The 56,889-nt window shown below is 74.3% G+C and carries 52 protein-coding genes and 1 pseudogene (1 of these 53 only partly in view); 34 read left to right on the forward strand and 19 right to left on the reverse strand.

Annotated elements, in window-relative coordinates; genetic code table 11:
* Positions 1-108: 108 nt before the first annotated feature.
* From ACPFP2_RS22990 to ACPFP2_RS23005, 4 genes are all read right to left on the reverse strand, one after another.
* Positions 109-1,176, reverse strand: coding sequence for an NADH:flavin oxidoreductase/NADH oxidase (locus ACPFP2_RS22990; protein WP_424091286.1), 1,068 nt, complete (start codon positions 1,174-1,176; stop codon positions 109-111).
* A 110-nt stretch (positions 1,177-1,286) separates the two neighbouring features.
* Positions 1,287-2,585, reverse strand: coding sequence for a dicarboxylate/amino acid:cation symporter (locus ACPFP2_RS22995; RefSeq protein ID WP_424091410.1), 1,299 nt, complete (start codon positions 2,583-2,585; stop codon positions 1,287-1,289).
* A 239-nt stretch (positions 2,586-2,824) separates the two neighbouring features.
* On the reverse strand, positions 2,825-3,481 hold the full coding sequence (locus ACPFP2_RS23000) for a DUF998 domain-containing protein (RefSeq protein WP_424091288.1): 657 nt from the start codon (positions 3,479-3,481) through the stop codon (positions 2,825-2,827).
* Positions 3,474-4,439: a glutathione S-transferase family protein gene (locus ACPFP2_RS23005; RefSeq protein ID WP_424091290.1), complete on the reverse strand. Its 966-nt coding sequence runs from the start codon at positions 4,437-4,439 to the stop codon at positions 3,474-3,476. Before ACPFP2_RS23005 ends, ACPFP2_RS23000 begins: the two co-directional genes overlap by 8 nt.
* A gap of 108 nt (positions 4,440-4,547) precedes the next feature.
* Here ACPFP2_RS23005 and pcaF point away from each other — a divergent pair, with 108 nt between their 5' ends.
* The 5 genes from pcaF (at position 4,548) to ACPFP2_RS23030 (ending at position 10,520) form a co-directional block, all read left to right on the forward strand.
* The gene (pcaF, locus tag ACPFP2_RS23010) at positions 4,548-5,753 is read left to right on the forward strand and encodes a 3-oxoadipyl-CoA thiolase (protein ID WP_424091292.1); all 1,206 of its coding nucleotides are present in this window, start codon (positions 4,548-4,550) and stop codon (positions 5,751-5,753) included.
* A gap of 225 nt (positions 5,754-5,978) precedes the next feature.
* Positions 5,979-6,794 carry an SAM-dependent methyltransferase gene (locus ACPFP2_RS23015; RefSeq protein WP_424091294.1) on the forward strand — a complete coding sequence of 272 codons (816 nt, stop codon included), beginning with the start codon at positions 5,979-5,981 and terminating at the stop codon, positions 6,792-6,794.
* Between the two features lie 6 nt (positions 6,795-6,800).
* On the forward strand, positions 6,801-8,963 hold the full coding sequence (locus ACPFP2_RS23020; protein ID WP_424091295.1) for a putative bifunctional diguanylate cyclase/phosphodiesterase: 2,163 nt from the start codon (positions 6,801-6,803) through the stop codon (positions 8,961-8,963).
* 91 nt (positions 8,964-9,054) lie between these two features.
* Positions 9,055-9,555, forward strand: coding sequence for a DUF456 domain-containing protein (locus ACPFP2_RS23025; RefSeq protein WP_424091297.1), 501 nt, complete (start codon positions 9,055-9,057; stop codon positions 9,553-9,555).
* 218 nt (positions 9,556-9,773) lie between these two features.
* The gene (locus ACPFP2_RS23030; protein WP_424091298.1) at positions 9,774-10,520 is read left to right on the forward strand and encodes an MBL fold metallo-hydrolase; all 747 of its coding nucleotides are present in this window, start codon (positions 9,774-9,776) and stop codon (positions 10,518-10,520) included.
* Between the two features lie 246 nt (positions 10,521-10,766).
* Here ACPFP2_RS23030 and ACPFP2_RS23035 read toward each other — a convergent pair whose 3' ends face one another.
* Positions 10,767-11,900 (reverse strand): PQQ-dependent sugar dehydrogenase, encoded by a 1,134-nt coding sequence (locus ACPFP2_RS23035; RefSeq protein WP_424091300.1) that lies wholly within the window; start codon positions 11,898-11,900, stop codon positions 10,767-10,769.
* A 91-nt stretch (positions 11,901-11,991) separates the two neighbouring features.
* Between ACPFP2_RS23035 and ACPFP2_RS23040 the strand changes: the two genes are divergently transcribed.
* From ACPFP2_RS23040 to ACPFP2_RS23050, 3 genes are all read left to right on the forward strand, one after another.
* Entirely contained in the window at positions 11,992-13,356 is a 1,365-nt protein-coding gene (locus ACPFP2_RS23040; protein ID WP_424091302.1) for a glutamine synthetase family protein, read from the forward strand.
* A 119-nt stretch (positions 13,357-13,475) separates the two neighbouring features.
* A complete protein-coding gene (locus ACPFP2_RS23045; RefSeq protein ID WP_424091304.1) occupies positions 13,476-14,831 on the forward strand; it encodes an aldehyde dehydrogenase family protein in 1,356 nt (451 codons plus the stop codon).
* A 5-nt stretch (positions 14,832-14,836) separates the two neighbouring features.
* On the forward strand, positions 14,837-15,604 hold the full coding sequence (locus ACPFP2_RS23050; RefSeq protein ID WP_424091306.1) for a 3-oxoacyl-ACP reductase: 768 nt from the start codon (positions 14,837-14,839) through the stop codon (positions 15,602-15,604).
* A gap of 5 nt (positions 15,605-15,609) precedes the next feature.
* Here the strand turns inward: ACPFP2_RS23050 and ACPFP2_RS23055 are convergent, their stop codons facing one another.
* Positions 15,610-16,059: a hypothetical protein gene (locus ACPFP2_RS23055; protein ID WP_424091307.1), complete on the reverse strand. Its 450-nt coding sequence runs from the start codon at positions 16,057-16,059 to the stop codon at positions 15,610-15,612.
* A 96-nt stretch (positions 16,060-16,155) separates the two neighbouring features.
* On the opposite strand from ACPFP2_RS23055, the gene ACPFP2_RS23060 reads away from it, so the two are divergent.
* Together ACPFP2_RS23060 and ACPFP2_RS23065 are read left to right on the forward strand one after the other, a co-directional pair.
* Complete coding sequence (locus ACPFP2_RS23060) at positions 16,156-16,704, forward strand: pyridoxamine 5'-phosphate oxidase family protein (RefSeq protein WP_424091308.1); 549 nt, start codon at positions 16,156-16,158, stop codon at positions 16,702-16,704.
* A 181-nt stretch (positions 16,705-16,885) separates the two neighbouring features.
* Positions 16,886-20,545, forward strand: coding sequence for a SpoIIE family protein phosphatase (locus ACPFP2_RS23065; RefSeq protein WP_424091310.1), 3,660 nt, complete (start codon positions 16,886-16,888; stop codon positions 20,543-20,545).
* Between the two features lie 60 nt (positions 20,546-20,605).
* Here ACPFP2_RS23065 and ACPFP2_RS23070 read toward each other — a convergent pair whose 3' ends face one another.
* On the reverse strand, positions 20,606-20,920 hold the full coding sequence (locus tag ACPFP2_RS23070) for an STAS domain-containing protein (RefSeq protein WP_424091312.1): 315 nt from the start codon (positions 20,918-20,920) through the stop codon (positions 20,606-20,608).
* Between the two features lie 95 nt (positions 20,921-21,015).
* On the opposite strand from ACPFP2_RS23070, the gene map reads away from it, so the two are divergent.
* Complete coding sequence (gene map, locus ACPFP2_RS23075; RefSeq protein WP_424091314.1) at positions 21,016-21,873, forward strand: type I methionyl aminopeptidase; 858 nt, start codon at positions 21,016-21,018, stop codon at positions 21,871-21,873.
* The gene (locus ACPFP2_RS23080) at positions 21,870-22,586 is read left to right on the forward strand and encodes a VIT1/CCC1 transporter family protein (RefSeq protein WP_424091316.1); all 717 of its coding nucleotides are present in this window, start codon (positions 21,870-21,872) and stop codon (positions 22,584-22,586) included. Before map ends, ACPFP2_RS23080 begins: the two co-directional genes overlap by 4 nt.
* Before the next feature lie 117 nt (positions 22,587-22,703).
* Here the strand turns inward: ACPFP2_RS23080 and ACPFP2_RS23085 are convergent, their stop codons facing one another.
* From ACPFP2_RS23085 to ACPFP2_RS23115, 7 genes are all read right to left on the reverse strand, one after another.
* A complete protein-coding gene (locus tag ACPFP2_RS23085; protein WP_424091318.1) occupies positions 22,704-23,441 on the reverse strand; it encodes a nucleotidyltransferase domain-containing protein in 738 nt (245 codons plus the stop codon).
* Positions 23,442-23,747: 306 nt separating this feature from the next.
* On the reverse strand, positions 23,748-24,233 hold the full coding sequence (locus ACPFP2_RS23090; RefSeq protein WP_424091319.1) for a nitroreductase/quinone reductase family protein: 486 nt from the start codon (positions 24,231-24,233) through the stop codon (positions 23,748-23,750).
* A 63-nt stretch (positions 24,234-24,296) separates the two neighbouring features.
* Entirely contained in the window at positions 24,297-27,044 is a 2,748-nt protein-coding gene (locus ACPFP2_RS23095) for an FtsX-like permease family protein (protein ID WP_424091321.1), read from the reverse strand.
* Positions 27,041-27,775: an ABC transporter ATP-binding protein gene (locus ACPFP2_RS23100; protein ID WP_424091323.1), complete on the reverse strand. Its 735-nt coding sequence runs from the start codon at positions 27,773-27,775 to the stop codon at positions 27,041-27,043. The genes ACPFP2_RS23095 and ACPFP2_RS23100 overlap by 4 nt, the downstream gene beginning before the upstream one ends.
* Positions 27,772-28,356, reverse strand: coding sequence for a PadR family transcriptional regulator (locus ACPFP2_RS23105; RefSeq protein WP_424091325.1), 585 nt, complete (start codon positions 28,354-28,356; stop codon positions 27,772-27,774). The genes ACPFP2_RS23100 and ACPFP2_RS23105 overlap by 4 nt, the downstream gene beginning before the upstream one ends.
* A 58-nt stretch (positions 28,357-28,414) precedes the next feature.
* On the reverse strand, positions 28,415-28,864 hold the full coding sequence (locus tag ACPFP2_RS23110; RefSeq protein ID WP_424091327.1) for a ferritin-like domain-containing protein: 450 nt from the start codon (positions 28,862-28,864) through the stop codon (positions 28,415-28,417).
* Positions 28,861-29,304, reverse strand: a complete 444-nt coding sequence (locus ACPFP2_RS23115; RefSeq protein WP_424091412.1) for a hypothetical protein — start codon at positions 29,302-29,304, stop codon at positions 28,861-28,863. The genes ACPFP2_RS23110 and ACPFP2_RS23115 overlap by 4 nt, the downstream gene beginning before the upstream one ends.
* Positions 29,305-29,536: 232 nt before the next feature.
* On the opposite strand from ACPFP2_RS23115, the gene rimP reads away from it, so the two are divergent.
* The 18 genes and pseudogenes from rimP to ACPFP2_RS23205 all read left to right on the forward strand — a co-directional run bounded on the left by rimP (position 29,537) and on the right by ACPFP2_RS23205 (position 48,771).
* Complete coding sequence (gene rimP, locus ACPFP2_RS23120) at positions 29,537-30,235, forward strand: ribosome maturation factor RimP (protein ID WP_424091329.1); 699 nt, start codon at positions 29,537-29,539, stop codon at positions 30,233-30,235.
* Positions 30,232-31,275, forward strand: coding sequence for a transcription termination factor NusA (gene nusA / locus ACPFP2_RS23125; protein WP_424091331.1), 1,044 nt, complete (start codon positions 30,232-30,234; stop codon positions 31,273-31,275). The genes rimP and nusA overlap by 4 nt, the downstream gene beginning before the upstream one ends.
* Positions 31,276-31,291: 16 nt before the next feature.
* Complete coding sequence (locus tag ACPFP2_RS23130) at positions 31,292-31,624, forward strand: YlxR family protein (protein ID WP_091295659.1); 333 nt, start codon at positions 31,292-31,294, stop codon at positions 31,622-31,624.
* Positions 31,625-31,717: 93 nt separating this feature from the next.
* Positions 31,718-34,720 carry a translation initiation factor IF-2 gene (gene infB / locus ACPFP2_RS23135; protein ID WP_424091334.1) on the forward strand — a complete coding sequence of 1,001 codons (3,003 nt, stop codon included), beginning with the start codon at positions 31,718-31,720 and terminating at the stop codon, positions 34,718-34,720.
* Between the two features lie 88 nt (positions 34,721-34,808).
* The gene (locus ACPFP2_RS23140; RefSeq protein ID WP_424091336.1) at positions 34,809-35,102 is read left to right on the forward strand and encodes a DUF503 domain-containing protein; all 294 of its coding nucleotides are present in this window, start codon (positions 34,809-34,811) and stop codon (positions 35,100-35,102) included.
* A gap of 272 nt (positions 35,103-35,374) precedes the next feature.
* Positions 35,375-35,851, forward strand: coding sequence for a 30S ribosome-binding factor RbfA (gene rbfA / locus ACPFP2_RS23145; protein ID WP_424091338.1), 477 nt, complete (start codon positions 35,375-35,377; stop codon positions 35,849-35,851).
* Complete coding sequence (locus ACPFP2_RS23150; protein WP_424091340.1) at positions 35,848-36,909, forward strand: DHH family phosphoesterase; 1,062 nt, start codon at positions 35,848-35,850, stop codon at positions 36,907-36,909. Before rbfA ends, ACPFP2_RS23150 begins: the two co-directional genes overlap by 4 nt.
* Before the next feature lie 57 nt (positions 36,910-36,966).
* Entirely contained in the window at positions 36,967-37,374 is a 408-nt protein-coding gene (locus ACPFP2_RS23155) for a hypothetical protein (RefSeq protein ID WP_424091342.1), read from the forward strand.
* Positions 37,374-37,583, forward strand: a complete 210-nt coding sequence (locus ACPFP2_RS23160; protein WP_424091414.1) for a DUF6186 family protein — start codon at positions 37,374-37,376, stop codon at positions 37,581-37,583. Before ACPFP2_RS23155 ends, ACPFP2_RS23160 begins: the two co-directional genes overlap by 1 nt.
* A 644-nt stretch (positions 37,584-38,227) precedes the next feature.
* Complete coding sequence (locus tag ACPFP2_RS23165) at positions 38,228-38,740, forward strand: AAA family ATPase (protein ID WP_424091344.1); 513 nt, start codon at positions 38,228-38,230, stop codon at positions 38,738-38,740.
* A 155-nt stretch (positions 38,741-38,895) separates the two neighbouring features.
* Positions 38,896-40,211 (forward strand): annotated as a pseudogene (locus ACPFP2_RS23170) (MATE family efflux transporter).
* 84 nt (positions 40,212-40,295) lie between these two features.
* Positions 40,296-41,180: a tRNA pseudouridine(55) synthase TruB gene (gene truB / locus ACPFP2_RS23175; RefSeq protein WP_424091345.1), complete on the forward strand. Its 885-nt coding sequence runs from the start codon at positions 40,296-40,298 to the stop codon at positions 41,178-41,180.
* 49 nt (positions 41,181-41,229) lie between these two features.
* Positions 41,230-42,159 (forward strand): bifunctional riboflavin kinase/FAD synthetase, encoded by a 930-nt coding sequence (locus ACPFP2_RS23180; RefSeq protein ID WP_424091346.1) that lies wholly within the window; start codon positions 41,230-41,232, stop codon positions 42,157-42,159.
* 195 nt (positions 42,160-42,354) lie between these two features.
* Positions 42,355-42,624 (forward strand): 30S ribosomal protein S15, encoded by a 270-nt coding sequence (gene rpsO, locus ACPFP2_RS23185; protein WP_043962418.1) that lies wholly within the window; start codon positions 42,355-42,357, stop codon positions 42,622-42,624.
* Positions 42,625-42,843: 219 nt separating this feature from the next.
* Positions 42,844-45,231: a polyribonucleotide nucleotidyltransferase gene (locus tag ACPFP2_RS23190; RefSeq protein WP_424091349.1), complete on the forward strand. Its 2,388-nt coding sequence runs from the start codon at positions 42,844-42,846 to the stop codon at positions 45,229-45,231.
* Positions 45,232-45,452: 221 nt separating this feature from the next.
* The gene (locus ACPFP2_RS23195; protein ID WP_424091351.1) at positions 45,453-46,739 is read left to right on the forward strand and encodes a M16 family metallopeptidase; all 1,287 of its coding nucleotides are present in this window, start codon (positions 45,453-45,455) and stop codon (positions 46,737-46,739) included.
* Positions 46,740-46,870: 131 nt separating this feature from the next.
* Positions 46,871-47,644: a 4-hydroxy-tetrahydrodipicolinate reductase gene (dapB, locus tag ACPFP2_RS23200; RefSeq protein ID WP_424091353.1), complete on the forward strand. Its 774-nt coding sequence runs from the start codon at positions 46,871-46,873 to the stop codon at positions 47,642-47,644.
* Between the two features lie 653 nt (positions 47,645-48,297).
* The gene (locus ACPFP2_RS23205; protein WP_424091354.1) at positions 48,298-48,771 is read left to right on the forward strand and encodes a GNAT family N-acetyltransferase; all 474 of its coding nucleotides are present in this window, start codon (positions 48,298-48,300) and stop codon (positions 48,769-48,771) included.
* A 17-nt stretch (positions 48,772-48,788) separates the two neighbouring features.
* On the opposite strand, the gene ACPFP2_RS23210 is transcribed toward ACPFP2_RS23205, so the two are convergent.
* From ACPFP2_RS23210 to ACPFP2_RS23225, 4 genes are all read right to left on the reverse strand, one after another.
* Positions 48,789-49,169, reverse strand: coding sequence for a VOC family protein (locus ACPFP2_RS23210; RefSeq protein ID WP_424091357.1), 381 nt, complete (start codon positions 49,167-49,169; stop codon positions 48,789-48,791).
* 34 nt (positions 49,170-49,203) lie between these two features.
* On the reverse strand, positions 49,204-50,778 hold the full coding sequence (locus tag ACPFP2_RS23215; protein ID WP_424091359.1) for an MFS transporter: 1,575 nt from the start codon (positions 50,776-50,778) through the stop codon (positions 49,204-49,206).
* 107 nt (positions 50,779-50,885) lie between these two features.
* Positions 50,886-51,845, reverse strand: coding sequence for a sigma-70 family RNA polymerase sigma factor (locus tag ACPFP2_RS23220; protein WP_424091361.1), 960 nt, complete (start codon positions 51,843-51,845; stop codon positions 50,886-50,888).
* Between the two features lie 61 nt (positions 51,846-51,906).
* The gene (locus ACPFP2_RS23225) at positions 51,907-52,488 is read right to left on the reverse strand and encodes an N-acetyltransferase family protein (protein WP_424091362.1); all 582 of its coding nucleotides are present in this window, start codon (positions 52,486-52,488) and stop codon (positions 51,907-51,909) included.
* Between the two features lie 35 nt (positions 52,489-52,523).
* Between ACPFP2_RS23225 and ACPFP2_RS23230 the strand changes: the two genes are divergently transcribed.
* Positions 52,524-53,834, forward strand: a complete 1,311-nt coding sequence (locus ACPFP2_RS23230; RefSeq protein WP_424091364.1) for a glycosyltransferase family 87 protein — start codon at positions 52,524-52,526, stop codon at positions 53,832-53,834.
* On the opposite strand, the gene ACPFP2_RS23235 is transcribed toward ACPFP2_RS23230, so the two are convergent.
* Positions 53,733-54,284, reverse strand: a complete 552-nt coding sequence (locus tag ACPFP2_RS23235) for an N-acetyltransferase family protein (protein WP_424091366.1) — start codon at positions 54,282-54,284, stop codon at positions 53,733-53,735. The genes ACPFP2_RS23230 and ACPFP2_RS23235 overlap by 102 nt on opposite strands.
* Before the next feature lie 131 nt (positions 54,285-54,415).
* Between ACPFP2_RS23235 and ACPFP2_RS23240 the strand changes: the two genes are divergently transcribed.
* The 3 genes from ACPFP2_RS23240 to thyX all read left to right on the forward strand — a co-directional run.
* The gene (locus tag ACPFP2_RS23240; RefSeq protein WP_424091368.1) at positions 54,416-55,645 is read left to right on the forward strand and encodes a winged helix-turn-helix domain-containing protein; all 1,230 of its coding nucleotides are present in this window, start codon (positions 54,416-54,418) and stop codon (positions 55,643-55,645) included.
* 4 nt (positions 55,646-55,649) lie between these two features.
* The gene (locus ACPFP2_RS23245) at positions 55,650-56,243 is read left to right on the forward strand and encodes a DUF2752 domain-containing protein (protein ID WP_424091370.1); all 594 of its coding nucleotides are present in this window, start codon (positions 55,650-55,652) and stop codon (positions 56,241-56,243) included.
* A 141-nt stretch (positions 56,244-56,384) separates the two neighbouring features.
* Positions 56,385-56,889 carry the 5' portion of an FAD-dependent thymidylate synthase gene (thyX, locus tag ACPFP2_RS23250; protein WP_424091416.1) on the forward strand. The gene runs 239 nt beyond the window's last position, so the window shows 505 of its 744 coding nt (coding positions 1-505); it begins with the start codon at positions 56,385-56,387; its stop codon lies beyond the right edge, outside the window.

Raw genomic sequence — 56,889 nt, forward strand, 5'->3', positions numbered from 1 at the left:
TTCTTTCTCCTTTTTTTTGTTCTCTTCTTCCTCTTCCCCCCCCACACACCCCCCCCCCCCCCACGCCGCAAACCGGGGCTGGGGTCGGCGTCGGCCGACCGGCCACGGTCAGGAGGCGCGGGCGTACTGGTCGGGCCAGTGGGGTTCGGTGCCCAGCTTCGCGGCGGCGCGGCGCGGCCAGTACGGGTCGCGCAGCAGCTCCCGGCCGAGCAGCACCAGGTCCGCCTCACCGCCGGCCACGATCTGCTCGGCCTGCTCCGGCTCGACGATGAGGCCGACCGCGCCGGTCGGTACGCCCGCCTCGCGCCGGATCCGGGCCGCCAGGGGCACCTGGTAGCCGGGGCCGACGGGGATCGTCGCCGCGGTGGCGGCGCCACCGGAGGAGGCGTCGATCAGGTCCACCCCGGCGGCGGCCAGCTCGGCGGCGAGCACCACGCTGTCCTCGACGGTCCAGCCGCCGTCGACCCAGTCGGTGGCCGAGATCCGGGCCAGCACCGGCACCTGCTCGCCGACGGCGGCGCGGACGGCCCGGGCCACCTCCAGGGCGAGGCGCATCCGCGCCGGCCGGTCGCCGCCGTAGCCGTCGCCGCGGTGGTTGGTCAGCGGGGAGAGGAACTCGTGCAGCAGGTAGCCGTGCGCGGCGTGGATCTCCACCGCGCGGAAGCCGGCGTCCACCGCCCGGGCGGCGGCGGCCCCGAACGCCTCGACCACCGAGGCGATCCCGGCCTCGTCCAGCGCGGCGGGCCGCCGGTAGTCGGGCAGGAAGGGCTCAGCGCCGGGGCCGACCGGGGTCCAGCCGCCCTCGGCGTCCGGCACGCCGCCGCGCCGCGCGGCCCACGGCCGGTACGTGGACGCCTTGAACCCGGCGTGCGCGAGCTGCACCGCCGGCACCGCCCCCTGGGCGGCGACGAAGGCGGTGACCGGACGCCAGGCGTCGACGTGCGCCCCCGACCAGAGCCCGGTGTCCTGCGGGCTGATCCGTCCCTCCGGGACGACGGCGGTGGCCTCGGTGAGGACCAGGCCGACCCCACCCACGGCCCGGGAGCCGAGGTGGACGTGGTGCCAGTCGGTGGGCAGCCCGTCGGGACCGGCGCTGTACTGGCACATCGGGGCGAGGGCGACCCGGTTGGGCAGGGTGACCGCGCGCAGGGCGAGTGGGGTGAACAGGGCACTCATGGGGTGATCCTCCGGTACGTCGGCCGGGTCGGGTTCGTCGGGGCGTGGGTCCGGTCGGGGTGCGTCTCCGGCCGCTGCCGCGACGGGAGACGCACCCGGGACAACGGATCTCAGGCGGGTACCGGGGCCAGCTCCTGCTGCCGGGCCGGCCGGTCGGCCTCGTCGGCGTCGATCAGGTCGCGCCTGCCGGCGGCGCCGTACGCGGCCCGGTCGAGGGTGCCCTCGCGGGCGGCGACGATCGTCGGGACGAGGGCCTGCCCGGCCACGTTGGTGGCGGTGCGGATCATGTCGAGGATCGGGTCGATGGCCAGCAGCAGGCCGGCGCCGGCCAGCGGCAGGCCCAGCGTGCCCAGGGTCAGGGTGAGCATCACGATCGCGCCGGTCAGGCCGGCGGTGGCGGCGGAGCCGACCACCGAGACGAAGGCGATCAGCAGGTAGTCGGTGACGCCCAGGTCCACCCCGAAGACCTGCGCGACGAAGATAGCCGCCAGGGCCGGGTAGACGGCCGCGCAGCCGTCCATCTTCGTGGTCGCGCCGAACGGCACGGCGAAGGCGGCGTACTCGCGGGGGACGCCGAGGCGCTCCACGGCACGCTGGGTCACCGGCATGGTGCCCACCGAGGAACGGGAGACGAAGGCCAGTTCGATGGCGGGCCAGGCGCCGGCGAAGAAGCGCAGCGGGTTGAGCCGGCCGGCGGCCACCAGCAGCGCCGGGTAGACGACGAAGAGCACGATCGCGCAGCCGACGTAGACGGCGGTGGTGAACTTCGCCAGCGGGGCGAGCAGGTCCCAGCCGTACGAGGCGACGGCGTTGCCGATCAGGCCGAGGGTGCCGATCGGGGCGAGCCGGATCACCCACCACAGCGCCTTCTGCACGATCGCCAGCAGCGACCGGTTGAGCGTCACGAACGGTTCGGCGGCCTCGCCGATCAGCAGCGCGGCGGCCCCGGCGACCAGGGCGAGGAAGACGATCTGGAGCACGTTGCCCTCGACGAACGCACCGACCGGGTTGGTCGGCACGATGCCGGTGAGGAAGTCGGTCCAGGATCCGGTCCGCTTCGGCGCGGCGGCGCCGGCGGTGTCCAGCGAGACGCCCCGACCGGGGTCGGTGAGCAGGCCGAGGCCGATGCCGACGCTCACCGCGATCAGCGCGGTGACGCCGAACCAGAGCAGCGTCCTGAGCGCCAGCCGGGCGGCGTTGGCCACACCGCGCAGGCTGACCACGCTGACCACGATGGCGGTGAAGACCAGCGGCGGGACGGCCAGTTTGAGCAACTGGACGAAGAGGCCGCCGACGGTGTCGAGGGTGGTGGCGAGCCAGCTCAGGTCGTTGGCGCGGGCGAGGAAGCCGAGCGCCACGCCGAGGACGAGGCCGAGCAGGATCTGCCCGGAGAAGGGGATCTTGCGCAGGGCGGAAGGCATGTGGGGTCCAGGGTCTGTCAGCGGGCGGAACGGGGCAGCGGTCAGGAGAGCGGCTGCGCCGGACAGATGCCGCTGGCCTGCCGTCGGAGGTCGACGTACAGGCGCACGGTGAGGTGCCAGACGTTGGTCATCGCCTGGCGACGCTACTCCCGGCCCGCCGTCAGGTGGAAGGAGCGATCGGCGTGAGGCTCCTTACATCGACCGTTCGCGACCCGTCGGCCCGCCCGTCACGTCGGCCCGCCCGTCACGTCGTTGCGGCGGGCCAGCCCGAGGACGGTCGCCGTCGCCAGGCCCCAGCCGACGCCCGCCGCCAGCAGCACCCGCTCCAGACCGCCCACCAGGCTGCCCCGCCCCACCGTCACCAGCCCGAGCGCGACCGCGCCGGCCAGCGGCAGGGCCACCGCCGCGCCCCAGCGCGCGACCCGGCGCAGGCCGGGCCCGGCGAACGGGGAGCAGGCGATCACCAGCATCGCCAGGACCGTCGCCGCCATCGCCGCGATGCTCGCGCCGCCGTGCACCAGGTCCGCCACGGTCGGCGTCTCGAACGGCGGCAGCGGGCAGCCGTCGCTGCACGTCACCGCTCCCGACAGCGCCGTGCACACCGCGCCGGCGGCGAGCAGCCCGGCCGCCGCCCGCAACGCCGCCGGTAGTGCCACGGCGAGCAGCAGCAGCGCCGCGGCCAGGGCGAACACCCCGATCCGGTACGTCGGGGCGTACGCGCTGCCGGCGATGCCCGCCTCGCTGACGTACCCGGTCAAGCCCGGACCGGGACCGGCGACCACGGCGACCGTCACCGCGACCGTGCCGGCCAGGACGCAGCCGGCGGCGGCCGACGCGGCGGCGGCCCGGGCGGGGGTCGTGCCGGCGCGGTCGGGCTCAGCCACGCCGGTGCGGCGTGGTCCAGCCGGACAGCTCCGGGCCCAGCGGCACGATCCGGGTCGGGTTGATCGCCTCGTGCGTGCCGTAGTAGTGCCGCTTGATGTGGTCGAAGTCGACCGTCTCACCGAAGCCGGGGGTCTGGAACAGGTCCCGCGCGTACGCCCAGAGCACCGGCATCTCGGTCAGTTTCTGCCGGTTGCACTTGAAGTGCCCGTGGTACGCCACGTCGAAGCGGACCAGGGTGGTGAACAACCGTACGTCCGCCTCGGTGATGCGCTCGCCCATCAGGTAGCGCCGCCCGGCCAACCGCTGCGACAGCGCGTCCAGCCGGGCGAACAGCGCCGTGTACGCCTCGTCGTACGCCGCCTGGGAGGTGGCGAAGCCGCACCGGTACACGCCGTTGTTGACGTCGGCGTGGATCTCGGCCATCAGCGCGTCCATCTCCGGGCGCAGCTCGACCGGGTACAGGTCCGGCGCGTCCGGGGCGTGCAAGCGCCGCCACTCGGTGGAGAGATCGAGGGTGAGCCGCGGATAGTCGTTGGTCACCACCCGCCCGGTCCGGGTGTCGACCAGCGCCGGCACGGTCACCCGGCCGGTGTAGTCCGGGTCGGTGGCCAGGTACGCCTCGGAGAGGAAGCCGATGCCGAGCACCGGGTCGAAGCCGTCCGGGTCGAGGCTGAACCGCCAGCCCCGCTCGTCGCGGATCGGGTCGACCGTGCCGAGCGAGATCACGTCCCGCAGGCCGAGCAGGTTGCGCACGATGAGCGCCCGGTGCGCCCACGGGCACGCCCGACACCAGATCAGCCGGTACCGGCCGGCCTCCAGCGGCCAGCGGCCCTGCTCGTCCGGGCCGCCGCCCTCGGGCGACGTGGAGTGCGGGGTGACCCGACCGGTGAAGCGGTTGGGCTGGCGGACGAACTCGCCACCGCCGGCGGTCTCTGCGCTGAACTGGGGCCGGGCCATGCCGCCAACCTATCCGCTCGGCCCGTGGATATCCTGGCGCCGGGCGTCCCCGTGACCCGGGTGACGCCGCCACCTCCAGCCCCTTCCCACCCCCGAAGGACAGCGCCGATGACCGTGGCATACCTCGTGGCCGGAGTCCGCACCCCGATCGGCCGGTACGCCGGCGCCCTCGCCGGGGTACGCCCCGACGACCTCGCCGCGCACGTGATCCGGGAACTGGTCGCCCGCCTCCCGTCCGTGGACTGGGCCCGCGTCGACGACGTCGTCCTCGGCTGCGCCAACCAGGCCGGTGAGGACAACCGCAACGTGGCCCGGATGGCGGCGCTGCTGGCCGGCCTCCCCGAGGAGGTCCCCGGCAGTACGGTCAACCGGCTCTGCGGCTCCGGCCTGGACGCCCTCGCCACCGCCGCGCGCGCGGTGACCGCCGGTGAGGCGGAGCTGATGGTGGCCGGCGGCGTGGAGAGCATGAGCCGCGCGCCGTTCGTGCTGCCGAAGGCCACGTCCGCCTTCTCCCGCGCCGCCGAGGTGTACGACACCACCATCGGCTGGCGGCTGGTCAACCCGCTGATGGAGCAGGGTTGGGGCATCGACTCGATGCCCGAGACGGCCGAGAACGTGGCCGCCGAGTTCGGCGTCGACCGGGCCGCCCAGGACCGCTTCGCCCTCCGCTCGCAGCAGCGGGCCGCCAAGGCGCAGGCCGACGGCCGGCTCGCCGAGGAGATCGTGCCGGTGACCGTGCCGGCCGGCCGCCGCGAGACGAAGCTGGTCGAGGTCGACGAGCACCCCCGGGAGACCTCGCTGGAGAAGCTGGCCGCCCTGCCCACCCCGTTCCGCACGGGCGGGACGGTCACCGCGGGCAACTCCTCCGGCGTCAACGACGGTGCGGTCGCGCTGCTGGTCGCCTCCGAGGCGGCGGTGTCCCGGTACGGCCTCACCCCGCTCGCCCGGGTCAGCGGCGCGGCGGCGGCCGGCGTACCGCCCCGGATCATGGGGATCGGGCCGGTGCCCGCCACCCGCAAGCTGCTCGACCGGCTCGGTGTCGGCCTCGGCGACGTCGACGTGGTGGAGCTGAACGAGGCGTTCGCCGCGCAGGGCATCGCCGTGCTGCGCGAACTCGGCCTGCCGGAGGACGCCGAGCACGTCAACCCCAACGGCGGCGCGATCGCCCTCGGCCACCCGCTCGGCGCCAGCGGCGCCCGGTTGGCGCTCACCGCCGCCCTTGAGCTACGCCGCCGGGGTGGCCGGCGGGCGCTGGCCACCATGTGCGTCGGCGTCGGGCAGGGCATCTCGCTGATGCTGGAGTCCGCCGGCTGAGCCGCCTTGCTCAGGCGCGCTCGCCGGCCGGGGATCCGTCCGCTGAGGCATCCGTCCGCTGTCCGCGCCGGTCGTGCAAAGTGGATCTCCCATACCGTGGCGGACGCGCATAGAGTGGGCAGCACCACACGATCCGCGGGTCGGCCGGTGACGCCTCCGCGTGCCCGCGCGTCCGGGCACACCGGTGCCCTCCCGCACCGCGGCGACGAAACTGGGGCGAGGCAGATGCAGATGCCGGACGGACTTCCCGCCGAGATCGACCTGAGCCGGCCGAGCGCGGCCCGGGTCTACGACTACTTCCTCGGCGGCGCGCACAACTTCGAGATCGACCGGCAACTCGCCGAGCAGATCGCGAGCATGACACCGAACCTGGCCGCCACCATGCGCGCGGGCCGGGAGTTCCTGCGCCGGGCCGTCCGGGTGCTGCTCGACGCCGGCATCGACCAGTTCCTCGACATCGGCTCGGGCATTCCCACCGTCGGCAACGTGCACGAGGTGGCCCAGGCCGCCAACCCCGAGGCGCGGATCGTCTACGTCGACATCGATCCGGTGGCGGTGGCGCACAGCCTGGAACTGCTCGCCGGCAACGAGCGGGCCACCGCGATCCGGGCCGACCTGCGCGAGCCGAAGTTGATCCTGGAGTTGGCCCGGGCCAGCGGTCTGATCGACTTCGACCGGCCGGTCGGCATCCTGCTCGCCGGGGTGGTCCACTTCATCCCCGACGTCGACCGCCCGGGCGACGTCCTGGCCGCGCTCCGGGCCGCCGCCGTGCCCGGCAGCTTCCTGGTCGTCTCCCACTCCACCTTCGAGGACCAGCCGCAGGAGATGCTCGACGCGCAGCGGCTCTCGGCGCGTACCGACACCGAGATCACGCTGCGCTCCCGGGCCGAGGTCACCGGCTTCTTCGGTGACTGGACCCTGCTGGAGCCGGGCGTGGTGCACATGCCGCTGTGGCGGCCGGACTCGCCCGCCGACGTGGACGAGCACCCCGAGCGGTTCGGGGCGTTCGGCGGCGTCGCCCGGTACGACCACGCCGGCTGAGCCGACATGTCCGCCGTCCCGGATCCCGGCGGGGGCGACTTCAGCCGGCCGGGCGCCCAGGGGTACGCCGCCGAGTGGGCCCGGGCGGCACGCCGGCTCGGTTTCGTGCCGCTGAGCGCGGACGAGACCGAGCGGCTGCTGCTCGTGCACACCGTACGGCTGGCCCAGGCCCTGCTGGCCGAGGAGTTCTCCGCCGCCCCGGCGGAGGACGTGGGCCGGGCCCTGGTCGAGTCGCACCTCACCGAGCCCCGGATGCTGGACTGGTCGCTGCGCGCCCTCGGCGAGCGGTTCCTGGCCCGGGTGCTGCCGGCCCGGGCCGACCTGCCCGACGCCGCCGCCCGGGTGGCGGCGGTGCAGGGGGCGCTGGCCGCCGGCTTCGCCCGGGCCCTGCGCGACCGGACGTTCACGCAGCAGGAGCGGATCGCCCGCTCGGCCTGGCAGGCCCGGGACGCGGTGGAGCGGGCCCTGCGCGACAGCGAGGCCCGCTTCCGGGCGGTGTTCACCGGCGCAGCCATCGGCATCGGCATCGCCGGCATCGACGGCCGGATCATCGACGTCAACCAGTCCTTCGCGGACATGCTCGGCTACCCGCCCGAGGAACTGCGCCGGAGCAACGTGGCGTCGCTGTTCCACGCCGACGACGCCGCCGGCATGTGGGAGCTGTACCAGGAGTTGATCGAGGGCAAGCACGACAGCGCCCGGGTGGAGAAGCGCTACTACCGCAAGGACGGCAGCGTCGTCTGGACCGACCTCGCCGTCTCGTTGATCCGGCACGACGACGGACGCCCCCGGTTCACCGTCGCGATGATCGAGGACATCACCGAGCGGTACGAACTCCAGCAGCGGCTGCGCTTCCAGGCGCTGCACGACCCGCTGACCGGCCTGCCCAACCGCACGCTCTTCTTCGAGACGCTCGGGCGGCTCTTCAGCGACGCCGGCCCCGACCAGCGGATCGGAGTCTGCTTCCTCGACCTGGACGGCTTCAAGGCGGTCAACGACAGCCTCGGCCACGACCTGGGGGACCGGCTGCTGGTCACCATCGCCCGCCGGCTGGCCGACTGCGTCGCCGGGCAGGGCCACCTGGTCGCCCGGATGGGCGGCGACGAGTTCGTCATCCTGGTCGACTCCGCGGAGGGGATCGACGACGCCGTCGGCGTGGCCGAGCTGGCCCTGGCGGCGGTCTCCGCCCCGGTGCTCATCGGCGAACAGCAGCTCGCGGTCTCGGCCAGCGTCGGCGTGGTGGACTGCCCGGCGGCGGAGACCAGCCCCTCCGAGCTGATGAAGGCCGCCGACACCACCCTCTACTGGGCCAAGGCGGAGGGGCGCGGACGGTGGGCCGTGTACGACCCGGAACGCAGCGCCGCCGACATCGCCCGCTCGGCGCTCGCCGCCGGCCTGCCGGCCGCCCTGGACCGGGGTGAGTTCGTGCTCCACTACCAGCCCATCGTCTCGCTGCTCGACGGGCGGATGCAGGCCGTCGAGGCGTTGGTCCGCTGGCGGCACCCCGAACTGGGCCTGGTCGGTCCGGACCGGTTCATCGGGCTGGCCGAGGAGACCGGGCTGATCGTCCGCCTCGGCGAGTGGGTGCTCGGCCAGTCCTGCCGGGACGCCCGGGCCTGGCAGCGGGAGTTCCCCGAGCAGCGGCTGGTGGTCAGCGTCAACCTGGCCGCCCGGCAGGCCGACGACCCCGCCATCGTGGACACCGTGGCGGACGTGCTGCGGCGCACCGGCCTCCCCGCCGAACTGCTGCAACTGGAGCTGACCGAGAGCGCGGTGATGGGCACCGCCGGGGAGCCGCTGCGCTCGCTGCACCGGTTGGCCGACCTCGGCGTACGGCTGGCCATCGACGACTTCGGCACCGGGTACTCGAACCTGGCGTACCTGCGCCGGCTGCCGATCCACTGCCTGAAGCTGGCCGGGCCGTTCGTGGAGGGGATCCGGACCGACGGCGCGGACGACACCGCCGACCACCGCGACGAGCGGATCGTCGACGCGCTGGTGCGGCTGGCGCACGCGCTGGAGCTGTGGGTGACCGCCGAGGCGGTGGAGACCGGCACGCAGGCCGAGCGGCTGCGGTCGCTGCGCTGCGACACCGGCCAGGGACGCTGGTTCGGCCCACCGGTGCCGGCCGAGCAGATCACCGCCCGGCTGCGCGGCGAGGCGGCGTGACCCGGGTACGGTTCGCCGTGGGCGGGCGACGGACGGCGTACCCCGGCTGCGGCCGGGCCCGCGACGACGCGCGACGGGCGGAGGTGGCCGGGTGGACCTGACGGACTCGCAGGCCGTGGTGTCGGTGGTGGCGGCCCTGGCCATCCTGGCCGGGCTGGCCGGGGTGGTGGTGCCCGGCCTGCCGGCGCTGCCGCTGTGCTGGGGCGGGGTGCTCGTCTGGGCGGTCTTCGGCGACGCGGGGCCCGGCCGTTGGGCGGTGCTGGCGGCGGCGACCGTGGTGGTGGCCGGCGGCACCGTGGTCAAGTACGCCTGGCCGGGGCGCAACCTCAAACGCACCGGGGTGCCGACGTCGTCGCTGCTCGCCGGTGGGCTGCTCGGATTGGTCGGGTTCTTCGTGATCCCGGTGGTCGGCCTGGTGATCGGCTTCGTCGGCGGGGTGTGGGGCGCCGAGCGGCTGCGGCTGGGCAGCAACCAGCTCGCCTGGCCGGCGACCGTGCAGGCGCTCAAGGCGGCCGGGCTGTCGATGCTGGTGGAGCTGCTGGCCGGCCTGGTCGTCGCCGCGCTCTGGGTGGCCGGCCTGCTCTTCGCCTGATCCCCGCCCCCGCGCACCGCCACCCCGCGCACCGCCCCCGCGCATGATCCAGTAGCGTTTTCGGACAGATGTCCCGGCGTGTCGTGTCCCCTTTCGCTACCCGATCATCGAGGAGCGGCCGGGCTGGGCGGCCGGCGGGCTGGTGACGCCGATGCCGGGGCCGCGCCGGCCGTCGTGAGGGGCGTGCCGGGCCGGTGTCGGCGGCTAGGGTCGACTCCATGCGGATCACCGTCCTGGGTGGGCTCGGCGCGTGGCCGACCGCCCGGCAGGCGTGCGGCGGCTTCCTCGTGGAGCACGACGGCTTCCGCCTGCTGATCGACCCCGGGTACGCGACCCTCCAACCGTTGCTGTCCCGGCTGCCCGCCGCGGCGGTCGACGCGGCCTACGTCAGTCACGGCCACCCCGATCACTGCGCCGACCTGCAACCGCTGCTGCGCGCCCGGATCCTGGCCGACCGGTCGGGCCCGGCCCTTCCGGTGCACGCCCCGGCCGGCAGCCTCGACCGGCTGCTCGCGATCGACGAGCCGGGTCTGCTCGACGGCGCGTACCTGCTGCGCGAGTTCGACCCGGGGGACCGGTTCGACCTGGGCCCGTTCACGGTGCGCACCTGGTCGCTGCCGCACTGGGTGGCGAACGCCGGGGCCCGGTTCGGCGTCGGTCGGGCGACGCTCGCCTACACCGGGGACACCGGCGCCAGCCCGGACCTGGTGGCCCTGGCCCGCGACGCCGACCTGCTGATCGCCGACGCCACCTACGTCGACGCGATTCCCGACCGGCACGCCGGCAACCTGTCCAGCGCCGCCGAGGTCGGCCGGTACGCCGCCACCGCGTCCGCCCGGCGGGTGCTGCTGACCCACCTGTGGCCCGGCACCGACCCGTCGGCGGCCGTCGCGGCGGCCCGGCGGGCGTACGACGGTCCCGTCGACGTGGCCGCGCCGGGCCTGGTCGTCGAGTGCGGCTCCTGACCCGGGGCGGGCGGGGCCGGCACGTCGGAGGAGGCGGCGGCGAGGGGCGTCCGTCGGGCACGGCGGATCGCCGTACGTGAGAGAGAGGTGGACGCCCCGCGCCGCCGCGTGGACCGGACGTTGCCGAGCGCCCGGTCTTCAGTCCCGTCGCGATCGGGCCTGGTCACAGGCTCAAGCATGCGGTCGGGGCAGGTCGCGCGGCAACGCGATTTCCGGTCCGGGGCGGGCGGCCGGGGCGGAGCCGGGTCAGGGTCGGGCCGCAGCGGCGGTGGGCGGCGGGGGCGGCGGCTGCCCCGCGCCGGCGGTGAAGCGGAGGAGGCGGTCGTCGTCGGGCGACGGGGTGCCGCGACCGTCCCGGTTGCTGGTGGCCACCCAGAGTGAGCCGTCCGGGGCCCGCTCGACGGTACGGAGACGGCCGTAGCGCCCCGGCAACTCGGCGACGGGAGTGCCGGGCCGACCGGCGGCGTCGAGCGGCACGGCCCACAGCCGGGCACCGCGCAGGGCGGCGACGAACAGGGTGCCGTCGGCGATGGCGGCGCCGCTCGGCGACGCCTCCGCCGGGCTCCACACGAGCACCGGGTCGCGGAACCGGGGGTCGCCGCCGGGACCCTCGACGACCGGCCAGCCGTAGTTGCCGCCCGGGACGATCAGGTTCACCTCGTCCCACGTGCTCTGGCCGAACTCGGTGGCGTACAGCCGACCCCACGCGTCCCAGGCGAGACCCTGCACGTTGCGGTGGCCGTAGCTGTAGACCGGCGACCCGGGGAACGGGTTGTCCGCCGGCACCGCGCCGTCCGGCCGGATCCGCAGGATCTTGCCGTTGCGGCCGGCCAGGTCCTGCGCGGCGGTGGGCACACCCGCGTCGCCGATGCCGGCGTAGAGCATCCCGTCGGGGCCGAACGCGATCCGGCCGCCGTCGTGGAAGGCCGCCCGTGGTACGCCGCTGAGGACGACCTGCGACGCGTGTGGCGCGTGGAGCGGGAAGCGCACGATCCGGATGTCGGACGCGGTGGTGAAGCAGACGTAGACCAGCCGGTCCCGGCGGAACGTGGGGGAGACGGCCAGGCCGAGCAGTCCCGCCTCCCCGCCGGCGACCACCCCGGCGATCCGGGCGACCTGCCGCGGTGGCCGGCCCGGCCGGATCCGCAGCACCGTGCCCCGGTCGCGCTGGGCGACCAGCGCGCTGCCGTCGGGGAGGAAGTCGAGCCCCCAGGGGGCCGCCAGGCCGGTGGCGACGACCTGCGGCCGGGTGAAGTCGAACCCGGCGGCGGCCGGCTGACCGATCGGCCTGCCCGGCGGCTGTCCACCCGCCACGGCGTCGGCGGCGCCCGGCAGGAGGGCGAGGACGGTGACGACGGCCAGGACGACACGACGACGCATCTGGACTCCTCCGCTACGGTTGCCGCCGTCCCCGGCGGGGCATTGACGGTGATCCGGTTTGCCAGTAGACCTTGGTGATGGAGGCCCGCTGATGAGCAGAACGCCGTTGACGCTGGAACAGTTGCGGGTCGCCGTCGCCGAGGGCGAGATCGACACCGTGGTCCTCGCCCTGGTCGACATGCAGGGCCGCCTGCAGGGCAAGCGGTTCCACGCCCCGTACTTCCTGGACCAGGTGGTCGCGCACGGCAGCGAGGGCTGCAACTACCTGCTCGCCGTCGACGTCGACATGAACACCGTCGACGGGTACGCGATGTCGAGCTGGGAACGCGGGTACGGCGACTTCGCGATGCGCCCCGACCTCGCCACCCTGCGCCGGGTGCCCTGGCAGCCGGGCACGGCCATGCTCCTGGCCGACCTGGAGTGGCTGGACGGCTCCGGGCCGGTGGTCGCCTCGCCCCGGCAGATCCTGCGCCGGCAGCTCGACCGGCTGGCCGCCCACGGGCTGACCGCGTACGCCGGCACCGAGCTGGAGTTCGTCCTCTACCGCGACTCGTACGAGGACGCCTGGCGGCGCGGCTACCGCGACCTCACCCCGGCCAACCAGTACAACGTCGACTACTCGCTGCTCGGCACGGCCCGGGTGGAGCCGCTGCTGCGCCGCATCCGCACCCAGATGGCCGGCGCCGGGCTCACCCCGGAGAGCGCCAAGGGGGAGTGCAACCTCGGCCAGCACGAGATCGCCTTCCGCTACGACGCGGCGGTCACCTGCGCCGACCACCACGTCATCTACAAGAACGGGGCCAAGGAGATCGCCGCCCAGGAGGGCATGTCGATCACCTTCATGGCCAAGCCGAACGACCGCGAGGGCAACTCCTGCCACATCCACTTCTCGCTGCGGGACGCCTCCGGGGCCTCGGCCATGCTCGGCGACGGGCCGGCACACCTGTCGGTCACCGGGCAGCGGGTGCTCGCCGGCCTGCTGGACACGATGCGCGAACTGAGCCTCTTCTTCGCCCCGAACGTCAACTCCTACAAGCGCTACCAGCCCGGCTCGTTCGCCCCGACCGCGCTGCGCTGGGGCGTCGACAACCGCACCTGCGCGCTGCGGGTGGTCGGGCACGGGCAGGGCATGCGGGTGGAGAACCGGGTGCCCGGGGCGGACGTCAACCCGTACCTGGCGATCGCCGCGCTGGTGGCGGGGGCGGTGCACGGCATCGAGCGGGAGCTGGAGCTGGGCCCGGAGTGTGCCGGCAACGCGTACGACGACGCGACGGCGCATCGGGTGCCGGGCACCCTGCGCGACGCCCTCACCCTCTGGGAAGCCTCCGCCGTGGCCCGCGACGCCTTCGGCGACGAGGTGGTCGCCCACTACGCCAACCAGGCCCGCGTCGAGCTGGCCGCCTTCGACGCCGCCGTGACCGACTGGGAACTCCGCCGTGGCTTCGAACGCCTCTGACCCTCGGCGATCTTGCACTTGTGGTTGCCTTTCCGTCCACTCAGGCCGGAATTGTCAGCGCCACAACTGCAAGATCGGCGGGGGAGGGAGGGGGAGAGAGAGGGAGAGGGGGGTGGGGTGTGAGTGAGGTGGTGAATCCGGCGACGGGGGAGGTTGTCGCACGGGTGGGCGCGAGCAGCGCGGCCGACACCGACGCGGCGATCGGGCGGGCGGCTGCCGCGTACGAGTCGTGGCGGGCGGTCGCCCCCGGGGACCGGGCGCGGCTGCTGCGGCGGTTCGCCGCCGTGGTGGACGGCCATCTGGAGGAGTTGGCCCGGCTGGAGGTGCGCAACGCCGGGCACACCATCGGCAACGCCCGCTGGGAGGCGGGCAACGTCCGCGACGTGCTCGACTACTACGCGGGCGCCCCCGAGCGGCTGACCGGCCGGCAGATCCCCGTCCCCGGCGGCCTGGACGTCACGTTCCACGAGCCGCTCGGCGTGGTCGGGGTGATCGTGCCGTGGAACTTCCCGATGCCCATCGCCGGCTGGGGGTTCGCCCCGGCCCTCGCCGCCGGCAACACGGTGGTGCTCAAGCCCGCCGAGCTGACCCCGCTGACCGCGCTGCGCCTGGCCGAGCTGGCGTTGGAGGCGGGCCTGCCGGAGGACGTGTTCACCGTGCTGCCCGGCAGGGGTGACGTGGTGGGAGAGCGGTTCGTCACCCACCCCGCCGTGCGCAAGGTCTGCTTCACCGGCTCCACCGAGGTCGGCACCCGGATCATGGCCGGCTGCGCGGCCCAGGTGAAGCGGGTCACCCTGGAGCTGGGCGGCAAGTCCGCCAACCTGGTCTTCGCCGACGCCGACCTGGAGCGGGCGGCGGCCACCGCGCCGTCCGCCGTCTTCGACAACGCCGGCCAGGACTGCTGCGCCCGCTCCCGGATCCTGGTCCAGCGCCCGGTGTACGACCGCTTCCTGGAACTGCTCGAACCGGCCGTGCGCGGTTTCCGGGTGCAGGACCCGGCCGCCGAGAGCGCCGAGATGGGCCCGCTGATCTCCGCCGCCCACCGGGACCGGGTCGCCGGGTACGTCGACGGCGCGACGGTCGCCTTCACCGGCGTCCGCCCCGACGGGCCCGGCTTCTGGTACGCCCCGACGGTGCTGCTCGCCGACTCGCCGCAGGACCGGCACTGGCGGGAGGAGATCTTCGGCCCGGTGGTGTCGGTGCTGCCGTTCGACGACGAGGCCGACGCGGTACGCCTGGCCAACGACACCGAGTACGGACTCTCCGGCTCGATCTGGACCCGGGACGTCGGCCGGGCCCTGCGGGTGGCCCGGGCCGTCGAGTCGGGCAACCTCAGCGTCAACTCGCACTCCTCGGTGCGCTACTGGACGCCGTTCGGCGGCATGAAGCGCTCCGGACTCGGCCGCGAGCTGGGCCCCGACGCCCTGCACGCCTTCACCGACGTCAAGAACGTCTTCATCGGCACGGAGGAGTGAGCGTGATGCAGGGTCGACTGACGGACCGGGTCGCCGTGGTGACCGGGGCGGGCAGCGGGATCGGGCTGGCCACCGTGCGGCGCTTCGCCGCCGAGGGGGCGCGGGTGGTCTGCGTCGACATCGACGCCGAGGCCGGGGAGCGGGCCGCCGCGGAGGTCGCCGGCGAGTTCGTCGCCTGCGACGTGGCGGACGAGACGTCCGTGCGCGACCTCTTCGACGGGGTGGTCGAGCGGCACGGCCGGGTCGACGTGTCGTTCCACAACGCCGGCATCTCCCCGCCGGAGGACGACTCCATCCTGGAGACCGGCCTGGACGCGTGGGAGCGGGTGCTGCGGGTCAACACCACCAGCGTCTACCTCTGCTGCAAGCACGTCATCCCGCACATGCGCCGGCAGGGCCGGGGTTCGATCGTCAACACCGCGTCGTTCGTGGCGCTGATGGGCGCGGCGACGTCGCAGATCGCGTACACGGCGAGCAAGGGCGGGGTGCTGGCGATGACCCGGGAACTGGGCGTGCAGTTCGCCCGGGAGGGGATCCGGGTCAACGCGCTCTGTCCCGGCCCGGTCGCCACCCCGCTGCTGCTGGAGCTCTTCGCCGCCGACCCGGAGCGGGCCGCCCGCCGGCTGGTGCACGTGCCGATGGGGCGGTTCGGGGAGCCGGCGGAGATCGCCGCCGCGGTGGCCTTCCTGGCCAGCGACGACTCGTCCTTCATGACCGCCGCGCAGTTCGTGGTGGACGGCGGCATCACCGGCGCGTACGTCACCCCGCTGTGAGTCGCTCAGCCCTTCGGGAAGACCCGCTGGGTGGTGGTCCAGCAGGCAAAGCCGAAGGGTTGGCGACCCGTCTTCTCCTCGACCACCCGGCCGTCCGCGACGATCCGGCAGGTGGCGGTGGCGCCGTCGACGGGTTCGACGTACAGCCAGAGCTGGCCGTCGCCGGGCTGGAGGGTCACCTCCGTGCTCCAGGGGGCGGCGACTCCGTCGGTGAGGGTGCCGCCCAGGGTGTGGGTGCGATGGTCGTCGTTCGGTGTCCTCCAGCTGATGGCCTGCACCCGGCCGGAGTCGGCGGTCACCTCCAGGCGTATCCGCCGCGCCGGCGCCGCCGCGTCGTCGTCGGCGGTGGCCCGCAGGGCCAGCCAGGCGCCGCCGCCCGCGAGGACGAGAGCGACCACGAGGGTCGGGAGCAGCCAGCGCTGGCGGCGGGTTCGGGTGTCGTCGACAACGGTCACGGCGGCAGCGTAGGGCAGCGCCCTCGTCCGCGCCGCCCGTCCCATCTGACGGAAAGGGGTGTCCCACTCCTCGGTGATCGGTGCGAGGATCCCGACATGAAGGTCCATCCCCAGATCGACGAACGGCTGCGCGAGTGGATCGAGCAGCAGCCGGTCTTCTTCGTGGCCTCCGCCCCCTCCGGGCCGCACGGGCACGTCAACGTCTCACCCCGGGGCATGCGGGGCACCTTCGCCGTCCTCGGCCCGCTGCGCGTCGCCTGGCTGGACTACCACGGCAGCGGCGCGGAGACGATCGCCCACCTACGGGACAACGGCCGGGTCACGGTGATGTTCTGCGCCTTCACCGGCCCGCCCACGGTGGTCCGCCTGCACGGGCGGGGAGTGGCCACCCCGCTCACCGACCCCGGGTTCCGACCCCTGCTCGACCACTTCCCCGACCCGCCGGACCTGCACGGCGTCCGGGCGGTGATCACCGTCGAGGTCGAGCGGGTCAGCGACTCCTGCGGTTACTCCGTGCCACTGATGGACTACCGCGGCGACCGCGACCTCCTGCTGCGGTGGGGCGCCCGCAAGACCGACGAGGACCTGGCCGACTACCGGGCCCGCAAGAACGCCACCAGCATCGACGGCCTGCCCGTCTTCTGACCGGGCGCACCCGCGCACCCCTCCCGCCGAGCGTCGGCGCGCCGATGACGGCAGTATGAGACCCAGGTAACCAGCGATCGTCGCAGGACATGCGTTACGTTGCCGGTTCGTCCGGGTAGAAGGCGGGGCGCGGCCGGCGTGACGCCAGGCGTCACGGGGAACGGTCGGAGCGGGAGGGTGCATGAGCTCGGCCCAGGTGGGCGAGGAGGGGCGGTTCCGCGCGCGTCCCGCCGACGGGACGCTCCCCGCGCAGCTCGCCGAGGCCTTCGCGGCCGGCGGCGAGATGGGGCGTCGGCTGCGCGCGTACGACTGGTCCGGCACCCCGCTCGGCACCCCCGACACCTGGCCGTCGGCGCTCTGCCACGCGGTCAGCATGATGCTCGGCTCCCGCGCCCAGATCGCGATGTTCTGGGGCCCGGACCACCGCGCCTTCTACAACGACGCCTACCTGCCGACCATCGGCACCAAGCACCCGGCCGTCATCGGCCAGCCGGCGCGCGAGCACTGGGTGGAGACCTGGGACGTGCTCGGGCCCCTGCTCGACGGCGTGCTGCGCACCGGCGAGCCGTACCACGGCACGGACCACCCGTTCCTCATCGACCGGCACGGTTTCGTCGAACAGGTCTACTTCGACGTCTCCTACGACCCGATCCGAGGGACCGACGGCAGCGTCGAGGGCATCTTCTGCTTCGTCAACGAGACCAGCGGACGGGTGCTCGGCGAGCGCCGGCTGCGGGCGCTGGCCGAGCTGGGCTCCCGCCTCGGCGAGGCGCGCAGCGTGGCGGAGGTCGCCCGCCTCGCCGCCGAGGTCCTCGACGGGTACCGCTCCGACGTCCCGTTCGCCCGGGTCCGCCTCTACGACGACCAGGGTGCCCTCACCCTCGCCGGGGCCGGTGGCACCGCGCCGGGCAGCGTTCCCGCCGACGCGCCGCCCGTGCTCGCCCGGGTCGCCGCGGGTGGCGTCGCCGCCGAGGTCGACGTGAGCGAGCTGCCCGGTGTGGTGCCGCCGGAGGCCGCCGACCGGGCCCTGGTGCTGCCGCTGACCGCCACCAACGAGCCGGCCGGGGTGCTCGTCGTCGGCGTCTCCCGCCGGCTACACCTCAACGACGAGTACCGCACCTTCTTCGACCTGGTCACCGCCCAGATCTCCCGGGCCCTCGGCCAGCAGCGGGCGTACGAGCAGGAACGGGCCCGCGCCGCCGAGCTGGCCGCCCTCGACCGGGCCAAGACGAACTTCTTCGCCAACGTCAGCCACGAGTTCCGCACCCCGCTGACGCTGGTCCTCGGGCCGCTGGAGGACCTGCTCGCCGACCCTGCGCTGCCACCGGCGTACACCGAGCGGCTGAGTGTCATGCACCGCAACGCGCTGCGCCTGCTGAAGCTGGTCAACACGGTGCTCGACTTCTCCCGCCTGGAGTCCGGCCGGCTCGCCGCCCACTACCAGCCCACCGACCTGGCCGACTACACGGCCCGGCTGAGCAGCACCTTCCGGTCCGCCACCGCCCGCGCCGGACTGCGCCTGGTGGTCGACTGCCCGCCGCTGCCCGCGCCGGTCTTCGTCGACCGGGACATGTGGGAGAAGATCGTCCTCAACCTGGTCTCCAACGCGTTGAAGTTCACCTTCGACGGCGAGATCCGGGTCCGGGTACGCGCCGTCGCCGGCTCGGCCCGGCTGGAGGTCGGCGACACCGGCGTCGGCATCGTCGCCGAGGAACTGCCGCACGTCTTCGAGCGGTTCCACCGGGTGCCGGGGGTCCGGTCGCGTACCCACGAGGGCACCGGCATCGGCCTCGCGCTGGTGCGCGAGCTGGTCGAGATGCACGGCGGCAAGGTCGAGGTCAGCAGCCGGGTGGACGAGGGCAGCACCTTCGCGGTGACCCTGCCGTTCGGCTCGGCGCACCTGCCCGCCGACCGGGTGGCCAGCGGTGGCCCGACGCCGCTCGCCGAGCCCCAGCAGGCCGCCCTCTACGTCGCGGAGACCGCGATCTGGTCCGACGACCGGGACACCGCTGCCCCGCCGCCGACGGCGGACGAACCGGCCGGCGCCGGCCGGATCCTGCTCGCCGACGACAACGCCGACCTGCGCGAGCACGTCACCCGGCTGCTCGGCCCGTCGTACGAGGTGGTCGCGGTGCCCGACGGCGTGGCGGCCCTCGAACAGGCCGTCGACGGCACGTTCGACCTGGTGCTGACCGACGTGATGATGCCCCGGCTGGACGGCTTCGGGCTGGTCACCGCGCTGCGGGCGAACCCGCGTACCCGGCACGTGCCGATCGTGCTGCTCTCCGCCCGGGCCGGCTCCGCCGAGGCGGTCGCCGGGCTGTCGGTCGGCGCCGACGACTACCTCACCAAGCCCTTCTCCGGCCAGGAGCTGATCGCCCGGGTCCGGGCCAACGTCGAGCTGGGCCAGCTGCGCGGGCAGATCATCCGTCGGCTGCGGGCGCTGGCCGACGCCGCGGTGGCGGTCAACACCGCCCGCTCCACCGCCGACGTGGTCCAGGTCGCCGCCCGGCACGCGCTCAGCCTCGCCGAGGCGGCCCGGGTGCTGGTCACCACCGCCGGCGCGCGGTACGAGGCCGACGCCGGCGGGACGACGCCGCCGGAGCCGTCGGACGTGCTGGCGCTGACCGGCACCGCCGGCACGCAGCTCGGCGAGCTGCGGGTGTGGCGCACCGACGGCGACGGACCCGAACGGGCGGCGCTCACCCAGTTGGCCCGCCTGGTCGGGGTACGCCTGGAGAACGCCCAGCTCTACGAGGCCGAGCACCACATCGCCACCACCCTCCAGCACAGCCTGCTGCCGAGCACCCTGCCGCAGCTCCCCGGCGCGGTGGTGGCCAGCCGTTACCTGCCCGGCAGCGCCGACGTGGAGGTCGGCGGCGACTGGTACGACGTGATCGGGGTCGGCGACGACGAGGTCGTGCTGGTCATCGGCGACGTGGTCGGCAAGGGCGTCCGCGCCGCCGCGGCGATGGGCCAGCTGCGCAACGGGCTGCGGGCGTACCTGCTGGAGGGCTACGACCCGGGCCAGTCGCTGACCCGGCTCAACCGGCTGGTCGGCTCGACCGAGCGGCAGTCCTTCGCCACCGTGGTCTGCCTCTCGTACCGCCCCCGCACCGGCATCCTGCGGTACGCCAGCGCCGGCCATCCGTCCCCCCTGTTGATCCGAGGAGACGACGTGGCGTTCCTGCACGATCGGGCACTCGGTCCGCCCATCGGCGCGATCGCCGGCACCAGCTACCGGACCGTCGAGGGCGAACTCACCCCCGGCGACCGGTTGCTGCTGTACACCGACGGGCTGATCGAGGACCGGCACGCGGGCATCGACGCCGCCCTGGTCCAGCTGCGCCAGGACGCCTCGGCGTCGGGCGCGCACGTCGCCGACCTGATCGACGCGGTGGTGGAGCGGGTCGCCGAGCGCACCCGACACGACGACGTGGCGGTGCTGGCGTTGGAGGCGGCCGAACTCCACCGGTTCGCGCTCCGGCTGCCGGCCGACCCGACCCGGCTCAGCGTCCTGCGCAAGCGGCTGGAGAACTTCCTGCTCGCCCACCGGGTCGGCGACAACGACCTCTTCGACCTCACCGTCGCCGTCTCCGAGGCCGCCGCCAACGCCATCGAACACCCGGTGGCGCCGCGTGAGGAGACGATCCACGTCGAGGTGGGCATCGACGGCCGGACGGTGACGGCGACCGTGCGCGACAGCGGGCGGTGGCGGGAGTCGACCGGGTCGGGCTTCCGCGGCCGGGGGCTGTCGCTGATCCAGGCGTTGGGGGAGCTGTCGGTGACCCGTACCCCGGAAGGGACGGAAGTGACGCTGCGCCGGCGGTTGCAGGACTGAGCCCGACCGGCGCGGGCCCGGCGGGCTCCGCCACGCCTGCCCGCCGCCACGGGCAGCCGGTCAGTCCCGGTGCAGCCAGCCCTGCTCGGCCAGGCCGGAGATCTCCAACACCCGGACGACCTGACGGGAGGGGAGCACGGTGAGCCGGCCGGGGAGACGGTCGGCGAGCCGGACCACCGCGTGGATGGCGGCCGAGTCGAAGAAGGTGACCCCGCGCAGGTCGAGAGTGACCCGTTCGGCGGGCTCGCGGAGGCCGGTCTGGAGCATCGTGTCGGCGGTGGCCATGTCGACCTCGCCGGTCACCACCACGCGGAGGTGGTCTCCGTCGAGCTCCGCGCTCGCGGAGAACACGGGAGGTGCGCCCCCTTGATCCACGGAGCAACTGTGGCACAGCACGGTTGTCACGGCAACAACCTCGGCGGGCGGGTGCGTGGCGAGGGTCACCGCGGGCGCGGCGATAGGCTGTCGTCATGAACGTCCGTGCGCCGCTGACCCCCGGCACGCTGTCCCCGTGGCGAGCGGTGCCCGCCCACATCGCCCGCCCGGAGTACGTGGGCAAGAAGCGGCCGCAGGAGTGGCGCGGCTCGCACGTGCAGACCCCGGAGACCATCGAGAAGATGCGGATCGCCGGCCGGCTCGCCGCCCGGGCGACCCGGCTCGCGGGCGAGCACTGCAAGCCGGGCGTCACCACCGACGAGATCGACCGGGTGGTGCACGAGTTCCTCTGCGACCACGGTGCGTACCCGTCGACGCTGGGCTACAAGGGCTTCCCGAAGTCCTGCTGCACCAGCCTCAACGAGGTCATCTGCCACGGCATCCCGGACACCACGGTCCTGCAGGACGGCGACATCATCAACGTCGACGTCACCGCGTACATCGGCGGCGTGCACGGGGACACCGACGCCACCTTCTGCGTGGGCGAGGTGAGCGAGGAGGCCCGGCTGCTGGTCGAGCGGACCCACGAGGCGATGATGCGGGGCATCAAGGCCGTCGCCCCGGGCCGCCAGATCAACGTGGTCGGCCGGGTCATCGAGTCGTACGCCAAGCGGTTCGGCTACGGCGTGGTCCGCGACTTCACCGGCCACGGCATCGGCGAGGCGTTCCACAGCGGTCTCTACGTGCCGCACTACGACAGCCCGCGCCCCACAGACATCATGGAGCCCGGGATGACCTTCACCATCGAGCCGATGATCACCCTCGGCACCTACCAGTACGACATGTGGGACGACGGCTGGACGGTGGTCACCAAGGACCGGAAGTGGACGGCGCAGTTCGAGCACACGATCGTCGTGACCGACGACGGCCACGAGATCCTGACCCTGCCGTGACCGAGACCCCCGCCGCGCTGCGCGAGGCACACCACGCGGACGTCTCCGGCGGCTGGCTGCGGCCGGCCGTCTTCGGCGCGATGGACGGACTGGTCACCAACATCGCCCTGATCGCGGGCGTCGGCGGTGGCGGCGTCTCGCCCCGCAGCATCGTCCTCACCGGCACCGCCGGCCTGGTCGCCGGGGCCATCTCGATGGGGCTGGGGGAGTACACCAGCGTCCGCTCCGCCAACGAGCAGGTCGCCGCCGAGGTGGCCAAGGAGCGCCGCGAGCTGGAACGGCACCCCGAGGCGGAGGCCCGCGAGCTGGCCGACGCGTGGGTGGCCCGGGGCCTGCCCCGCGACCTGGCCATGCAGGTGGCGAACGAGATCCGGCGCAACCCGGAGGAGGCGCTGCGGATGCACGTCCGGGAGGAGTTGGGCGTCGACCCCGACGAGCAGCCCAGCCCGTGGGCGGCAGCGATCTCGTCGCTCCTCTTCTTCTCGGTGGGCGCCCTGATCCCGCTGCTGACCTACCTGCTCGGCTTCACCAGCCTCTGGCTGGCGCTCGGCGTCGGCGGGGTGGGGCTCTTCGTGGCCGGGGCGGTCGTCGCCCGGTTCACCAGCCGCCCCTGGTGGTCCGGTGGCCTGCGCCAGCTCCTGCTCGGCGCCCTCGCCGCCGCCGCCACGTACGGCATCGGCGCCCTGATCGGCGTCCAGGGCGGCCTGGGCTGACCCACACCCTCCCCGCCGCCCACCCCCGCCGCCCGCCCGCGCTCTTTCGGAGAAAGAGTGGCTATTCGACGCGGAACAGCCACTCTTTCTCTGAAACTGCGGGTGCGGGTGCGTGCGTCAGGGGGTGAGGAGGTCGTCGACGGTGCCGTCGACCGGCCGGCCCCGGGCGGCCAGTTCGTCGGCCTGCCGGGCGAGGACCGCCCCCACCTCGGTCATGTCCGCCCCGGCCAGCCCGGTACGCCGCACCGCGTCCCCCGGATCGCGGAAGTAGGTGCGGGTGAGCAGCCCGGTCACCGTGGCCGCCGCCAGCCGGGCCTCACCGAGCATCAGCAACGCCTGGTCGGTCTCGTACCACTCGGCGAGCCGGGCCGCGCGGGCGTGCGCCGCCCAGCCCCGGTACCACGCCTGGCGGGCGGCGGCGGTGAACTCGGCCGGTCGGGCCCGGGCCAGCCGCCCGAGGTGCTCGTCGCGCAGGGTGCGCAGCCAGCCGGTCGGGTCGTACAGGGCGGTGGTGGTGACGTACCGGTCGGCGGTCAGCGGCCAGAGCGGAGTCAGCGCCCGCGCCTGCCGTAGGTACTCCTCCGCGCCCGCCACGGTCAGGTCGACCAGCACCCCGTCCACCCGCCGGGTCGACGGCTCCGGCCCCGCGCCCGGCCGGTAGGTCGCCAGCAGCAGGCCCACCTCGGCGTCCCCGCCGCCGTCGTCGTCGCCGTGCGCGAGTGGCCCGTGCACCGCCACCACGAGGATGTCCGCCGGGAACCGTCGCCGGGCCGCCTCGGCCACCCGCTCGGCGACCCGCCACCGTGGATCGTCCAGGTGCGCATCGGTGCCCAGCCCGGCGCCGCTGCCGTCCACGGGCGTCACCTCCGTCCCACGCCGAGTCCTGCGCCTGGTTCGGCGGCGCCCGGCCCGCTGCGCGGGCGTCGACCAGCGCACCTGCGACCTCGACCGGGCCCGGCTCCTCATCGCGACCCGGGACCGACCGGTCCGGGCCGGTCGGGCACCGTCCCACCCTAGTCAGGCCGGCGTCGCCCGCCGGTGCGCCGCGCCCGTCCGCCGGAATGCGGCGCTTGTCGGTGGGCATGCCGCGCCGGTCCGCCGGTGTGCCGCGCCCGCCGGCATGCGCCCGGGGTGGGCCGTCGACGCGAGCGGCGCACCCTGTCAGGCGGTCGGGGTCGGCCGGTCGGCCGGGACCAGCCGGAAGATGCGGATCTCCCGGTCGCCGGCCCGCTGGACGTACGTCCGGTACGCCGGCCACTCGGTCACCAGCAGCCGCCAGAGCCGGTCGCGTTCCGTGCCGGTGGCGACCTCGGCGCGGACGGGGAGGCGGCGCCCCTTCACGTCCACCTCGGCGGCGGGGTCGGCCAGCAGGTTCATCGCCCAGCCGGGCTGGTGCCGCTGCCCCCAGTTCGACCCGATCACCACGTACGCGTCGCCGTCCGGCACGTAGAGCAGTGGGTTGCTGCGGGGCAGGCCCGAGCGGCGGCCGGTGGTGGTGAGGACCAGGGACGGGACCAGCCCGAGCGCGACCACCCGGCCCCGGGTGAGCCGCCCGACCAGCCGGTCGGCGGGGACGAGCAGGCGCATGGTGGCACCGAACCAGCGGTGGTGACCGAGGCGGCGGGTGAGGGATCCCAGAACGGACACGTTGACAGTCTGCCAATTCGACGGCTCGCGCGGCACCCTCCGGACGGCCGGTCGACGACGTGGTCAGTCCAGCCGGCGTTCCACGGCCAACCGGGACCGGGTGAACAGGCCCGCGCCGAGCATCGCCACCAGCGGCACGAACACCAGCACGCCCAGGGTCAGCCAGGGCACCACGAGCGGGTACGGCGTCTGGACCGGCCAGGAGTCGGCGTACTGCCGGTTGACCGAGGTCAGGATGACCACCGTCGAGCCGAGGCCGGCCAGGATGCCCAGCACCGAGCCGAGCCCCGCGATCACCCCGGCCTGACAGAGCGAGAGGACCCGGCGCATCCGGGGACTGGCCCCCACGGCGGCCAGGGTGGACAGGTCCCGGCGGCCCTCCGCGGCGGCGAGCCCGGTGGCGACCCCGGCGGCCCCCAGGGTGATGATCCCGGCGCCGGCGGCCAGCAGCAACAGCAGTGGTCGCTGGCCGGAATCGGTCGGGCCGGTGTCCACCTCGACCCAGAACGGGGCCAGCGGACGCAGGTCGGCGGCGAGCCGCCGCTGCTGCGACGCCGTCGGCACGGCATGGGTCTCGACCGCGTACCCCAGCGGCTCGACGGCCAGGCCGAGCCGGGTGGCGGCGGGGGCGGACAGCACCAGCCGGTCCACCGGCAGGCCACCGCGCAGCACGTACCCGGGGAGCGCGGCGGTGGTCGTCACCGGCGGATCCGGGCCCTCGGCGACCCGGCTCATCGCCACCGTCACCGTGCCGTCGCGGACCCGGCGCGGGTCGGTGACCACCGCGCCGCCGGCCCGCAGCACGGCGGTCGCCCGGGCCACCTCCTCCGCCGGCGCGTCGGTGAGGGCGGGCAGGACGGATCCGTCGTCGACCAGGACCGGCAGGGAGACGCCGGTGGGTTCCGGCGTCGAGCGGCACCGCGGGTCGGCCTGCGCCCGTCGGCGGACCTCGGCCGCCTGGAACGCCTCGACCTCGAACGGGCACACCTGCTCGGGTGGCAGCACCGCGTGGACCGTGCACTGCTCGTCGGCCCGCTGCGGCCGGGCGCAGACCGGTACGTCGATCCGGGCGACCGAGTCGGCCGCCAGCACGCCGCGGATCCGTTCGGCGACCGGCGGCAGCGGCGGCAGGTCACCCGCCTCGGCCGAGCCGGCCCGGTACAGCATCACGTGGCCGGGCGGCACGCCGGGCTGCCAGGCCGCCCGGCTCCGGGCGTCGTCGCTGGCCACCCAGGCGCCGACGGCCACGCTGCCGGCGACCGCCGCCATCACCGCCGAGATCGCCGGGGCGGCGGAGGAGCGGTTGCGGCTGGCGTCGCGCAGCGCGATCCGGGGCGCCAGTGGCAGCAGCCGTCCCGTCCGGGCCAGCAGGCCGACCAGGGTGGGCGTGGCGAAGACCAGGCCCAGCTCGCCGAGGACCAGCCCGGTGAGGATCACGAGCGGCGTGCCGCGATGCGCCCCCAGGGCGGCGGTCGCGGTGCCCAGGACGGTCAGCGTCACGCCGAGGACCAGCCAGCGCCGGCGGTGCGGCGGCACCGTCCGCCGCCCGGCCAGCCCGGCCACCACGTCCTGCCGGGCGGCCGTCCAGGCGGGGGCGAGCGCGGCCAGCACCCCGGCCAGCACCGCGACCGCCGCGATCGTCGCCAGCGCCGCCGGGAAGACCCGGTACCCGCCGAACCGGGTCTCCATGACGTACTCCTCGACCAGCGGCCGGCCGGCGAGGGCCAGGGCGACGCCGAGCAGCACGCCGAGGGCCGCCCCGACGCCGCCCAGCACCACTCCGTCGGCGAGCACGATCCGGCGCAGGTGCACCGCGTCGCCGCCGGCGACCGCGACCAGCGCGAGGTCGCGGCGTCGCCGCCGGACGCCGACCGCGAAGGCCGGTCCGACCAGGAGCACCACCTCCAGCAGGCCGAGCCCGCCGACCAGCACCGCGCTGCCCGTCCCCTCGGGATCGGAGACCAGGGCGTCGGGGAGGTTGGCGTCCGGGACCGCCGTCGCGCCGGGCACCGGGGTACGCGCGGAGACGGTGATCCCCCGTGCGTTGAGCCGGGCGGTCAGCGCGGCGTCCACCGGGGCGGGCAGGTCCACCAGCCAGCTCTCGTCCGAGGTGCCGGCCGGCGGCGCAGGCATCGCGCCGGGGAGCAGCGCGGCGGTCGCGCCCAGGTCGTCCGGGAACTCCACCACCCCGACCACGCGGTACGCACGTGACCCGTCGGCCAGGGTGACCACCCCGCCCGGGTCGACGTCGAGGTCGCGCAGCGCCGCCTTGCTCACGGCCACCTCGTCCGGCCGCTCGGGCACCCGGCCCGCGTGCAGCCGGGCCGTGGCGCCCGCGACGGGGTCGGTGAGGTCCAGCACCCGACCGGTGAGCGCCACGAGCCCGTCGCCGACCCGCACCTCGAAGGGTGTCCACCAGCGCACCGGGGCGACCCGGCTGCCGGGTGGCAGCAGGGCGGTGAGTTCGCCGGCCGTCACCGGGCGGGTCCGGGGCCGGTCCACGCCGTCGGCCGGGTACACGCTCTCGCCCCAGGCGTCCTGGACGACCGGGACCTCCGAGACCCAGCGCAGCTCGACGTCGGCGGTGCCGATGCGCTGTTCGAGCCGCTCGGCGCGGGTGAGGGTGGACATGTCGTAGCTGGCCGCGACGAAGCTCAACGCCAGCACCGGCAGGGCGATCATCGCCAGCACCAGCGCGGTACGCCGGCGTGCCCGGCGCGCCTCCCGTCGGGCGATCCGCAGCGCGGCCCGCCACGAACCGACCGCCTCGGCGATCCGCCCGGTGCGCCGGATCCCGTCCGGGTGCCTCACCTGCCGCTGCCGGAGAGCAGCTGCTCGACGCCGGGCAGCGGCGCGGTCGAGTCGACCATGATCCCGTCGCGGAGGAAGACCACCCGGTCGGCCCAGCCGGCGTGCCGCGCCTCGTGGGTGACCAGCACCCCGGCCGCGCCCGCGTCGACCCGGCGGCGCAGCAGGTGCAGCACCGCCTCGCCGGTCTGCGAGTCCAGCGCCCCGGTCGGCTCGTCGGCCAGCACCAGCCGCCGCTCGCCGACCAGCGCGCGGGCGATCGCCACCCGTTGCTGCTGACCGCCGGACATCTGGTCGGGGAAGCGCTCGCCCAACCCGGTCAGGCCGACCTCCTCGAGGGCGGCGAGCGCCGCCCGACGGGCCGGCCGTACGCCCACCCCGTCGAGTTCGAGGGGGAGGGCCACGTTCTCCGCGGCGGTGAGGCTGCCCAGCAGGTTGAGGTCCTGGAAGACGTAGCCGATCCGCCGGCGCCGCAGCCGGGCGAGGTCGCGGTGGTCGAGCGTGCCGAGCGGCTGCCCCTCGACGACCACCTCGCCGACGGTCGGGCTGTCCAGCCCGCCGGCCAGGGTGAGCAGGGTGGACTTGCCGGAGCCGGAGGGGCCCATCACGGCGACCAGCTCGCCGGGTCGGACGGTGAGGCTGACCCCGCGCAGCGCGTGCACGGCGGCCTCGCCGCCGCCGTGGGTGCGGTGGACGTCCCGCAGGTCGAGCACCGGGACGTCGGACCCGCTCACCGGCGGGCCTCCTCGTCGGCCCGGTCCACCGCCCCCGGACGGGTGGCGCGGCCGGGGGGCGGAGCGGGACGGTAGCGGACCAGGCTCGTCTCGCAGTGGTCCAGCCAGCGGATCTCCGCCTCGGCCTGGAACACCATCGCGTCCAGCACCAGCCGCCAGGGCAGGTCCTCCGGCTTGTCGCTGGCGTACTTGAGCCGGGTCAGCTCCTGCAGGGTGCGCATTGTCGCGCTGCGCTGGGTCTGCACCACCGCCCGCACGTCGACGCCGGGCGTGGTCAGCGCGAGGGCCAACTTGATCGACAGCTCGTCACGGGGACGGTCGGCGCGGCTGATCGGGGTGGCGAACCACAGCGCCAGGTCCGCCCGCCCGGCGTCGGTGATCTCGTACGGCCGCTGCCCGCCCTCGTGCTCCGGCAGCGGGCGCACCAGCCCGTCGCGTTCGAGGCGGTTGAGGGTGGTGTAGACCTGCCCGATGTTCAGCGGCCAGGTCGAGCCGGTCGACTCCTCGAACGCGGCACGCAGCTGGTAGCCGTACATCTGGCCACGCTCGAGCAGGGCGAGCAGGCCGTGGCGGATGGACATGGCAACGGAGTATGCATACCCCGTATGCGGAGCGCAACCGCAGCGGTGTCGGCCCCGCTCAGCCGGGCCGGCCGGGGAAGGCCACGGTGACCGGGTCGACACCGGCCGCCCGCCGCCACCGGGCGGCCCGGACCGCGCAGTCGGTCAACGCGTTCAACGCGCGGGTACGGTCCGCGCCGGTGGTCACCGGCAGCACCGCCCGCCAGTACGCGGCCGTCCGCTCCTCGACCTCGACCGCCAGCCGCAGCGCGGCGGCCCGGTCGGTGACCGGATAGGGCAGCGCGTAGCCGGCCCTGTCCGCCGGGACCCGACCACCACCGCTGGTGAGCTGGAGCACCAGCGCGTCCCGGCGGGCGCGGTGGGCCGCCTCGGCGGCGCGGGCGTCCCGCCGGGCGGCGTCGGTCAGCCGTACCCCGATCGGGCCGTAGGCGAAGATCGCCGCGTACTCGGCGGCCAGCGCGTCGGCGAGCGCCTGGCCGGCATCGGTCGGAGCCTGCCGTCGGGTCACGTCAGCGCCTCCACGTGGGTGGCCCGGGCGGCGGTGATCGAGCCGAGCAGGGCGGCCCGGTCGCCCGGCGCCTCCGTGCACGCCTTCGCGGCGGCCCTGCGGCCCCGCTGCTCCGCCTCCCGGAGCGCGGCGAGCAGCCCGTCGGGGTTTCCGGCCGAGGGCTGCGGGCCGGGCGACCCGGACGGCGCCGGCCGGCCGATCAGCCGATGGATCTCGTCGGCGTGCGCCGCGTGCGCGTCGGCGATCGGGGTGAGCCGGGCCGCCAGCCCCGGGTCGGCGGCGATCGCGGCCCGGTGCCGGGCGGCCAGCTCACGGGCCTCGGCGGCGAGGGGCTCCAGTGGATCGGGCGGGGGCGGGGGCTCGTCGCCGTCGAAAAGATCACAGCCGGTCAGCGGCGCGGTCGTGCCGCCCACCGCCAGCAGCGCCCCGGTACGCAGCAGGGCGCGCCGGGTTCGTCCCGGTCCACCGTCGTTCGCGGTCCATCTGCCCGTCGCCACCGGACAAGTCAACACCATCGGCGCGGTCAGGTGGGTGACCGCCGTCGGTGCGCCGCTCGGTCCACCACCCCGGCGGCGCGTTACGCTCTGCGCAGCCACCGGCGCGACCGCCCCGGTGGCGTGCCGGCGTGGCGGCCGCCCGGACCGCCGCCGAAAACAGGAGAAGGGTGCGCAGATGACGCAGCGTGGCCGTGCCACCAGGCCGACGGGACCGGCGGGGCGATCCCGTCGTACCGACGGCTCCCGGGGCGGGGACCGCGTGGGCGCACCCCGGACGGACCTCGCCGCGCGGCGTGCCCGGCTGCGCGAGGTCATCGAACCCGTGGTCACCCGCGAGGGGTACGACCTGGAGGACCTGTCGGTCTCCCGGGCCGGCCGCCGGCACGTCGTCCGCGTGATCGTGGACGCCGACGGCGGGATCAACCTGGACGCCGTCGCGGACGTCTCCCGCGCGGTGTCGGCGGCGCTGGACGCGGCCGAGGAGGCCGGCGGCGACATCGTGGCGGGGGAGTACCAGCTCGAGGTCAGCTCGCCGGGCGTGGACCGGCCGCTCACCCTGCCCCGGCACTGGCGACGCAACGTCGGCCGGCTGGTCAAGGTGACCGTGCGGGGCGCGGCGGCGCCGGAGCAGCCCGCCGGGGACCGTCAGGTCACCGGCCGGGTGGTGGCGGCCGACGACGAGCGGGTGGCGCTGGAGACCGATTCCGGCCGCACCGAGCACACGTACACCGAGCTGGGCCCCGGCCGGGTGCAGGTCGAGTTCAACCGCCTCGACGAGATCGACGAGGCGGACGAGCTCGACGGCGCCGACGAGGACGGCGAGGACATCGACGACATCGACGACGAAGATGATGTGGAGGACGAGGAGAGGTGAACATCGACCTCGCGGCGCTGCGCGCACTCGAGCGCGAGCGGGAGATCCCGTTCGACACGATCCTCGCGGCGATCGAGACCGCGCTGCTGACCGCCTACCGGCACACCGAGGGCGCCGAACCGCACGCCCGGGTGGAGATCGACCGTAAGAACGGGGCCGCCCTGGTCTACGCCCAGGAGATGGACGACGACGGCACCGTGGTGCGGGAGTGGGACGACACCCCGCACGACTTCGGCCGGATCGCCGCGATGACCGCCAAGCAGGTGATCCTCCAGCGACTGCGGGAGGCCACCGACGAGGTGCACTTCGGCGAGTACGTCGGCCGCGACGGTGACCTGGTCACCGGCGTGGTGCAGGCGCACGAGACCCGTCGGGAGAAGGGCATCGTCAGCGTCGACCTGGGCAAGCTGGAGGGCGTGCTGCCGCAGTCCGAGCAGGTGCCCGGCGAGCGGTACGAGCACGGTGAGCGGATCCGCTGCGTCGTGGTGCACGTGGCCAAGGGGATGCGCGGCCCGCAGATCACTCTCTCCCGCTCGCATCCGGCGCTGGTGAAGAAGCTCTTCGCGCTGGAGGTGCCGGAGATCGCCGACGGCACCGTCGAGATCGGCGCGATCGCCCGTGAGGCGGGTCACCGCACGAAGATCGCGGTCCGCTCCAACGCCCAGGGCGTCAACGCCAAGGGCGCCTGCATCGGGCCGATGGGCCAGCGGGTGCGCGCGGTGATGAGCGAGCTGCACGGTGAGAAGATCGACATCATCGACTGGTCGGACGACCCGGCGACGTTCGTCGGCAACGCGTTGTCGCCGGCCAAGGCGCTGCGCGTCGAGGTGGTCGACCTGGCCACCCGGACGGCCCGGGTGACCGTGCCGGACTTCCAGCTCTCGCTCGCCATCGGGCGGGAGGGGCAGAATGCCCGGCTTGCTGCCCGGTTGACCGGTTGGCGGATCGACATCCGGTCCGACGCGGAGCAGGCCGGGGCGGGTGGCCGGGGCGGAGCTGATCACGTCCCGGAGCCGGGCGGCGCGATCTCGGCCAGCTAGGGGTAGACTTCTTCCAGTGGTACGACGCGCGCAGCCGGAGCGCACCTGTGTGGGTTGCCGGCGACGTGCGCCGGCCAGCGAATTGCTGCGGATCGTCGCGGTCGGCGACGGGGCTGATCTCAGTCTCCGGCCCGATCCGACCCGCAGGCTGCCGGGTCGGGGAGCGAACATGCACCCGGATCCGGCCTGCTTCGCGCAGGCGGTGCGGCGTCGCGCCTTCGGGCGTGCGCTGCGCCTCACCGGGGTCCCTGACCACGGCGCCGTCGCGGAGTACATCGATGCGCCAACCACTACGTCCGGTCAACCCGACCGGGCGAGGGTCGCTAGCAGGGTAGGACGACCGACATGAGCACACGATGAAGTCCCTGAAATGACCAGGCTTCAAGTGCACGAGTGAGGTCGCTGCGGGTGCTGCCCGCACGACCTCGGAGTGAGGAGTGCAGTGGCAGGTAAGGCCCGCGTACACGAGCTGGCAAAAGAGCTCGGGGTCGAAAGCAAGACCGTTCTCGCCAAACTCAAGGAGATGGGCGAGTTCGTGAAGTCCGCGTCCAGCACCGTCGAGGCGCCCGTCGCCCGACGGCTGCGTGGCGCATTCGTCGCGTCCGCCGGCAACTCGGCGCCGTCCGCCCCTCCGGCGGCCGCCCCGAGCCCGGCACCGACCCCGACGCCGTCCCCGGCCCCGGGCGCCCCCCGGGTCTCGGCCAAGCCGATGCCGCCCCGGCGGCCGGCCGCGCCGACCCCCGGGCCGAAGCCCAAGGGCCCCGTTCCCGGCCCGCCGCAGCCGGTGACCCCGGTCGCCAAGCCGGCGAGCGCCCACGACATCGAGGTGGCGGCCGCCGAGGCGCGCGCCGCCGCGCTGAAGGCTGAGCAGGAGGCCGCGGTCAAGGCCGCTCAGGCCGCCCGCCAGCAGCAGCGCGAGAACGTCCGGCGCGAGCCCCCGACCGAGGGTGGCCCGCGTCCCGGCCCGCGTCCGGGTCCGGGCGCGATGCCGCCCCGTCCGGGTTCCCAGGCCGCCGGTCGTCCCGGCGCGCCGGCCCCGGGCCCGAACGCCCGTCCGGGTGGCCGTCCGCCGGCGCGCGGCGCCGGCAACAACCCGTTCGGCATCCAGGGCGGCCAGCAGCAGCGGCCCCCGGCCGCCGGTGCCGGCGGTCCCCGTCCCAGCCCGGCGGGCATGCCGCCGCGGCCCAGCCCGGCCTCCATGCCGCCGCGGCCCAGCCCGGCCTCGATGCCGAGCCAGCGGCCCACCACGGGTCGCCCCGGCGGCCCCGGTGGCGGTCGTGGCGGACCCGGTGGCGGCGCTGGTCGTCCCGGCGGCGGTGGCGGTGGCTTCCGCGGCGGTCCCGGTGGCGGCGCCGGTGGCGGTGGCTTCCGCGGCGGTCCCGGTGGCGGCGCCGGTGGCGGTGGCTACCGTGGCGGCCCCGGTGGCGGCGGCGGTGCTCCGGGCGGCGGGTTCCGTCCGGGCGCTCCGGCCGGTGGCGGCGGTCGTCCCGGTGGTGGCGGTCGTGGCCGTGGCGGCGGCGCCGCGGGTGCCTTCGGGCGTCCGGGTGGTCGGCCGACCCGTGGCCGCAAGTCCAAGAAGCAGCGCAGACAGGAGTTCGACAACCTGTCGGCTCCGACCATGAGCTCGGGTGCTCCCCGGGGTCAGGGTCAGGTCGTCCGGCTCTCCCGTGGCGCCTCGCTGTCGGACTTTGCCGACAAGATCAACGCCAACCCGGGTTCGCTGGTCCAGGAGATGTTCAACCTGGGCGAGATGGTCACCGCGACCCAGTCCTGCTCCGACGACACCCTGCTGCTGCTGGGTGAGCACCTCGGCTTCGACGTGCAGATCGTCAGCCCGGAGGACGAGGACCGCGAGCTGCTCGCGCAGTTCAACATCGACCTCGACGCCGAGGTCGCGGAGGACCGGCTGGTCAGCCGTGCGCCGGTGGTGACCGTCATGGGTCACGTCGACCACGGTAAGACCAAGCTGCTCGACGCGATCCGCAAGGCGAACGTGGTGGCCGGCGAGGCGGGTGGCATCACCCAGCACATCGGCGCGTACCAGGTCCACGTGCCGCACGAGGGCGAGGACCGCGCGGTGACCTTCATCGACACCCCGGGTCACGAGGCGTTCACCGCCATGCGTGCCCGTGGTGCCCAGGTCACCGACATCGTGGTGCTGGTCGTCGCGGCGGACGACGGCGTGATGCCGCAGACCATCGAGGCGCTCAACCACGCCAAGGCGGCCGACGTGCCGATCGTGGTCGCGGTCAACAAGGTCGACAAGCCGGAGGCGAACCCGGACAAGGTCCGCCAGCAGCTGACCGAGTACGGCCTGGTCGCCGAGGAGTACGGCGGCGAGACCATGTTCGTCAACGTGGCGGCGAAGCCGGGCATCGGCATCGACGACCTGCTCGAGGCGGTCCTGCTCACCGCCGACGCGTCGCTGGAGCTGACCGCTCCGATCGACGGGCCGGCGCAGGGTGTGGCCATCGAGGCGCACCTGGACAAGGGTCGTGGTGCGGTGGCGACGGTGCTGGTGCAGAAGGGCACCCTGCGGGCGGGCGACTCGATCGTCGCCGGTGGGGCGCACGGCCGGGTCCGGGCGATGCTCGACGAGAACGGCAACCAGGTCGCCGAGGCCGGTCCGGCCCGTCCGGTCCTGGTGCTCGGTCTGACCGCGGTGCCGGGTGCGGGTGACACCTTCCTGGCCGCCGCGGACGACCGCACGGTGCGCCAGATCGCCGAGCAGCGGCAGGCGCGGCGACGGGCGGCGTCCTTCGCCAACTCCCGTGGCCGGGCGACTCTCGAGACGCTCATGGAGCAGCTCAAGGAGGGCGAGAAGACCTCGCTCAACCTGGTGCTCAAGGGCGACGTCTCCGGTTCGGTGGAGGCCCTCGAGGACGCGCTGTTCAACCTCGACATCCCGGAGGAGGTCCAGCTTCGGATCATCCACCGGGGCGTGGGTGCGATCACCGAGAGCGACGTCATGCTCGCGAGCGCCTCGTCCGAGGCGGTCACGATCATCGGCTTCAACGTGCGGGCCGCCAACAAGGTCCGCGAGATCGCCGACCGCGAGGGCGTGGAGATCCGGTACTACACGGTCATCTACCAGGCCATCGAGGAGATCGACGCCGCGCTCAAGGGTCTGCTCAAGCCGGAGTACGAGGAGGTCGAGCTGGGCAGCGCGGAGATCCGCGACGTCTTCCGCTCGTCCAAGGTCGGCAACATCTCCGGCTGTATCGTCCGGTCCGGCATCATCCGCCGCAACGCCAAGGCGCGGCTGCTGCGGGACGGGTCGGTCGTGGCGGACAACCTCACGATCAGCTCCCTCAAGCGGTTCAAGGACGACGCGACGGAGGTCCGCGAGGGCTTCGAGTGTGGTCTGACGCTGGGCGGTTACAACAACGTCCAGGTCGGCGACATCATCGAGACCTTCGAGATGCGGGAGAAGCCGCGCGCCTGATCCGGTGCTGACACAGTGATCAAGGGGTTTACGCCGAACGGCGTAAACCCCTTGATCATGTCAGGGAGTGACCGTAATGTCCGGGGCGATGTTCACCGGAACCGCGGTCTTCGACCTGCTGCTGCCGGGCGACTCCCGGTCGCTCAAGGCCAAGAGATCATATGTACGGCCGATCGTGGCGGCGCTGCGCCGCTTCGAGGTGTCGGCCGCCGAGGTGGGAGCGCTCGACCTGCACGGTCGGGCCCAGATCGGGGTGGCCGTGGTGGCTGCCGAGGCGTCGCACGTCCGCGAGGTGCTGGACTCCTGCGAGCGCCTGGTGGCCGCGCGCCCCGAGGCCGAGCTGCTGTCGGTCCGCCGCCGCCTCCACGGCGAGGACGACTGACCGATCCCGTGTCGTCCCCGGCGCCCCGCCCCTGCTGTTGTCGATCAAGAGGTTTGCGTCCGCGGCACGGCGTGTCGCAGCCGCAAACCTCTTGATCACGGGGGTGGTGGCGGGCAGGACCGGCCGGGAAGGTTCGCGTGGTTCGCGCCACCGGCGGCGGCGCGCGACCGGCGGCGGCGCGCGGGTAGTGTTCGAGGTGTTGGGCGGTCGGGCCCGGCGGTGCCCCGCGCCGTCGTGCCGGCCGGGAGCAGGATGCCCTGGAGGTGGGGGAGATGACGGATCCGGCCAAGGTACGCCGGCACGCGGAGCGCATCCGTGAACTGGTCGCGTCGGTGGTGCGGAGCCAGATCAAGGACCCCCGGCTCGGGATGATCACCATCACCGACGCCCGGATCACCGCCGACCTGCGGGACGCCACGGTCTTCTACACCGTGCTCGGTGACGCGGCCGCCCAGGCCAGCACCGCCGCCGCGTTGGAGAGCGCCAACGGCATGCTGCGCAGCACCGTCGGCAAGGCGCTCGGGCTGCGGCACTCGCCGACCCTGACCTTCGTCCTCGACGACGTGCAGGACCAGGTCAAGCACATCGACGACCTGCTCGCCCAGGCCCGCCACGCCGACGCCGAGGTGCAGCGGCTGGCCGCCAAAGCCCGGTACGCCGGTGAGGCCCAGCCGTACCGGGTCGACGAGGACTCCGACGACCTCGACTCCGACGACGAGGACACCCCGCCCGCCTCGGACCGGCGGTGACCGCCCCGGGCGCGGCCGGCGGCCTGCTCTCCGCATCGGCGTCCACCGGCCCGACCGAGGACGACTGGGCCGCCGCGGTCGCGGCGGTACGCCGGCTGCCGACCGACGCCCGGGTACTGCTGATCTGCCACGTCAACCCCGACGGCGACGCGCTGGGCAGCATGCTCGGCTTCGGGCTCGGGCTGCGCCGGTTGGGCGTACGACGGCTCCAGGCGACCTTCCCCGGCCCGCCGGAGGTGCCCGAGCCGCTGCGTTGGCTGCCCGGCCTCGACGACCTGCTGGTGCCGGCGGTCGAGGCGTACCCCGATCCCGACCTGGTGGTGTGCTTCGACGCGGCGAGCGAGTCGCGGCTGGGTGAGCTGGTGGACCGGCTCGACACCGCCGGCGAGGCGCTGGTGCTGGACCACCACGCCTCGAACACCGGGTTCGGACGCATCCACCTGGTGGACCCGCGGGCCGCGGCCACCTCGGTCGTCGCCGAGGAACTGCTGGCCCGGCTCGACGTGCCGCTGGACGCGGACACCGCCACGTGTCTCTACGTCGCGCTGACCACCGACACCGGGTCGTTCCGCTTCGAGGCGACCACGCCTGCCGTGCACCAGCTCGCCGCCCGGCTGCTCGCCACCGGCATCCGGCCGGGCGACATCTCCCGCCGGGTCTTCGACACCCGGCCGTTCGGCGCGGTGCGGCTCTTCGGCGAGGTGCTGGGCCGGGCCCGCCTGGACCGGGCGGCCGCCGCCGGGCGCGGGCTGGTCTGGACGTACGCGACCCTGGACGATCTGGCCCGGCACGAGCAGCCGCCGTACGTGCTGGAGTCCCTGATCGATTCCGTCCGGTGCACCGCCGAGGCCGACGTGGCCTGTGTGCTCAAGCAGGTCGGGGCCGGCGAATGGGCGGTCTCCATGCGGAGCAAGGGCGCGGTCGACGTCAGCCAGGTGGCGATCACGCTGGGCGGCGGGGGTCACCGGTTCGCCGCCGGGTTCACCGGGCGCGGTGACGCGGAGGAGGTGCTCGGCCGGATCCGGGCCGAGCTGGACGGCGCGCTGACCGGTTCGTGATCTCCGGCGGGGAGTGTCGGCCTTTCCGTGCCGGGTGAGCGCGGGCAGAATCGGAGGATGGAGCAGCCCCGCGACCTGACCGTCGAGGCGCCGCGCGCCTGGGACCGTCCGGTCGTCACCGTGCCGGTGCTGGCCTGTCTCTCCCTGGTCGGCGGGCAGCTGCCCTCCTTCTCGACGCAGGCCAACCTCTGGATCCTGGGCACCGGTGGCGCCCTGATCTGGCTGGGGCTCGGTAACCGGGTGCCCCGGCGTCCCGCCCCGGTCCGGCTCGGCCGGGGCGCCGTCTGGTGGGTGCTGCCGGTGGCCGTCTTCGGTGTCCTGGAGGGCGCGACGTTCGTGCTGTCGGCCGGCGACGACTTCCCCACCTTCTCCCGGCTGGCCGATCCGTTCCTGGAGGACGAGCTGGTGCGCTCCGCCGCCTGGTTCGGCTGGCTGGCCGCCTTCTGGGGCCTGGTGCGGCGATGATGCGGACGGTCGCCATCGCGGGCTTCCTGGCCGCGCTGCTGCTCCTGGCCGTGCTGGAGTGGCTGGCCCGCCGTCCGGATTCGCGGGTGCCGTCGCTCGCCGACGTCTGCGCCTACGTGATGCGGTACGAGGTCGGGCCGGTGCCGGTGGGGCGGATCGGGGTCTTCGGCTTCTGGTGGTGGCTGGGTTGGCACTTCCTGGCCCGCTGACCGCCCCCGCCGGCCGCTCCCGGTCGGCCGCGCTCGCCTGACCGCACCGGCCCATGGCGGGCGGCCAGGCGATCCCGCACCTTCCTGCACCGTGTCGGTGCCCCTGCGCCCGCCCGCCGTGACGTCCGGCTGATACCGATCAGACGCAGGTCATCCATGGTGTCCAGATGGCGGGAACAGTGGGCAGCATGTGGAAAGTGAACGTTAATTTGGGAGCGGGCCGGCGCTTCGGTGCTGGTCATGGGCGGTGGGGCCACACCAGGCGCTGCCTCCCCCCAGGGTCGATCGACCCGGGCTCACGCTGCCAGGCGAGCCGCTCCGGTGACCCCGGACCGCTGCCCGGCGCTCAGCAGGACCGCCCGTCGGGCCATCGCCGTGATGGCCCACACCCTGGAAGGGGCACTCCATGGCCGGCAAGCCCAAGACCGAGACCACCGACGAGGCGCGCGAGCAGATGCGGCGCGCCCTGCAGACCTCGATGGACACCCGTCAGTGACCCAGGCCGACCGGCGGTGACGCCGCCGACGTCCGCGTCGACGACGTCACCGCCCTTCGCCCGGCCTGCTCTCGATGCCTGTTCCGGCGAGCCCGGCCGGGTACCTCGGCGCCGTCCACCAGGACTGCCCCCGCAGTAGCCTCGGGCGGTGCGCAGGATCCTGATCGTCGGCAACTCCGGAGCCGGCAAGACCACGCTCGCGCGGGCGGTCTCCCACCGGCTCGCCCTTCCGCTGATCCACCTCGACCGGCACTACTGGCGTCCCGGCTGGATCGCCCCCGACCCCGCGGACTTCCGGACCGAGGTGGCCACGCCGGCCGCCCGGCAACACTGGGTGATGGACGGCAACTACGCCGGCACCCTCGATCTCCGACTGCCCCGGGCCGACCTGCTCGTCCTGGTCGACCCGCCCTGGCCGCTCTGCCTCGCCCGGGTCGTCCGTCGCCGCTGGGATCCCCGCGCCGCCGGCCGGCCCGACCTCCCGGACGGCTGCCCCGAACGGCTCGATCTGGACTTCCTCCGCTACGTTCCGCGCTACCCCTGGCGTTCCCGCCCGCGGGTCCTCGCGGCGGTCGCCGCGCACGCCCCGGTGCTGCCGGTGGTGCGACTGCGCAGTCGGCGGCAGGCCGACCGCTGGTTCGCATCCCTTCCCGTCGCCTGAGCCCGGCCCCGCCCGTCGGACGCCGGCGCGGCACTCCTACGGTGCCGACGGGCACGGCGGCCCGAGGCGGGGGGCGCAGGTCGCCCGCCATCAGCCCAATGTAAGCTCCGCTGGCTGTTGCGGGCCTTACAGGTGGTGTGCCAGGATCGGCGGCGATGAGTCAGTCCGCCACCGCGGCGGCGCCCCCGCGCCGAATCGCCGCCCTCGCCCTGCCCGCCCTGGTCGTGCTCGCCGCCGAACCGCTCTACGTGCTGGTCGACACGGCCGTGGTCGGGCACCTCGGCCGGGTGCCGCTGGCCGCGCTCGCGGTGGGCGGCACCGTCATGACACTGACCGCGTGGCTCGGCACCGTGCTGGCGTACGGGATCACCGGCCGGGCGGCCCGGCGCTTCGGCTCCGGCGACCGGGCGGCGGCGCTGGCCGAGGGGTCCAGGCGTCCTGGCTCGCCCTCGCGGTCGGCGTGCTGGTGGCGCTCGGCATGCAGATCGGCAGCGGGGCGCTGGCGCGTACCCTCGCCGGTGGTGGGGACGACGTGGCCGGCGCGGCCGCGCAGTGGCTGCGGATCGCGGCGCTCGGCGCCCCCGGCCTGCTGGTCGCCGCCGCCGGCAACGGCTGGCTGCGCGGCATCCAGGACACCCGCCGCCCCCTGCTCTTCGTGCTCGCGCCGAACCTGCTCTCCGCGCTGCTCTGCCCGCTGCTGGTCTACCCGGCCGGGCTCGGCCTGGTCGGCTCGGCGGTGGCCAACGCGGTCGCCCAGACCATCTCCGGCGGGCTGTTCGCCGCGGCACTGGTACGCGAGCGGGTGTCGCTGCGACCCCGGCCCCGACTGATCCGCCAGCAGTTGGTGCTCAGCCGCGACCTGCTGGTCCGGGGCCTGGCGTTCCAGGCGAGCTTCCTCTCCGCCACCGCGGTCGCGGCCCGCTTCGGTGCCGCCGCCGTCGGCGCCCACCAGATCGCGCTGCAACTCTGGTTCTTCACCGCCCTCGTCCTCGACGCCCTCGCCATCGCCGCCCAGGCGCTCATCGGCGCCGCGCTCGGCGCGGGAGACGCCGCCGGGGCGCGCGCCCTCGCGCGCCGCTTCGCGCTGCTCGGCGGCGTCTGCGGCGTCGGCTTCGCGGTGCTGATCGCCGCCGGCGCCGACGTGGTGCCGTCCTGGTTCAGCTCCGACCCGCAGGTACGGGAGCAGGCGATGGTCGCCTGGCCCTGGTTCGTGGCGATGCAGCCCCTCGCGGGAGTGGTGTTCGCCCTCGACGGGGTGCTGATCGGCGCGGGGGACGTGCGCTACCTGCGCAACCTGACCATCGTGGCCGCGCTCGGCGGCTTCCTGCCGGCGATCTGGCTCGCCTACGGGCTGGACCTCGGGCTCGGCGGCATCTGGGCCGGGCTCACCCTGTTCGTGGTGCTCCGGCTGGCCGCCCTGCTGCTGCGGCTGCGCTCCGGCGGGTGGGCGGTGGTCGGCGCGGTCCGCTGACCCCTCACGCCTGGCGCGACAACCTTCGCCCCCCGGGCGCACCGGTGGTGGCCGGCGCGACCCCGTCTGGCAGGCTTGGCGGTCGTGAGCACTGACGGTCTGATCGTGGTGGACAAGCCCGGCGGCATGACGTCGCACGACGTGGTGGCGCGGATCCGCCGGCTGGCGAAGACCCGGCGGGTGGGGCACGGCGGCACCCTCGACCCGATGGCCACCGGCGTGCTGGTGATCGGGGTGGGCCGGGCGACGCGGCTGCTCACGTACGTCATCGGCGCCGGCAAGAGCTACACGGCGACGGTCCGGCTCGGGCAGGCCACGGTCACCGACGACGCCGAGGGCGACGTGATCGCCACGACCCCGGCCGGGCAGCTCACCGACGCCTCGGTCGGCCAGGCGTTCGCCGCGCAACGCGGCGAGATCGACCAGGTGCCGAGCGCGGTCAGCGCCATCAAGATCGACGGGCAGCGGGCGTACAAGCGGGTGCGCGAGGGGGAGAGCGTCGAGCTGCCCGCCCGCCGGGTCACCATCTCCCGCCTCGACGTCCTCGCCGTACGCCGGGACACCCCCGACGTGGTGGACGTCGACATCGACGTGACCTGCTCGTCCGGGACGTACATCCGGGCCGTCGCCCGCGACGCCGGCCTGGCGCTCGGGGTGGGCGGGCACCTCACCGCGCTGCGCCGCACCGCGGTGGGGAACTTCACCCTCGCCGAGGCCGCCACCCTGGACGAGCTGGAACAGCGCGCGCCCGACGTGGTCAACCTGCCGCTCGACGCCGCCGCCGACCGGTACTTCCCGCGCCGGGACGCCAACGCCGACGAGGCGAAGGTGCTCTCCCACGGCGGGCCCCTCGACGCGGCCGGCATCGCCGGACCGTACGCCGTGTTCGGCCCCGACGGCGGCGTCATCGCTATCGTCAGCGAGCGGGACGGCCGGGCCCGCGCGGAGATCGTGCTCGCCCCGGCCTGACAGCCACGGGTGGTCGCCGGCCGGTCGTCGGCCGGCGGGGAGGAGAGACATGCAGCGGTGGCGGGGGTACGACGCGGCGCCCGGCGGGTGGGGGCGCTCGGTCGTCACCATCGGCGTCTTCGACGGCGTGCACAAGGGGCACCAGGCGACCATCGGCCACGCCGTGGCCCGGGCCCGGGAGCTGGGCGTACGGTCGGTGGTGGTCACCTTCGACCCGCACCCGGCCGAGGTGGTGCGCCCCGGCTCGCACCCCGCGGTGCTGACCGAGCCCGCCCGCAAGGCCGAACTGATCGAGGCGCTCGGCGTCGACGCGCTCTGCGTGGTGCCGTTCACCCCGGAGTTCTCCCGGCTGCCCGCCGAGGCGTTCGTGCACGACATCCTGGTCGAGCACCTGCACGCCACGCTGGTCGTGGTCGGGGACAACTTCCGCTTCGGGCACCGGGCGGCCGGTGACGTGGCCCTGCTGGAGCGGCTGGGTCGGGCCTTCGGCTTCGCCGTGGAGGGTGCGCCGCTGGTCGCCGAGGCGGGCACCGTCTTCTCCTCGACGTACATCCGCGCCTGCGTCGCCGCGGGTGACGTGGCCGCGGCGGCCGCCGCCCTCGGCCGCCCGCACCGGGTCGAGGGTGTGGTGGTCCGCGGCGACCAGCGCGGACGTGAGCTGGGTTACCCCACCGCCAACCTGTTGACCCACCGGTACACGGCGGTCCCCGCCGACGGCGTGTACGCCGCCCGGCTGATCCGTCGGGGCCATCCGGAGCCGATCGCGGCGGCCGTGTCGGTCGGCACCAACCCGACCTTCTCCGGCCGGGAGCGGCGGGTCGAGGCGTACGCGCTGGACTTCTCCGGCGACCTGTACGGCGAGCGGCTCGCCCTGGACTTCGTCGCCCACCTGCGTGAACAGCGCAAGTACGACGCGATAGAGCCGTTGCTGGCCCAGATCGCCGAGGACGTCGAGCGGACCCGCCGGGTGCTCGGTTGAGCGCGCTCCCACGGCCGCCTCGCCGCCCTTGACCGGGTGCTCGCGCCGTGGGCTGGTAGTCTGGCGGGGACGTCGGCTGACCGACGTGGGGCCTCGCGTGCCTGCACGACGCCGCGGGTGCGAGGAACCGGTCCGTCTCCCGGTCCCTGACCGGTCCGACGGACATCATCGAACAACCCACGAAACAGGGAGAACATGGCGCTCGACCAGGAAGCCAAGGCCAAGATCCGCGCGGAGTACGCGACCGCCGAGGGCGACACCGGTTCGCCGGAGGTGCAGGTCGCGGTCCTCACCAAGCGGATCGCCGAGCTCACCGAGCACCTGAAGGTGCACAAGCACGACCACCACAGCCGCCGTGGGCTGCTGCTGCTGGTCGGCCGTCGCCGTCGGCTGCTCAACTACGTCCAGAAGAAGGACATCAACCGCTACCGGTCGCTCATCGAGCGGCTCGGCCTGCGCCGATGACGTGACGGGGGAGTGGCCTGCGGCCGCTCCCCCGTTCCGGTATTAAAGAAGAAAGGGCCGCGCGACCACCCGACAGGGAGCCGGTCAGCGTACCGGTCTCCGGTAGTGGCCTCCGGGCACCCCGGCATCATGCCGGCCACCCGGGCGCTTCGATCGAAGACCGGCCGTCTGAGCAGCTCCGGTGTCGTGGGCCCACGACGCGAAGGAGCACCACAGCACATGACCGAGACCAACCTCGGCACCGAATCCCGCACCGCCGTGATCGACAACGGGTCCTTCGGCACCCGTGAGATCACGTTCTCCACCGGCCGCCTGGCCCGCCAGGCCGCCGGCTCCGTCATCGCCCAGCTCGGCGAGACGGTCGTCCTCTCCGCCACCACCGCCGGTAAGCACCCGAAGGAGCAGTTCGACTTCTTCCCGCTGACCGTCGACGTCGAGGAGCGGATGTACGCCGCGGGCCGCATCCCCGGCTCGTTCTTCCGCCGCGAGGGTCGTCCCAGCGAGGACGCCATCCTCACCTGCCGACTGATCGACCGGCCGCTGCGCCCGTCGTTCGTCAAGGGCCTGCGCAACGAGGTCCAGGTCGTCGAGACCGTCCTCGCGCTCGACCCGCAGCACCCGTACGACGTCGTGGCGATCAACGCCGCCTCGATGTCGACCAAGCTCTCCGGCCTGCCGTTCTCCGGCCCGATCGGGGCGACCCGGGTGGCGCACATCGACGGCCAGTGGGTGGCCTTCCCGACCCTGGAGGAGCTGGCCCGGGCCACCTTCGACATGGTCGTGGCCGGCCGTGCGCTGCCGGACGGCGACGTCGCGATCATGATGGTCGAGGCCGAGGCGACGCCGAACGCCGTGGCCCTGATCGCCGGTGGCGCGACCGCGCCGACCGAGGAGATCGTGGCCAGCGGCCTGGAGGCCGCCAAGCCGGCGATCCGTGAGCTGTGCCGCGCGCAGAGCGAGCTGGCCGAGGTCGCCGCCAAGCCGGTCACCGAGTTCCCGGTCTTCCTGGACTACCAGGACGACGTCTACGACGCCGTCGCCGAGCTGGCCCGCGCCGAGGTCGCCGAGGCCCTCCAGATCGCCGGCAAGGCGGACCGCGAGGAGGCCCTGGACCGGGTCAAGGCCCGCGTGCAGGAGGAGCTGAACCCGCGCTTCGAGGGCCGCGAGAAGGAGGTCAGCGCCGCATTCCGCTCGCTGACCAAGTCCGAGGTCCGCAACCGGGTGCTGCGCGAGCAGGTCCGCATCGACGGCCGCGGCCCGCGCGACATCCGGCCGCTGACCGCCGAGGTCGGCGTGCTGCCCCGGGTGCACGGCTCGGCGCTGTTCGAGCGCGGCGAGACCCAGATCCTGGGCGTCACCACGCTGAACATGCTGCGCATGGAGCAGTCGCTGGACACCCTCTCCCCGGAGAAGTCCAAGCGCTACATGCACAACTACAACTTCCCGCCCTACTCGACCGGTGAGACCGGCCGGGTCGGCTCGCCGAAGCGGCGCGAGATCGGGCACGGCGCACTCGCCGAGCGTGCGCTGATTCCGGTGCTGCCGGCGCGCGAGGAGTTCCCGTACGCCATCCGGCAGGTCTCCGAGGCGCTCGGCTCGAACGGCTCGACCTCGATGGGTTCGGTCTGCGCCTCCACCCTGGCGCTGCTCTCCGCCGGCGTGCCGCTCAAGGCCCCGGTGGCCGGCATCGCCATGGGCCTCATCTCCGACGAGGTGGACGGCAAGACCCAGTACGTGACGCTGACCGACATCCTCGGCGCCGAGGACGCGTTCGGTGACATGGACTTCAAGGTCGCCGGCACGCCGGAGTTCGTCACCGCGCTGCAGCTCGACACCAAGCTCGACGGCATCCCGTCGGACGTGCTGGCCGCCGCGCTCCAGCAGGCCAACGAGGCCCGGCAGGCCATCCTCGGCGTGATGCAGTCGGCGATCGAGGGACCGGCCGCGATGTCGGACTACGCGCCGCGGGTCACCACCGTCAAGATCCCGGTCGACAAGATCGGCATGGTGATCGGCCCGAAGGGCCAGACCATCAACGCCATCCAGGACGAGACCGGCGCCGAGATCTCCATCGAGGACGACGGCACGATCTACGTCGGCGCCACCAACGGTCCGTCGGCCCAGGCGGCGGTGGACCGGATCAACGGGATCGCGAACCCGACCCTGCCCAAGGCCGGCGAGCGGTTCCTCGGCACGGTGGTCAAGACGGCCGCGTTCGGCGCGTTCATCTCGCTGCTGCCGGGCCGTGACGGCCTGCTGCACATCTCCAAGGTGGGCGACGGCAAGCGGGTCGAGCGGGTCGAGGACTTCCTCAACGTCGGCGACAAGGTCGAGGTGGAGATCGCCGACATCGACGCCCGCGGCAAGATCTACCTGGACAAGGTCCGCCCGGAGGGCGCCGAGGCGCCGGCCGCCGGCGAGGCCGCCGGTGGCGAGCGTCCGGCCGGCCGTGGCGGCGACCGGGGTCCGCGTGACCGTGGCGACCGGGGCGAGCGTGGCGGCGACCGGGGTGCTCGTGCCCCGGAGCGTGGCGAGCGCAGCCAGGGCGGCGGCGAGGGTGGCGAGGGCGGCGAGCAGCGCCCGCGTCGCCGGACCCGGCACAGCTGATCGGTGACCGGCCGGGTGACGACGTGGTCGTCACCCGGCCGGTTCGTATCCCGCACCACTTCATCCCCTCGTCGTATGGAGAGCAGGTCTTCGTGAGTCGGGCCCGGCGTTCGTCCTTTCCCACGGGTCGACAGGGGACGGGGCCGTCCGGCGCCGTCCGGCACGTCACCGGGTCACAGCCGGGGCGGGCCGGTGGATCCGCCCGAGCGGTCACCCGTACGTTGAGTGACGACCCGCTCGGCGGCACGGTACGCCGTACCGTGCTGCCCAGCGGGTTGCGCGTGCTGACCGAGGCGATCCCGGCGATGCGCAGCGTCTCGTTCGGCATCTGGGTGGCGGTCGGCTCCCGGGACGAGACCGGTCCGCAGGCCGGTGCCGCGCACTTCCTGGAGCACCTGCTCTTCAAGGGCACGAACAAGCGCAGCGCGTTGGAGATCTCCTCCGAGATCGAGGCGGTGGGCGGCGAGACCAACGCCTTCACCACCAAGGAATACACCTGCTACTACGCCCGCGTGCTGGACGAGGACCTGCCGCTGGCCATCGACGTCATGTGCGACCTGGTCGCCGACTCGGTGCTGGAAGCCGCCGACGTGGAGACCGAGCGCGGCGTCATCCTCGAAGAGATCGCCATGCACGACGACGAGCCCGGCGACGAGGTGCACGACCTCTTCGCCCGCGCGGTCTACGGCGACCACCCGCTCGGCCGGCTGATCTCCGGCACCGAGGAGACGGTCACCCCGATGACCCGGCGGCAGATCCAGAGCTTCTACCGCCGCCGCTACACCGCCCCGCAGATCGTCGTCGCGGCCGCCGGCAACCTCGACCACACCGCCGTGGTCAAGCTGGTCCGCCAGGCCCTGCGCGGCACCCCGCTGGACACCGACCCGGCGACGCCGGCCGCGCACCGCCCGGCCACCCCGACGGTACGCACGAAGCCGGCCACCACCCTGGTCGAGCCGAAGGAGACCGAGCAGGCACACGTCATCCTCGGCTGCCCCGGCATCGACCGCACCGACGACCGGCGCTTCGCCCTCGGCGTGCTCAACAACGTCCTCGGCGGCGGCATGTCGAGCCGCCTGTTCCAGGAGATCCGCGAGCAGCGCGGTCTCGCGTACTCGGTCTACTCCTACGCCAGCCAGTACGCCGACAGCGGCCTGTTCGCCGTCTACGCCGGCTGCGCGCCGGGCAAGGTGGACGAGGTGCTGAACCTGACCCGCGCGGAGCTGGCCCGGGTGGCCGCCGACGGGATCACCGAGGCCGAGCTGGCCCGCGGCAAGGGGATGAGCAAGGGTTCGTTCGTGCTCGGGCTGGAGGACACCGGCTCGCGGATGAGCCGACTGGCCAAGGGCGAGTTGCTCTACGGCGACCTGATGCCGGTGGACGAGCTGCTCGCCCGGGTCGACGCGGTCACCCTCGACGACGTCAACTCCCTCGCCGCCGAGCTGCTCAGCCGGCCGATGTCCCTCGCGGTGGTCGGCCCGTTCGGCGAGCGGGACTTCGCCGCCTGACCGGTGCCTCCCCTCCCGGTCCGCCTGCCGTCGTGGCGCCGGCGGACCGTGGCGACGGGGCGACGTCGGTTGGTGGGACGGCGGGTGATCCCGGCGGATGAGGGCGTCCCGATTGGGATAGGTTGTGCCCCGTGACTGACGAGCAGGAGAAGGGCCTGGACGAGCCGATCCGGGTCGGCGTGCTGGGTGCCCGGGGCCGGATGGGCGTCGAGGTGTGCAAGGCGGTCGACGCGGCCGGGGACATGGACCTGGTGGCGATGGTCGACCAGGGCGACTGGCTGTTCAACGCCTCCGACGCCGGCGCCGAGGTGGTCGTCGACTTCACCACGCCGGACGTCGTCATGGACAACCTGCACTGGTGCATCGACCAGGGCATCAGCGCGGTGGTCGGGACGACCGGCTTCACCGAGCAGCGGATCGAGCGGGTGCGTGGCTGGCTGGAGCGCAAGCCCGGCGTCGGCGTGGTGATCGCCCCCAACTTCGGCATCGGCGCGGTGCTGATGATGCAGTTCGCCGCGAAGGCCGCCCGGCACTTCGAGAGCGTCGAGATCATCGAGCAGCACCACCCGCGCAAGCTGGACGCCCCCAGCGGCACCGCCACGCACACGGCCCGCCGCATCGCCGCCGCGCGCGCCGCCGCCGGCCTCGGGCCCGTCCCGGACGCCACCTCCGACGAGGTGCCGGGCGCGCGGGGCGCCGACATCGACGGGGTACGCGTGCACGCCGTCCGCGCCACCGGCCTGGTCGCCCACCAGGAGGTGCTCTTCGGCACCGCCGGCGAGACGCTGACCATCCGGCACGACTCGTTCGACCGGGCCTCGTTCATGCCCGGCGTGCTGCTGGCCGTGCGCGCGGTGCGGCACCGTCCGGGCCTCACCATCGGCATCGACGAGCTGCTGGACTGAGCCGCCGTCGCCCTGCTCGCCCCTGGTGGCGCTGCTGTCGGTGACGCTGCTCGCGTCGGTCGGTCGGTGCTGCGTCGGCCGGGCTACTCCCGTCGTGGGACTGGTCGCGCCGTCGCTCTGCCTGCCGGCTGTCGCGGTCGCCGGAAGCGGTGGCCCATGTCTGTGCGCTACCGACTTGATCGCACGGATGGATCGGTCGGCGAGGGCGTTTCCCGGGCGCTGATCCATCGATGCGATCAGGTCGGTAGCGTCCAGCCACATACCGGTTAGCCGGCGCGGTTGCCTGCGGGTTGCCGGCGCGGATGGCCCGCAGGCTGTTGACGCTGGGGGCGACGCTCAGCGCCTTGCACCGGACCGGGCGACCGGCGGAGCGGATCGCGCTGCTGTCGGTCGAGCCTGCCGATGCGACCGGCGGAGCGGATCGCGCTGCTGTCGGTCGAGCCTGCCGGTAGGTGGCGGTGCCTGCGACGGTGACGTCCGCCGCAACGGCGACCACTCGTGGTCGACGCAGCAGTGCCACCGATGCGTGCGCCCGGCACGACCGGCGTCGTCAGCGCGGGTCGGCGCAGCCGGTGTCGACGGCCGGTGCCGCCGGTGGCGCGGGCGGCGGAAAGAGGTCGTCGCCCGACGAAGCCGGGTCTAGGCTCGTCTCCATGATCGATTCTGGGCTGCGCGACCGGGCGGGCCGACACGTCACACTGCGGCCGGTCGACGACGACAACTGGCGGGCCGTAGCCGACGTAGCTCCCCGCGACGACCAGCGGGTCCACGTGGCCGCCCTGGCGGCCCGCTACCTGGTGCTGACCATGCGCTCCGACGTCTGGACATCGCTCGCGGTGTACGCCGACGAGACCGTGGTCGGCCACGTCATGTGGGGCGTGGACGACGACGGCTCACGCTGGATCGGCGGCATGGTGATCGACGCGAGCGAGCAGGACCGGGGGATCGGCCGGGCGGCCGTGCGTACCCTCGCCGACTGGCTCGCCGCGCAGGACGGCGGCCACCCGGTCCGGCTGTCGTACCACCCGGACAACGCCCCGGCCGCCGCCCTCTACCGCTCGATCGGCTTCACCCCCACGGGCGCGATGGAGGACGACGAGGTGGTCGCCGAACTCCGCCGCGACTGACCCGTCCGGCCCTCGGGTCAGTCCTGTGCGAGCACCGACAGGACGTTGCCGGCGGGGTCGGTGAACCAGGCGATGTCCGGGCCGTTGCCGCGCATGATCCCCTTCTCGTCCTGCGGCATCCCCTCGTAGCGCGCGAACCGCACCCCTCGCGCGGTCAGCTCGTCCACCGCCCGCTCGACGTCCTCGACCGGGAAGTTGAGCACCGTGTACGTCGCCGGCGCGTGGTCGGCCTTCGGATAGACCAGCACCGGCCGGTCGCCGGCGAGGTGCAGGGTCAGCATCCCGCCCATCGCGTCGTCCCGCGACACCCGCAGGCCGAGCGTCTCGGTGTAGAACTGCTGCGCCCGGTCGGTGTCGTCCACCGAGAACCCGCTGAACGCCTTCGTGTCCCTGAACATGTGCTCTCCTCACGTCGAATGTGGTCGGACAGGATCAGTGCGAGACGGCCCCGGTCGGTTGGGGCTCGCCGGCCCGCTCCGCGCCGGCCGGCGCGTACGGCGGCACGGACCGGAACGCGACCACGGCCACCGCGCCCAGCCCGCCCACCAGGACCGCCGCGGCCGTGGCGGTCAGGATCAACCCGTCGGTGTAGGCGGCCCGGGCCGCGTCGAGCAGGGCGACGCCGCCGGGCAGCTCACCGGCGACCTCGACCGCCCTGGCCAGTCCGTCGCGGGCCCGCTCGGACGCCTCGGCGGTCAGGCCGGCGGGGAGCGTGCGGGCCAGCTCGTCCCGGTAGACGGCGGCGCTCAGGCTGCCCAGGGTGGCCACCCCCAGCGCGATGCCGAACTCCCCGAAGGTCTCCGACGTCGACGCGGCCGAGCCGGCCCGCTCGGGCGGGACGGACCCGACGATGAGGTCGGTGATCAGGGCGGACGGCAGGGCCATCCCGGCCGAGGCGAGGACCAGGGCGACCAGCACCACCAGTTGCGCGCCGGGGTCGTCCGCCCCGTTGAGCAGCAGGAAACCGGCGGCGGTCACCACCTGCCCGACGGCCATCACGTGACCGGGTCGGAACCGGCGGGCCAGCAACGGGGCGAGCATGGTGGCCCCGATCATCACCACCGCCTGCGGTACGAGCAACAGCCCGGCGCGCAGCGGGGAGAGCCCCTCGACCAGCTGCAGCCACTGGTTGACCAGCAGGAAGATCCCACCCATCGCCATCCCGTTCAGCAGGAAGATCAGCAGCGCGACGGTGAAGGAGCGGGTGGCGAAGAGCCGGACGTCCAGCAGCGGATCGGCCAGCCGGCGCTGCCGCCGGACGAAGAGCGCGCCGACGAGCCCGCCGGCCACGATGGCCAGGGCGGGCAGTGGCCGCCCGCCGTGCCGGGCCAGCTCCTTGAGGCCGTAGATCACCGGCAGGATCGCGCCGAGCGACAGCGCGACGCTGACCAGGTCGAGCCGGCCCGGCTGCGGGGCGCGGTACTCCGGGAGCAGGATCGGCGCGACGACCAGCAGCAGCACCATCACCGGCACGCCCAGCAGGAAGGCCGAGCCCCACCAGAAGTGCGCCAGCAGCACCCCGCCGATCACCGGTCCGACCGCCATGCCGCCCATGAAGCACGACATCCACACCCCGATCGCCATCGCCCGCTGGGCCGGCACCCGGAACATGTTGCTGATCAGCGCGAGGGTGGAGGGCATCAGGGTGGCCCCGGCGACGCCGAGCAGCGCCCGCGCGAGGATCAGCGTCGCCGGGTTCGGCGCGTACGCGGCGGCCACCGAGACCACGGCGAAGGCGGTGGCCCCGATCAGCAGCAGCCGCCGCCGGCCCACCCGGTCGCCTAGCGTGCCCATGGTGACCAGGAACCCGGCGATGAGGAACCCGTAGGAGTCGGTGATCCAGAGCTGCTGGGTGCTGTCCGCGCCGAGGTCGGTGCTCAGCCGGGGCAGGGCCAGGTAGAGCACGCTGAGGTCGAGGGCCAGCAGCAGGGTGGGCAGCGCCAGCACGGCGAGCCCGGTCCACTCCCGTCGCCCGGCGCCGGCCCGCGGCATGGTCTGGGCGGTCATCTCACTCCTTAACGAGGCCTACCGGGGTGGACGACACGGGGAGCCCGAAATCATCGGTGCGGGCCCGGCGACATGCCCGGCGGCCGGCTCGGCGGGAGCGGAGACGATCAGGCGGCGAGGCGGGTCGGCAGCCCGAACAGGGGGAAGAGCCGGGGTTCGAGGAAGTGGACGAACCCGGTGATCCGTCCGTCGGCGATCGTCAGCACCTGGACGGAGAACGCGCGGTGCCCACCGGCCGGGTCGGGCCGGTACTGCGCCAGGGCCGGGCCGCCGTTGGCCGTCACCCCGACCAGCCGCGAGCCCCGGCAGCCGGCTCCCGGCCCGCGCAGCCACCGGCCGATGTCGGCCGCGCCGCGCAGCCACATCGCGTACGGCGGCATGCTGTGCACGGCGTCCTCGCGCAGCAGACCCACCAGGGCGTCGATGTCGTAGCGCTCGAAGACCCGCACGTAGCGGTCGAGCAGGTCGAGGTGCGCGCGGTCCAGCACCGGGGTCGGGGCGGTGGCGTCCCGCCCGCCCATGGTGGCCCGGGCCCGTTGCAGCGCGCTGTTGACCGCCGCGACGGTGGCGTCGAGCAGCGCGGCGATCTCGTCGGCGTGCCAGCCCAGCACGTCGCGCAGGATCAGCACGGCCCGCTGCCGGGGCGGCAGGTGCTGCAGCGCGGCGACGAAGGCCAGCCGGACCGACTCGCGGGCCACCGCCACCTCGGCCGGGTCGCCGGGGGCGGGCAGCACGGCCGTGTCCGGGGCCGGCTCCAGCCACTCACCGGCCGGCACACCGAGCGCCGCGGCCACCGGGGCGGACGGGGCGCCGAGGTCCGTCGGCAGGGGACGGCGTTCCCGCCCGCGCAGCGCGTCCAGGCAGACGTTGGTGGCGATCCGGTAGATCCAGGTGCGCAGGCTGGCCCGCCCGTCGAACCGGTCCAGGCCGCGCCAGGCGCGCAGCATGGTCTCCTGCACCGCGTCCTCGGCGTCGAAGATGGAGCCGAGCATCCGGTAGGCGAAGCCGGTCAGCTCGACGCGGAACTGCTCCAGGTCGGTGGCCGTACTCGCCGTGGCCGTGGTCATGGGGCCACCGTAGGCCCCACCTGTGACACCGCGCACCGACGCCACGCGCGCTGCGGCGTCGTCAGTCGGTGGCGACCGGCTCGGTGGGGACCGCGACGTGCAGGCGGAGCTGGGGGACCAGCATGTCGTCCACGTCCAGGGCCCGGGCCGCGCCGTCCGGCTCCCAGCCGGTGCTGGTGAGGAACTTCCGGGTCGCCTCGTCACCGTCGAACGCCCAGGCCACGGCCCGGGAGAAGCCGTCGGCCCGCCAGTGCTCCACCATCGCCGACAGCAGCCGGCTGCCGTGCCCGCGCCGGCCCCAGCGCGGCTCGACCAGCAGGTCGGTCACCGCCACCACGCCGTCGGCCAGGGACTCGGCCGGCTCCTGCGGCGCGAGCGCCTCGGCGTCCGCCGGACCGGAGGCGGCGAACCCCACCAGATAGGATTGCTCGGCCTGTTCGACGGCGACCAGCACCCGGTGCGCGCCCGAGGGCGGCTCCTGCACCGCCGCGCTCCACCGCCGGGCCAGGTACGCCTCGTCCAGGTTGTCGAGCACGTGCCGGGGCAGGATGCGGCGATAGGCGACCCGCCAGGTCGCGAGCTGGATTCGTGCGATTTCGCCGGCGTCCTCGGGACGCGCCGGGCGGACGTACCCCAGAGCCATGGGACGCAAGCCTACGCAGGGCGGGGGAGATGACGGTGGCGCAGGGTGCCAGGAGGACGGCCGCCCAGGTCGTCGGGGTGGTCGTGCTCGCCGTCGCGGTGGCCGCCTTCCTCTCCGTGGCGGCCGTGCGGCACGGCTTCTTCGACCTGAAGGTCTACTACGGCGCGCTGGACTTCTGGGTCCACGACGGTGGCGAGATCTACGACTACCTCAAGCCCGGCACCCAGTACGGCTTTACCTACCCGCCGTTCGCGGCGCTGGTCATGCTGCCGATGGCGTACCTGCCGTGGCCGGCGGCGATCACGGTGAGCGTGGCCGCCAGCGTGGTGGTCAGCACGGTGCTGATCTGGTGGCTGCTCGACCCGGTCTCCCGGCGGGCCGGCTGGACCCGCTGGTTCGCCCTGGCGGTGGCGCTCTGCCTGGCCGCCGCGTACGAGCCGATGCGCGAGACGGTGAACTTCGGCCAGGTCAACATGCTGCTGCTCTTCCTGGTCGCGGTGGACCTGCTGCGGCTGCTGCCGGCGGGCAACCGGTGGGCCGGGGTGGGCATCGGCCTGGCCACCGCGATCAAGTTGACCCCGGGCGTCTTCATCGTCTACCTGCTGGTCACCCGGCGCTGGCGGGCCGCGTTCACCTCGATGGCCGCCGCCACGGTCGCCACCCTGGTCGCCGCCGCGCTCTTCCCGGACGCCTCCCGCGAGTTCTGGACCTCGGCGCTGTGGAACACCGGCCGGGTCGGCGAGTTGGCCTTCGTCTCCAACCAGTCGCTGCGGGGCGTGGTGGCCCGGCTGGACCCCGAACACCCGAGCACCCTGGCCTGGCTGGTGCTGGTCCTGGCCACCCTGGCCCTCTGGGCGTGGCGCTGCCGGGCGGCGGCGGCCGTCGGCGACCAGGCCACCGGGCTGGCGCTGACCGGCGCCCTGATGTGCCTGGTCAGCCCGGTGACCTGGGTGCACCACCTGGTCTGGCTGATCCCCGGGCTGATCCTGCTGGTCGACAACGCGGTGGCTGCGCCGGCGGGCAGCCCGCGCCGCCGGGCGCTGGCCGGATTCGCGGTGGTGGCGTACGGACTGCTGTGCAGCCGGATCGTGTGGGGCTGGGAGAAGGACTTCACCGGTCTCGACGGTTTCCTGGGCAGCAACACCTACGTCTGGATCAGCCTGGCGCTGCTGGTGCTGTTGCCGATCCGGCGTCCGGCGGCGCCGACCGGGCACCCGGGGCCCGGGCGCGCCGGGCCGACCGGGTCAGCCGTCGAGCCGGCCGACGTACCGCAGTTCGTCGAGGTGGACCGGGGGACGCCCGCCGGCGAGCGGCACCGGGTAGGTGGAGCGCTGCCCGTCGGCTGACAGGCCGGCCCGCTCGTAGAAGCGGCGGGCCCGCGCGTTGTCCGCCAGCACCCAGAGCCGGTACTCCCGCCAGCCCCGGACCGCCAGGCCGTCGAGGGCGGCGGCGAGCAGGGCCCGCGCGGTGCCGTCACCCCAGTGCGCCGGCTCCACGTACATCGCCAGCATCTCGCCGTACGCCGGGTCCAGGTCGTCGCGGTCCTGGTCGTTGCGGTACGGCCCGAACGTGGTGAACCCCGCCGGCACCCCGTCGACCTCGGCCAGCAGGGTGGTGAACGGGTGTTCCGGGTCGGCCGTGCCGAGGTCCCGCCGGCGCTGCGCCCACGCCAGCGGGTTGAGCCGGCGCAGCACCTCGTCCGGCATGATCCCGGCGTAGCCGGCCTGCCAACCGTGGATGTGGACCCGGGCGATCGCCTCGGCGTCCTCCGGCTCTTCGCGGCGGATGGTCAGCATGTGTCCGTTGTATGCCCGCCCGGGCGTAGCGTCCAGTGTCCGCTCCGTACGACGGCTCCAGCTCGGCGGGTCCGACGCCGCGCCCTGACCTGAAGCCGTCGGTCGTACCCCTGGTCTAGGGTCCTTCGACGATGGCCGCACCGGAATCGCTCTCCCTCGCCCAGGCCCGGCGGGTGGCGCTCGCCGCCCAGGGCTTCGCCGACCCGGCGCCCGCCGGCGTGCCCACCCGGCGGCACCTGCGCCGGGTGCTGGACCGGGTCGGCCTGATCCAGATGGATTCGGTCAACGTCCTGCAGCGGGCGCACTACCTGCCCCTCTACAGCCGGCTCGGGCCCTACCCGACCGCCCTGCTGGACACCGCCGCCTACCGGCGCCCCCAGGAGCTGTTCGAGTACTGGGGCCACGAGGCGTCGCTGGTGCCGGTCGGGCTGCACGCGGCGCTGCGCTGGCGGATGGCCCGGGCCCGCACCCACGCCTGGGGCGGCATGCGGCGGATCGCCGAGGAGCAGCCGGAGCTGGTCGCCTGGGTGCGCGACGAGGTGGCCGCCCGGGGGCCGCTCACCGCCGCCGAGATCGAGCACGACGCGCCCCGGGAGACCGGCAACTGGGGCTGGAACTGGTCGGCGGTCAAACGGGCGCTGGAGTTCCTCTTCTGGGCCGGCGAGGTGGCCGCCGCCGAGCGCACCACCTCGTTCGCCCGCCGCTACGACCTGCCCGAGCGGGTGCTGCCGGCGGCGGCCCTTCACGCGCCCACCCCGACCGACGCCGAGGCGTACCGCACGCTGGTGTCGGTGGCCGCCCGCTGCCTCGGGGTGGCCGCCGAGGCGGAGCTGCGCGACTACTTCCGGCTGCCGCTGGCCGGGGCCCGGCAGGCGATCGCCGAGCTGGTCGAGGCGGGGGAGCTGCGGCCCGTCGCCGTGCAGGGCTGGCGGCAGCCGGCCTGGCTGCATGCCGCCGCGCGGCTGCCCCGACGGGTCCGGGCCGCCACCCTGGTCAGCCCCTTCGACCCGCTGGTCTGGGAACGGGCCCGCACCGAGCGGCTCTTCGACTTCACCTACCGGATCGAGATCTACGTGCCCGCCCCGCAGCGGGTGCACGGCTACTACGTGCTGCCGTTCCTGCACGGGGAGCGGTTCGTCGCCCGGGTCGACCTCAAGGCCGACCGCCGGGCCGGGGTGCTGCTGGTGCCGGCGGCCTGGCGGGAGCCGGGTGTCGACGAGGGGGAGACCGCCGTGGCGCTCGCCGCCGAGCTGCACCGGCTCGCCGGCTGGCTCGGCCTCGACGCGGTGGCCCCGCCGGCCGTCGGGGACCTCGCCGCCCCGCTGGCCGCCGCGCTGAAGGGCGTGGCCGGTGTACCGTGAGCGCGTGACGAGCGTGGACGGGCCGGCCGGGACGGGCCGGCAGGCACAGGATGCCGACGGGTCGCAGGTCGGGACGGCCGTGGCGGGCCCCCAGCCGTCGTCGGAGGGGCCGGTGGCCTGGCCGCCGCCCGGGGCGTACCCCCAGGTCGAGCCGGACCGGCTGACCCGGTTCGTGCTGCGGGTGCACGAGCGCGCCCCCCGCTGGGCGGTGCCGCTGGCCGCCCTCGGCTGCGTCGGCATGGGCGTGGCGTACGCGCTGGTCAGCGACCCGACCCGGAGCGCGCCCGACGCCGCCCCGAGCTGTCTGCTCAAGCTCACCACCGGGCTGGACTGCCCGGGCTGCGGCGGCACCCGTGCCCTCTGGTACGTGCTGCACGCCGACCTGCCGGCCGCCGCCCGGCACCACTTCGTCTTCGTCTTCGCGCTGCCCTTCCTGGCGTACCTCTTCGTCGCCTGGGCGGGTAAGCAGGCGTTCGGCTGGCGCCTGCCCGAGCTGCGGATCAGCTCCCCGATGATCGGCGGCTTCCTCGCCGTCTGGTTCGCCTTCTCGGTGGCCCGCAACCTGCCCTGGGCGCCCTTCACGTCGCTCTACGTCTGACCCGGTCACCGCTGGGAGATCTTGGACACGTGCCGGCCCCGGGCGGCGGCACATGTCCACGATTCGCAGCTCATGCACCCTTTCCGCCCCGCGAGCCCAAGTTTCGCGGCAGGCGCTGCGGCCACTACAGTCGCAGGAATGTTGGTGCAGCCCCAGGTCAAGCTGATCGCGTGGACCCAGTTCCAGGCCCCGGACGACGTGCCGTGGCAGACCGACGCCGAGGGCGGCCAGGCCCTCGCCGAGTTCGCCGGTCGGGCCTGCTACCAGAGCTGGAAGAAGCCGAACCCGGCGACCGCCACCAACGCCGGCTACCTGGCGCACATCCTGGAGGTCGGGCACCTGTCGGTGCTGGAGCACGGCTCGGTCAGCTTCTACTTCACCGGCGTCTCCCGCTCCTTCACCCACGAGCTGATCCGGCACCGGCACTTCTCCTACTCGCAGCTCTCCCAGCGCTACGTCCCGGAGCGGGACGCCGCGATGGTCGAGCCCGCGGTGATCGCCGAGGACCCGGAGCTGCACAAGAAGTTCGTCGAGGCAGCCGAGGCGAGCGTCCGGGCGTACACCGAGCTGCTGGAGGGGCTGGAGCAGCGCTTCGCCGACGAGCCCAACCCGACGCTGCGGCGCAAGCAGGCCCGGCAGGCGGCCC

Origin of the sequence: Micromonospora citrea (assembly GCF_049629545.1) — a bacterium.
GTDB lineage: Bacteria > Actinomycetota > Actinomycetes > Mycobacteriales > Micromonosporaceae > Micromonospora > Micromonospora citrea_A.

What these genes read in the sequence shown, in the direction of transcription:
- ACPFP2_RS23210 (WP_424091357.1), bottom strand. Translation starts at nt 49,169, where the DNA reads ATGTTCAGGGACACGAAGGCGTTCAGCGGGTTCTCGGTGGACGACACC.
- ACPFP2_RS23065 (WP_424091310.1), top strand. Translation starts at nt 16,886, where the DNA reads ATGAGCTCGGCCCAGGTGGGCGAGGAGGGGCGGTTCCGCGCGCGTCCC.
- ACPFP2_RS23240 (WP_424091368.1), top strand. Translation starts at nt 54,416, where the DNA reads ATGGCCGCACCGGAATCGCTCTCCCTCGCCCAGGCCCGGCGGGTGGCG.
- pcaF (WP_424091292.1), top strand. Translation starts at nt 4,548, where the DNA reads ATGACCGTGGCATACCTCGTGGCCGGAGTCCGCACCCCGATCGGCCGG.
- map (WP_424091314.1), top strand. Translation starts at nt 21,016, where the DNA reads ATGAACGTCCGTGCGCCGCTGACCCCCGGCACGCTGTCCCCGTGGCGA.
- ACPFP2_RS23205 (WP_424091354.1), top strand. Translation starts at nt 48,298, where the DNA reads ATGATCGATTCTGGGCTGCGCGACCGGGCGGGCCGACACGTCACACTG.
- ACPFP2_RS23035 (WP_424091300.1), bottom strand. Translation starts at nt 11,900, where the DNA reads ATGCGTCGTCGTGTCGTCCTGGCCGTCGTCACCGTCCTCGCCCTCCTG.
- ACPFP2_RS23220 (WP_424091361.1), bottom strand. Translation starts at nt 51,845, where the DNA reads ATGACCACGGCCACGGCGAGTACGGCCACCGACCTGGAGCAGTTCCGC.
- ACPFP2_RS23020 (WP_424091295.1), top strand. Translation starts at nt 6,801, where the DNA reads ATGTCCGCCGTCCCGGATCCCGGCGGGGGCGACTTCAGCCGGCCGGGC.
- ACPFP2_RS23005 (WP_424091290.1), bottom strand. Translation starts at nt 4,439, where the DNA reads ATGGCCCGGCCCCAGTTCAGCGCAGAGACCGCCGGCGGTGGCGAGTTC.
- ACPFP2_RS23235 (WP_424091366.1), bottom strand. Translation starts at nt 54,284, where the DNA reads ATGCTGACCATCCGCCGCGAAGAGCCGGAGGACGCCGAGGCGATCGCC.
- rimP (WP_424091329.1), top strand. Translation starts at nt 29,537, where the DNA reads ATGACGCAGCGTGGCCGTGCCACCAGGCCGACGGGACCGGCGGGGCGA.
- ACPFP2_RS23225 (WP_424091362.1), bottom strand. Translation starts at nt 52,488, where the DNA reads ATGGCTCTGGGGTACGTCCGCCCGGCGCGTCCCGAGGACGCCGGCGAA.
- ACPFP2_RS23040 (WP_424091302.1), top strand. Translation starts at nt 11,992, where the DNA reads ATGAGCAGAACGCCGTTGACGCTGGAACAGTTGCGGGTCGCCGTCGCC.
- ACPFP2_RS23160 (WP_424091414.1), top strand. Translation starts at nt 37,374, where the DNA reads ATGCGGACGGTCGCCATCGCGGGCTTCCTGGCCGCGCTGCTGCTCCTG.
- ACPFP2_RS22990 (WP_424091286.1), bottom strand. Translation starts at nt 1,176, where the DNA reads ATGAGTGCCCTGTTCACCCCACTCGCCCTGCGCGCGGTCACCCTGCCC.
- ACPFP2_RS23030 (WP_424091298.1), top strand. Translation starts at nt 9,774, where the DNA reads ATGCGGATCACCGTCCTGGGTGGGCTCGGCGCGTGGCCGACCGCCCGG.
- ACPFP2_RS23215 (WP_424091359.1), bottom strand. Translation starts at nt 50,778, where the DNA reads ATGACCGCCCAGACCATGCCGCGGGCCGGCGCCGGGCGACGGGAGTGG.
- rbfA (WP_424091338.1), top strand. Translation starts at nt 35,375, where the DNA reads ATGACGGATCCGGCCAAGGTACGCCGGCACGCGGAGCGCATCCGTGAA.
- ACPFP2_RS23050 (WP_424091306.1), top strand. Translation starts at nt 14,837, where the DNA reads ATGCAGGGTCGACTGACGGACCGGGTCGCCGTGGTGACCGGGGCGGGC.
- rpsO (WP_043962418.1), top strand. Translation starts at nt 42,355, where the DNA reads ATGGCGCTCGACCAGGAAGCCAAGGCCAAGATCCGCGCGGAGTACGCG.
- ACPFP2_RS23105 (WP_424091325.1), bottom strand. Translation starts at nt 28,356, where the DNA reads ATGTCCATCCGCCACGGCCTGCTCGCCCTGCTCGAGCGTGGCCAGATG.
- ACPFP2_RS23190 (WP_424091349.1), top strand. Translation starts at nt 42,844, where the DNA reads ATGACCGAGACCAACCTCGGCACCGAATCCCGCACCGCCGTGATCGAC.
- ACPFP2_RS23155 (WP_424091342.1), top strand. Translation starts at nt 36,967, where the DNA reads ATGGAGCAGCCCCGCGACCTGACCGTCGAGGCGCCGCGCGCCTGGGAC.
- ACPFP2_RS23140 (WP_424091336.1), top strand. Translation starts at nt 34,809, where the DNA reads ATGTTCACCGGAACCGCGGTCTTCGACCTGCTGCTGCCGGGCGACTCC.
- ACPFP2_RS23060 (WP_424091308.1), top strand. Translation starts at nt 16,156, where the DNA reads ATGAAGGTCCATCCCCAGATCGACGAACGGCTGCGCGAGTGGATCGAG.
- ACPFP2_RS23180 (WP_424091346.1), top strand. Translation starts at nt 41,230, where the DNA reads ATGCAGCGGTGGCGGGGGTACGACGCGGCGCCCGGCGGGTGGGGGCGC.
- ACPFP2_RS23015 (WP_424091294.1), top strand. Translation starts at nt 5,979, where the DNA reads ATGCAGATGCCGGACGGACTTCCCGCCGAGATCGACCTGAGCCGGCCG.